The following is a 41,210-nucleotide window of genomic DNA, read 5'->3' as shown; positions in this document are numbered from 1 at the left end:
AACTTGGTATTATTTAATAAATAAAGTATAATCTAAATAGTCAGAGTTTTAAGGGAGGGTTTCATATGAACAATAAAATTGCGTTTATTACCGATAGTACAGCTTTTTTAACGGAAGAATTGAAAGCGCATCCAGATGTATATGTAGTACCTATTGTAGTTATTAGCGAGGGGCAGGAATATGAAGATGGGATAGATCTTCATTCAGATCAACTATATGACATTATTCGCAATAACAAAGAGGTACCTAAGACCTCGCAGCCTTCAGTTGGAAAGTTTCAGGAGCTTTATGAAAATTTAAAAGAGAAATATGACCATGCTATAGCGATCCATGTCTCTAATAAATTAAGTGGAACGATTTCAAGCTCAACAGCAGGAGCAGAACAGGCTGAATTTGATGTTGAAGTGATTGACTCTTTATCACTTTCATATGGCATAACTCCATTAATTACTTAAGGGATTGAGCTAGCTGAACATGGTGTTGCTGTTAAAGCTATTGCTACTACACTTAGAGAAGATGTAGATAGGTCTAAGAATTTAATTTTATTAGGAAGTCTAGAGCAATTATATAAAGGGGGAAGAATGTCGGGTGCTCAATTCCTGTTAGGAAATGTACTTCAAATTAAGCCGATTCTTACCATTGATGCACAAGGGGAGCTTGGTTTACAGCAGAGAATTCGTTCAGAGAAAAAAGCAACGAACAAAATTGTAGAGCTTTTAAAGCATTCATGTGCGGAACATAAAGTTAAAAAAGTAGGAATTATGCACGGAAATGTATTGGATAAGGCAACAGAACTATTCGAAATTATCGAAGAAGAAATTCCTGGAATTGAAATTGCGATTGGAGAAATAAGCTCCTCGTTGGCAGTTCATGGTGGGGAGGGTACAGTTGCTTTGTTTTGGCAATTAGAAAATTAACCGCAGCTATTTCTATTCAAAGATATTTCCATCATTGAACTAATAATTTTAGTTTAATATCAAATACTATCTCCTAAAGGAAACATTAGGAGGATTAATTGATGGAATCGGAAGGATTCGAAGAAAGGTTAAAAGAACATCAACAAAACAAGAAATTGGCGTCTTCTGAATTAGGAGATTTATTTGCAAATTACTTGGGGGATTCCTTATTTAAATGTGTATTTGAACATCATTTAGAGGTCGTTAAAGATGAAGAAATCAAAGCGTTTATCATATTCGCTAGAGATACAGCGGCCAAGCATTTGACTATGATTAAAGAAATATATAAAAAAGAAAATATACCGGTACCGGTTGGTTTTGGTGAGCAAGATATTCGAAGAGACGCACCGGCACTATTTAGTGATATGTTTGTCGCTTTCTATGTTACAGAAATGTCTAAAGCCGGTCTATTAACATATGCAAGTGCACTTACATCTTCTTCTCGACAAGATATTATCGATTATTTTGACATGTGTGTCAAAGATACCATTGAAACTTATCAAAAAGGAACTCACTTGTTGCTTTCGAAAGGGATGGATATCGTTCCTCCAATTATTCCATACCCTAAAAAGACCGACTTTGTAGAAAAGAATTCGTTTATCACATTAATAGCTGGAAAATCGAGACCGTTAACAGCTTTAGAAATTAAGCATTTGCAAATTAATATTAATACAAATACTTTAGGTAAATCAATGATGTTGTCATTTAGTCAAATCGCAACTTCTGAAAAACTAAGAAAGTATTTTCAGGAAGGCTCGGAGCTCGCAGATAAGCAAATTCGAAAATTAGGAGATTTTCTTTTCAATGAGAATCTACCTTCACCTAAGATAATGGATGCACACCTAACCGATTCAACCGTGCCACCTTTTTCTGATAAGTTAATGCTGTATCATACATCTTTGGCGAATGCAATTGGGCTGCAAAATTATGGAACAGCTCTTTCTAAAATAATGCGACATGATATCCATCTCCAATTTACTTCGCTTGCAGTTGGTATAGCTAAATATGCTGATGAAGGAATGAACATAATAATCGATCATGGCTGGCTTGAAGAACCACCAACAGCTGCAGATCGAAAAAAACTTGCGAAAGATGGACATTGAGTTTGGGAAGGCTCTCAATTAGGAGAGCCTTTATTTAATGGATAAATTTTTAGCGGTGTCTAGTTCCGAGCGCCAGAAATTACACGACTTCACGAATCGCCCTACGAATCATCATCGATTCTAGTTTTATGGAAGTCGATTAAAAGCGGACTTGTCGTCCAGCTTCGGTATACCCCTTAAGCGGGGCATGATTCCTTTATCTCAGTCGATTCGTTCCTAAGCGGCGCTCTGCGCGTTCACATTAATTTTTTAACCATGCATCAGATTCTTCTTGATCAAGCTCTTTTATTTTTTCAATTGTATCACCGTACATGTAACCGTCTGTTATTTCAATACTTGTTTGATAAAGGGTATTTTTATCGGCTGCTACTCCAGATTCAACGAGAAAGTAGATAGAAGAGCCATCCTTTGCCCATTTAACTCCACGTAATTCGCGTTGATATGCAAGTGAGCCGTTCTTAGATTGCATGCTTCCATCGTGTTCGAAATGAAAAATATTGACACGAGTAGAACCATCGTATCCACCAACAAAAGCAAGGATATTCTCTGTTGGAGACCAAGCAATACCATAAGGCACCTCATACCCTGAGTAGTCATACACGTAACCGACAGTATCAGATACATTTGTGTGCTCACCAGTTAGTAAGTTAACAACGTATATTTTTGTGCCGTTTGTTACCTCTAAGTCATAAGCGACATACTGGTGATCATATGATAGTTGGATACTTTTCAGCTTCACAAATGTTGTTGGTAAATCAATGGTGAATTGTGTGTTGTCACTCGTGATTTGTAGTTTGTCATTAACTACATTAAAATGGTAAGAATCCAACGCAATCTCATCTACTGTTGATGCTTTTGCACTGTAAAAATTGGGGTTATTAAAATATAGTTTGTTTGTAGACTGTCCACTTTGTAAAGAGGATACAATTAACAAAGAGAAAAGTAACAACGTAATAATTGCTGCTGCCCCGCCAGTAAACCTTCTTGAACTAAATCCTCTGCATCAGAGAAACCTGTATAGTAAATTAGAAAGTGGTATATGTCTTTGTTATATTGGTAAAACCACTCTGATATGTTGCTGTCAGACATCCTTGCTCCCCCTATAAAATGCATCTGTTACTAATTAGTCGATTATTACATATGATTATTTCACTTTTAATAAATTTTACTGACTAAGTCAATTTCCTAATAATGATTTTCTATTAAATATCAGGATAGAAGTTGGATTAACCTGTATCCAAACTATATCGTGAATAGCTATCTAATGATTACAAATATTCTCGTTTTGTTAGTGATGCTTTATAAATGGTCATTAATTTGCGATAATAATGAGATAAGCTAATACAAAGGTTGATACAAACATGAAACACATACAAATAAAGTATGCTTGGTTAGGAATGCTACTTGCTTCCGATCCTGGCAGAAAAAGATTCATACAAGCGAGTAAAATCACATTAAGTCTAATCTCTTCCGTATTTTCAATGCAGCTTATATTAATCATCTCCGGCAGTAGTTTGTTTACCCCAGCTATAATAGCAGGTATGGTCGGTTTACTTGGCATTTTTGCTGTAATGGATGAAACGAAAAAACAGAAGCAAATAACAACCTTGTTTCTTGGATTGGCTGCAGTTTTCGGGATTACTGTCGGTTCTATATTGTCGGGAAATGCCTTTTATACTGGCACATTGCTTGTTCTATTAATTTTCTGTGCTTTCTACTTCTCACGATTTGGATCTCGTTATTTCACCATGGGCTTGCTTGGATTTATGACATCCTATATGTCATCCTTATTAAACATATCTACAAGCCAACTTCCTTGGTTTTATGTGGGGGTAGTTGTCGGTGTATCGTTTGCATACTTGTATAATTTTATTATTTTTAAAAATTCTGCAGCTGTGTTGAGAAGAAGCATGGATTCTTATCACTTACAAGCTAATCTAACATTAAATCAACTTATTAACGTTATAAAAAATCCTAATTTGAACAAGAGTAGAGCCCAATCTTTGGAGAAAAATATGCATCGATTGCGTGCTTTTGCTAGAGAAGTGTCGGGAGATTTGAATGAGGAAGATGTACAAACGATTTGGCCAGGTCTAACAGTATCCCAATTAAGACTTTATCTGTTTGATACATCAATGCTAGTAGAAACGCTAACTGATGTACTGAAACAACTAAAACAAGCAGATGCGCTGGAAACAGAAGAGTTGAGACGAATACTTGGCTGGGTCGTAAAAACACTTCGAGATACGGAGGTGTTAGCTCCAAACTACAAAGCACAACATCTAGTAGAGGCAGAAAATGCTGTGCAGGCATTACGGCTATTGTTAATGGATCTGCGGCTTGATGAAAATAGTTGGCTATTCCTAATCAGACGTATCGAGTCGATTGCCAATCATGTCATTGATAGTGCAGTTGACATGCAACAGGCACTTCAAGGCGGTAACCGACCAGGCGAGGATTTCCCGTTGTTGGTGGAAGAAAATGCTGGTAACGAAGGAAATGAAACAGGTTTAAAAGTCACAACAAAAAAAGCATTACAAGCTTTAGTAGCAGGAACGATTGCGATTGTTGCGGGCTACATCATATCTCCAATTCAGCCGTACTGGATCATCTTGACTACTCTTTTTGTTTTACTTGGAACGGAATCGGTAGGTCGAACTTATATAAAAGGATTCCAACGATCTTTAGGGACGATATTCGGTGCAGTTATTGGTTTATTTTTAGCGAAGTTATTATCTGGAAATACCGAAATTGAAGTAACATTATTATTTATCGTAGTGTTTTTGGCATTTTACTTTTTCGCTGTCTCCTATACACTTATGTGTTTATTCGTTACAATATTAATTGCATTTATGTATGATATTTTGCTTGGAGGTATTAGTTTTCATCTATTAGGTGCCCGCGTGGTCGATACTGTTGTTGGTGCTTTAATTGCGTTAGCTGTTTCTGCAGTTATTTTTCCAACAACAACAAAGGATAAAGTAACGGACAGCTTTGTAATCTATTTAGTAGAGCTGCGTCGCTATGTTTTGGATTATGTTAAGCGATTTAGTGTTACCGTTGATGTTAAGTGGCTTTCCGGAAGTGCTTTTGAACTGGATCAAAAATTATATGCGATAAACAATTCCGCTCAACCATTTATTCAAAGGCCAAGTGTATTTAGTGATTCTAATGTTGGACAGATTATAACGACTATTACGGCAATCAATTATTATGCAAAGCATTTAGTGGCATCATCTTATCAAAAGGAATTTGACTATCCGCAAAAATTAGCTGCCGATTTTGTTCAAGTCGAAGAAAAGCTACAACATAATATAGAGGTGCTATGTACATTAGTAAAAGGGACAGAGCGACAGTATGAGGTGTATAATCTATCTGTACATAGAACTCGAATCGAACAACTTGCTCCAGATAATAAAGTGGCTAATGGTGACCTTATTCATCATCTATATTATGTTTGGAAGATCAACACAGCAATAATTATGTTAGCAAGTGAATTGGGAGCAGAAGAGGTATAAACGAATACTCTCTGCTCAATGTATTAAATCTGGAACTCTATTTACAATTTCTACGAATTCGTATACTGTTACTATAGTAACTTCATAGTATTGGATACAAAGGGGGATAACATGAAAGGAAAGCAACTCCAATTACCACTTTATCTTATTGCGAGTATTTTATTCGGATTAAAAACATATATCGTTTATGTATTTGTGTTTAAGTTATCGATAGAAAATGGCTTGCAAGCTATTATTCTGTTAATTAATCCGTTTGTGTCTGCATTTGTTTTTTACGGAATAAGTGTATGGCTTAAAGATAAAAATCAAAGAAGATTTATTTGCTATGGCACGTTGGTTGGATCAATCATTTTGTGGGCGAATGTGATGTTTTATCGCGACTTTACGGATTTTATTACAATACCAATTTTATTCCAAGCGAGTAATGCAGTAGATGTTGGGAATAGTGCGGTTAGTTTAGTTTCTCTGTCAGATTTGGTGTTATTTATCGATGTTATTATTATTTGGTATATAAGTAGTAAATACAAAGATCGAATAACAACTCATTATGCTAGAAAAAACAAGCTCTTAGTAGTAAGTTTGTCAATCGTTTTGCTACTTGGTAACTACCTATTAGCAGAATTAGAACGCCCTCAGTTGTTTCAAAGCACATATGATCGCGAATATTTAGTGAAGAATATTGGTGTATATAATTTTCATCTATATGACATTGTTCAACAATCTTTTACCACATCCCAAAGGGCTTTTGCTGATGGTACGAAGATCCCTAGAATAAAAGAATACGTGAACGCAAATGTAAAAAGTGATGAAGAATCAGAGTTATTTGGAATTGCTAAGGACAAGAATCTTATCTTTGTCTCTTTAGAGTCCTTCCAAAGTTTTGTTATAGATAACACCTTGAATGGGGAGGAAGTAACCCCATTTTTAAATGAGTTGAAAGATAACAGTTATTATTTTGAGAATTTCTACCATCAAACAGCACAGGGGAAAACTTCGGATTCAGAATTTTTAATAGAGAATTCTTTATATCCACTTCCTGGTGGAGCCGTCTTCTTTGTGCGAGGAGAAAATGAGTACGATGCAATGCCGGAAATCTTGGGAGAACAAGGTTACTACTCTGCTGTCTTTCATGCTAACGATAGTAGATTTTGGAATCGAAATGTAATGTATGATTCGTTGGGTTATGATAATTTTTATGATGAGTCGGCCTATGAAGTAACAGAACAAAATACAGTAGGATGGGGCTTAAAAGATAAAGAATTCTTTGATCAATCGATTAAATATTTACAATCAATGTCACAGCCTTTTTATTCGAAATTTATTACTTTAACGAATCATCACCCGTTCGAACTAAGTGCGGAAGAGGCTTCTATTCAAAAGTTTAACTCAGAATCAGAAACAGTGAATAACTATTTTCAAACGGTTCGCTATACAGACGAAGCGATAAAGCAATTTTTTGATGAGTTAAAGCAAGCGGGTTTGTATGAGAATTCAATCATCGTGTTAATGGGTGATCATTACGGGATTAGTGCATATGAAAATGAAGCACTTGGTGAATATTTGGATAAAGAATTAACGGATTATGATACGGTTCAATTACAACGAGTACCATTTTTTATTCACATACCAGGTGAAGATGGTAAGGTTATGTCAAAAATTGCAGGTCAAATTGATGTAAAACCGACGCTTTTACACTTGCTTGGTGTCGATACCAAAGGAGATATTAATTTCGGTACTGATTTATTCTCAGATGATCGCAAAGAGTTTATCGCCCTAAGGGACGGAAGCTTCGTAAGTGATGAATATGTGTATACGAAAGAAAGTTGTTATGATCGGGATACAGGAGAATTGATGGAAGTTGATCTTGGTTTAGATAAGCTATCTGCTTGTGGACCAATAGAAGAAAAAGTATTAAAGGAACTAAATTATTCCGATGAAGTTGTTTATGGGAATTTGTTAAGATTTAATGAATAGGAAATAGGAAATAGGAACCTTAGTGTCAGTCATTAAAGTGGAAACGCCACTTACAAAACTGACACTAGGGTTTTATTAATTACAAGATGGTTTGCCTGGGACATTTCCACTTGTTGGATATAGTCTTTTTTGACGGCATTGCTCTTCAAGTATTATTTTTAAACTTTTTTCAATCATTTTTGTTTCCTCTGTTTTATGTTCAAAATGGGCCAGATTTATTTCTTCAAATGGGTCTTTCGTAAGGTTATATAACTCATACTGATCAGGAACTGGTTCGGTCTTTGTGGTTTGTACCGAGATAATAGCTTCTGTATTATCAGAAATCTTAATAGAATCAGTTTGCTTAGTATCTACATTTGCGACCCCGGGATTACTCCAAAACTGCGGGTTATCAAAGTAACGTGAATACTTCCATATTTCTTCTTGATTGTTTTCACCTGTTCGAAGTTTTGTAATGACGGTTTCTATATGATTCGGTTGGATGACGGATTGATAAGGTTCACCAGTGATGGTCACTTGGTTTAATCCTTTTGTAACGTCATCATCTGTCATAAAATATAGAGGTTCATTGGCGCGGTCAAAATCATGTTGGTGATATAACAAAGGTGTTAAATCTCGGCCAACAAGCGGGTGTACTTCTGTATGGTCTCTACTCAACTGTCTTTGAACTTTATTCACGTCAATATCTGCGAGACCTAACAGTGTAGGTATGATATCGACGTGACTTGTTAGCGTATCCGTAGTTTCTTCACTTGAAAAAAGCTTCGGGCTGTGAATAATGAAAGGTACATGAATCGATTCTTCATAGACGTTATACCATTTCTGAAATAATCCCCCATGTGAACCTAACAAATCCCCATGATCGGACGTAAATACAACGATTGTATCCTCGTAAAATCGTGATTGCTTTAATGCTTGGAATACTTTATACATATTTTGATCTGCTCTTTTTTGTAAGGAATAGTAAAGTTGTCGATAAAACAGACTATCTTTTGTTGGTTGTAATGCTTGTGGATAGACTTCACGATAGTTTCGCTGAGCCAAGGGTTTCGTTAATAACGTTTCATCCGCTGTTGGAGCAGGTGGGATAAATGGAACAGAAGGATCTATTTCGAAATCAAACGATGGATTTAAACGCGCAAACAGACCAAACAAGGCGATATCATGCGGATTTACGAAGGATGACGTAACTAGCCACGGATTTTCATCGCCGTTTTCAGCTTGCTTATCTAACGTTTCTATTAATCTGACAACTTCATCAGCGTACACGACATCCCGACCACTGACACCGATTGCCGCTGATGAGGCAGAATTTCGAGGGTTTGATCCATGCGGTTCGGGACCAATCCATCCTGAAAACCCATAAGAATCTAGCCTGTTGGCATTCAAATATTCTTGTACAAGATCTCTTTCAGGCACCCCCGTAACTGTATTGTAGCTCGGCAAGGCATTGTATGTTCCAGGAATCAGTATATCTTGCTCAGAAATATGCCACTTTCCTTTCCAAAAAGTTTTATAACCGCCAGCACGGAAATAATCGCCAAGCGTAGGGACAGTATTTGCATCAAGCCAGAACATATCTGGGTCAAAAGCCCCTTTTGCTGCTCCAGCTGTTTGGGAGACCCCGTGAAGAGAAGGGTATTGCCCGGTAAAAAGCGTTGCGCGGCTCGGAGAACATGCTGTACTTCCGATATAGTGGTGAAGAAATGTCATTCCATTTTCACGTAAAAGCTGTTGCGTTTTTAAATTCTCTTTTTGCCACGATCGAAGTTGTTCATTTTCATAGACAGACGGAAACCGTTCCTCATCGACAACGAAGAACAGGAAATTGGGTCTTTTTTTATGCCCAGTATTCCATTTTTCATTTGAATGACTCATTTTTTATTAGCTCCTTTATTTATATTGATTAGATTAGTAGTCATAGTATATTCAGTTGCTATTATAGTTGATTGGATATCACATTAAGGGGCGTTTGTAGCGATAATTTGCTTATTCGATGCAGGAAAATCTACGTAAATTCGCTGTGTTACACATGATATTAGGATGGCGACTTGATGGTGGATGTTGGGGATGTCAGAAGTCGACTCTATATTGATTTGTTTGGCCTTGTTGTGTTAATTTTAATTTTTGAGTTATTCTCAAATAAAATACGTACAAAGCTAGTAAGAGGATAGTTGCTCAAAAATACTAGTTAATCAAAAAAGCCTATAGCTAAGTTTAGTTGTAGGCTTTTGCGATAATCTTTATGCTATAATATTATCAATAGTTTTATACATTTTTGCAGAAAAGAGAGTTTTTATATGGAGTTTAATCATTTCCAAAAATCATTGATAATAAATTACATACTAGGTTCGATCATTGCCGTTTGTTTAGTAGGAAGTACGTTTATTTTTTCCACGTTACAGTTATCAGGAAAAGAGTACTTCCTTTTAGTTTGTACATTAATTGTTTCGATCGTGATCATGTTTGGCATGGAGTTTATCGTGTTCAGATCACACATTTTTCCGATTAAAGCTATCTATCAAGCTGAAAATCCAACTTTGGACGAGCTTGAGCAGGCTTTTATACGGGCACATCATTTTCCTGTGTTAACCTTTAAGCGAATTATGCTTCCTCATTTTCTTGGTCTAGCCGTTCCGTCATCCTTGATTACTAGCATTTTTATTCACAGTGGTCAATTATCGTTACCATATAGCTATATTGGATTAGCATGGATAGGAGCGTTACTAATTGCGTTTATGCATGGGATGATTGAATTCTTTTTAACCGCGAAAAATGTTCGTCATATTATAAGTAGCATTAATCAAAAAGCACTAGCTTTATACAACGAGAATCTATCACTTAAGGGCAATGTTATTATATCTATTCGCATGAAGTTCTTTATTAGTGCCTTATTTATTGGAGTATTTCCGATTTTACTTTTTGGATTAGCTAATCAAGTTCGCCTTGTTCAGTTGGACACTGTATTTATCGTCGAATATTGGAAATGGGCGGGTGTGATTATCGTCTTAGCGATTATTTTCTCTATCATTGGTTCATTCTTGTTAACGCAAGAAATCCAGCGTCCGATCGATCAAATGATACAGGGGATGCACACGGTTCAAAATGGTGAATTAAATGAGGTTAGTGATTTTTATTCAGATGAATTCTCAGAGCTAGTATCCGGTTTTAATCACATGGTTGCCTCTATTAAGCATAGAGATGAAATGAACTCGGATTTAGTGGACAGTTTTTTCACGGTGTTTGCTGCTACGTTGGATGCCAGAGATCCTTATACAGCTGGGCATTCTATCCGGGTTGCAAACTATGCCGTAGAGATAGGCAAGAAATATGGGCTTCAAACTCATGAATTAGGGTTATTAAAAAAATCGGCATTATTGCATGATATCGGTAAAATAGGAATTAGAGATGAAGTATTGTTAAAGGACGGGAAATTATCTGACATTGAATTTGACATCATTAAACAGCACCCAACAATTGGGACGAATATTCTTGAAGAAATAAAACCACAAGATGTGATGCAAGCATTTATTCCAGGTGTCAGATATCATCACGAGCGTTTTGACGGAAAAGGATATCCTGATCAGTTAAAAGGAGAGGAGATCCCGTTATTTGGAAGGATACTCGCTGTTGCCGATGCATTTGACGCAATGACATCCAATAGACCTTATCGTAATAAAATGCCTATAGAAAAAGCAATGAACATTATAGAAAATGGCAAAGGCAGCCAATGGGATCCGTTACTTGCTCAACATTTTTTAGATTGGATGGAAGAAAATAAATCTGAAATGGAAGTTGAATCAAGCTAGCACCGATTTATAAAGCTGATTTTGGATAATGTAAATTGAAATTGGCAAAATAATCGTATGGAGGTGGCTTAAATGGGCAAAAAAGCGAAAAATCAGTATAACGGTGGTATTAGTGATGAACAAGCAGTTAGAAGTAAGCGATCAACTCAATTTGATCATGAAGCAGCTAATGAACCACTAACGCCCAACGAAAAGGCGCATAATAAGAAAACGAAAAAGCGACAGTAAAGGTTCAAAAAAGCATACAACCATCAGGTTGTATGCTTTAATTTTTGGCAAGAGTAGTCTTTTCTTCTTCTTCATATAAAAGTAATACTATACTCCATACGTTTGACGGTAAAAAGAGAGCCAATTGACACCCAGCTAGATTGTAATTGTACCTTCAATAGTGGTAACTGCGGAACCAGCTACTTCGATAATTGGTTTATCTTCATGAGGAGTGATTGTCACATAAAGCGTGCCAGGTCTGTTAATCGCATGGCCTTGTCCAATCTTAAATTGATGCGTCTCATGGTTAGAAACAAAACCTTCTAAGTATAGGTACCCCGCTAGTGCACCATTTGCTGCACCAGTTACTGGATCCTCATCAATGCCAATATTCGGGCAAAAATCCCTTGTGTAAATATCAAATTCTCCGTCTGTGTCAAATGTAAATAAGTGTGTAGTCGAAACTTGATATTGCTTGTTCATCATTTGTAGTCGTTTCAGTTTAGGCTCTGCTGTATCTATTGCAAGACGTGATTTAATAGGGACGAGCAGATGTGAAACGCCGGTATTACTTATTTTTATCGGGTAGCGGTCGTCTAGATCAGTTAGTTTCACGCCAACTAGCTCTGCAATTTTCACAGGGTCATCTTCCACATTTTGTAGTTGTGGAGCGCGCTGTGTCATTGATACTGCGGTAAGTTGGTTGTTTTCCTTCACCCATTTCACAGGAACAAGCCCTGCATTTGTTTCCAATATAACCTGTTCTACTTTGTCGGCCCAGTCGTAAGCTGTCGCCAGTATCCATGACATGCCGATAGTTGCATGTCCGCAAAAATCAATCTCTTCAGCTGGAGTAAAATAACGAATCCGAAAATCAGCTTCAGGATTATTTGAAGGAAATAAAAATGCTGATTCCGATAGATTTAATTCATTTGCTATTTTTTGCATCTCTTCCATTGATAAATCTCCTGCTTCAGGAATAACACCAGCAGGATTGCCGCCGAATGCCTGGTCTGTAAAAGCATCAACATGATACACGTCTATTTTTCTCATAATAATTCCCTCTTGTCTTAGATAAGATTATAACCATTCCCCTTTTGCAACCGGGAATACCTTGCCGCCGATTTGTATTGAAAAAGCGTGACCAGTTTTATTCGCAAGCATATAAAGCAGCGAAGGTCTACCTATTTCATAGCCCTGCTCAATCCGGATATCCAACGAACTTTGGCGCAAATAACTGTGCTGCAAAAGGTAGCCTGCTAAGTTCCCATTGGCGCTTCCGGTTGCAGGGTCTTCCGGAAATCCTGTCTCGTCGACGAATACTCTAACGCTTAGGTCATTTCCAGTTTCATAGGTTTGATTACAAAATACTAATATATTTAGAGAGGAGTAGTTCTCTAAGAACGCTTTGAATTTTTCATGATTAATCGAACATTGCTTTAAGGCTTTTAAGTTATTTAAAGGCACAATAATCGCAGGTAAGCCTGTAGAAACATGTTCAATCGGAAAATCAAGATTGATGTCATCTGGTTTAATCGAGAGAATCTCAGCAATTACCGTGTGATCAAACGTTTGTCCAAAGGTAGGAGATTTTTGCGTCATCCATATTAATTCTCGTCTACGGTCAATTTGTACAGCAATTTGGCCAATCCCTAAATTTAATAGAAGATTATCAGATTCGCCTTTTTCGATAGCTTCATTAATTACATACGAAGTTCCTATAGTTGGATGACCAGCAAAAGGGATTTCGGATTCTGGTGTAAAAATTCGTACATCATACCCGTTGTTTTGTTTGTCTTTGGATAAAATAAATGTTGTTTCGGAAAAGTGCATTTCATTTGCTATTTTTTGCATTTCTTCCGTTGATAGGTTTTCTGTGGCAAAGAATACAGCTAATTGATTGCCCTGATACTTTTGTTCAGCAAATACATCAACAATATAGTAAGTCAATTTTTTCAATTGGTCGATCTCCTTTGTTAACGATAAATTAATTTGTTAAAGTATGCTTCGAAATCACTAATACTCCATTATTATTTGTTAAAAAAGTTCTATTTTTAGAATCGAGAAGATTGGATGAAGCTAGAAAAAAGAGGACCAGATTTCTCGGCTGAATCCAATCTTCGACGTCAATATGCTACTTGAATAATCATCATGATAGAATGGGGACTTTTTGGACAACCTCTTAATGTACAAGATGTAAAGAAAAGGTGAAAAAGATGCAAGTAGCGATCTTCTCTAGAGATCAATCCTTCAGTATGTCGTCCAAGAACTTTTCTCTGTGTTGTAGAAAGTATTTAGTTATCTTGTAGTGGTCTGTCATTTCATATTCAATTTCATTAATGTGCCCTTCATCAAAGCTTAATATTGTTGCATTCGGAAGCCCGAGTAAAATAGGAGAGTGGGTAGCAATGATGAATTGGCAATCGCCATCACTGGTCAACTCATGAAGAATGCGCAGAAAAGATAATTGTCTTTGTGGAGAGAGCGCCGCCTCTGGCTCATCTAATAAGTACAATGCTTTCCCTTTAAAACGGTTCATAAACAAAGATAAAAACGATTCTCCATGTGATTGCTGATGAAGCGAACGACCTCCGTAATCTTTAAATCCTGACTCATCCACTTCTTCTATATAGGTGGCAAAGTGATAAAACGATTCAGCTCGTAGAAAAAAGCCATTCGTGACTTTCGGTAGCCATGATAACCGAATATGGTCACCGAGAACTGACTCTGCAGCATGTACATCATACACATTATTTCTGCTGCCTCCAGCTGTATTAAACTCGCATTTATCTGCAATTCCTTCTAGTAAGGTAGATTTCCCTGAACCATTTTCTCCAACAAAAAAGGTAACCTTGTTCGTTAAATCTAACTGATCCATATTATGAATAGACGGGATCGAAAATGGATATTTGCTAAATGAAGAAATGCTATCTCGTAATAAGGTTATTCTTTTAAGAAACAATGGTATCACCTGCAAACTTTGGATTATCTTACTATACGAACAGAAACTTCAAGATTTATTTTATCATAATCAATGTTGACATTCTTAAAATTAGAGCATATTATTTAATTATACACTGGTCAATAAAGGAGGATATATGGCCCCTAGAAAAGCAGTAGATCGAGAATTATCAAAAGAAATGATTATGGAAGCAGCAAGAGACTTATTTGCAAAAAAAGGATATCAGCATGTTTCCATGCGGCAGATTGCACAAGAATTAAAGTATAGTCATGGAGCAATTTACTACCATTTCAAAAACAAGGCAGCGTTATTTTACGCCATGGTAGAAGACCATTTCCAAATTCTTAATGAGATTTTGGATTCCATCATGGAACAACACCTATATGATAGAGAGAAACTTCATCAAATTATGCTTGGTTTCATAGAATTCGGTTTAACACATCAAAGTCATTATGAAATTATGTTCTTAATTAAAGATGAAGAGGTTCAGTTTTATTTAAGTGAAGGACCGAATAAGAGCTATCAGAAATTTGCGCAAAGTCTCTTTATATTGTCTGGTAAAAAGATGTCCTTACAAGATATTTGGTCGGTATTTTTATCGTTACATGGGTTTGTTACGCACTATTGTAGAACTGTAAATAACTATAGTGAGGTTCGTGGTATTGCGGAAGCACATGTGAAATTTTTGTTAAAAGGAATAGAGCCAATTTCATAATTACTTTTTACTAAATGAAATTGGCTAAGTAAATTTTTTTACTCTTTAATTGAACAGTGGTTAATAAAAGGGGAGGCGTTAAGATGAAAAAAGCATTAGTAATCGGTGCATCTGGTGGAATGGGTTATGCGATTGTAAACGAATTAACTAGTAGGGGGATTAAAGTTAATGCTTTCGCACGAAATCAAGAAAAGTTAGAAAGGTTATTCCAACATGATTCGAAAGTGACGATTAAAAAAGGGGATGCATTTGACTGCGAATCATTGATGGTTGCAGCTGAAGGAGTAGATGTCATTTTTCAAGCATCTAACATTCCTTATTATCAATGGGAAAAAGAGTTACCAAAGCTAACCGCAATTATCTTAGAGGTCACAAAAGCACAATCAGCTAAGCTTGCCGTTGTCGATAATATTTATGCGTATGGAAAAACTAATCAACAAAAAGTAACAGAAGCAACATCAAAATCACCAAATACGAAGAAAGGAAAAGTAAGGCTTAGTGTGGAAAAGAAAATTAAGCAATCTGGTGTATCTGCGGTTGTTGCCCATTTCCCTGACTTTTATGGTCCGAACGCAGAAAATACGTTGATTCATTATACATTAACAAGTGTTATTAATAATAAAAAGGCAATGTTCGTTGGTAATCAGAAGCTGGGCAGGGAATTTATATTTACTCCTGATGGTGCAAAAGCGATCGTAGAGCTGGCCATGTGTGAAGAAGCATACGGACAGAATTGGAATATACCAGGATACGGTGTTATAACTGGTGAGGAAATGATTGCTGAAATAAGAACAATTACGAACTATAATAAGCCTGTCTCCACTGTTACGAAAAACATGATTCGCTTTTTAGGTTTGTTTAACCGGATGATGAGAGAAGCTGTAGAAATGTATTATTTAAATGAAGATCCAGTTGTATTGTCTGGAGAAAAATATGAAAATGAATTTGGGCTTGTTCCAGCAACTTCGTATCAAGAAGGATTAAAGCAGACAATCGACTATATGGCAATTACAAAATAAAATCGTAAAAGCAGTACAAATGAGCTTATGTAGGTTTTTCCAGATGTGATTGACTAGTGTTATTATCAAGATAGATAGCACTAGTCTGGTGCATAAAAGTGAAAATGTATACAATAAATAGAGTGAACTGATTTTGGAAAGGAAGTTAATCATGGATGGTAAAAATCGTAACAATATAAAAACAGGAATTACTGTAGATATCGTGTTAAAGAAGGATCAACGTTCTGGCAAGCTAACGAGAGGAATAGTCAAAGATATTTTAACTAAGTCTCCTTCCCATCCCCATGGAATTAAAGTGAGGTTAGAAGATGGGCAAGTTGGTAGAGTCCAGCAGGTCATAAATTCGTAGCATAACCAACCCCCAATTGGTGCATAATAAGCCCATTAGTCAATAGAGGGGGATATATCTTTGAGCACAAGAAAACAACCATTATCGATATTCGCTTTAGGTGGCTTACATGAGGTTGGAAAAAATATGTACGCCATTGAATATGGTGATGATATTATTGTCATCGATTGTGGTAATAAGTTTCCTGACGAGAGTTTATTGGGAATCGATTTAATCATTGCAGACGTAACTTACTTACAAGAAAACAAAGATAAAATAAGTGCTTTAATTGTGACACACGGACATGAAGATCATATTGGTGGGATTCCATTTTTCTTAAAGAAAATGAATGTACCTGTCTATGCAACAAGATTTACACTTGGTCTCATTGAGTTGAAATTAAAAGAACATCGAATATTACGAGAAACGGAGTTAGTAGAAATTAATTCTGATTCTGAACTTGATTTCCGTGACATTCGTGTCAACTTTTTCAAAGTAAATCATAGTATTCCCGACTGTCTAGGCATCGTCTTCCGCACGCCAGAAGGTAATATTGTACATACAGGAGATTTTAAATTTGATTTAACTCCTGCCAATAACGAACACTCCGATATTCATAAAATGGCCGAGATCGGAAGACAAGGAGTGCTCTTATTATTGTCAGAGAGTACTAACGCTGAACGGCCAGGATTTACTCCTTCAGAACGAATTGTCGGTGAACATGTAGAGGAAGCTTTCCGAAAAGCGGAACGCAAAGTTATAGTTTCGACGTTTGCTTCCAACGTTAATCGCGTCCAACAGGTTGTTGAAGCCTGCAAAAAAACTGGCAGGAAGCTTGCCTTGCTTGGTAGAAGTATGGAAAATGTCGTTGATGTTGCGATGAAAAGGGGATATCTAGACGTTCCAGAAGGCATGTTAATCGATAAAGAGGAAATTATGGATATGGACCCAGCAAAGGTTGCAATAATCTGTACGGGTAGTCAAGGTGAGCCATTGGCTGCACTTTCACGATTATCAACCAATAACTTTCGCGGTGCAGAAATTTTACCAGAAGACACCGTTATTCTTGCGGCTGGTCCCATACCAGGTAACGAAACGAATGTTACAACGATCGTAGATAATCTATATTCGATTGGTGCTAAAGTGATTTATGGTTCAGGAAGTGCGACTGGTATGCACGTATCAGGGCACGGTTATCAAGAAGACTTAAAGCTGATGCTCACCTTAATGGCGCCAACATATTTTATTCCAATCCATGGTGAATTAAGAATGCTGCACCATCATCAGATGTTAGCAGAATCCGTTGGTGTGGCGAAGGAAAATACATTCATTATGAACAATGGAAATGTTGTTGATATCGAGAACGGTATTGCCAGACAAACAAGAAGTGTACAGGCTGGGAATACATACGTTGATGGGATTGGTATCGATGATGTGGGTGAAGTTGTATTGCGTGACAGAAAGCAGCTATCTGAGGATGGCATGCTTGTGACTGTGTTAACGATGAGCAGATCTGAGAAAAAGTTGATTTCAGAGCCTGACACCATTTCGCGTGGATTTGTATACATGCGTGAATCGGAAGAGCTCATGGCAGAGATTAATCGTTTGATTAAAAAAGCATGTCATGATGTTGAGAAGGAAAATCGAAATCAATGGAAAGCAATTAAGCAAAATATTAGAAAATCAGTTGGACAGTATGTATTTAGAGAAACGAAGAAAAAACCGATGGTATTACCTATTATTATTGAAGTGTGATGAAGCAAAGCGTCAGGGGAAGGTTAGTAGATCATGTGAATGATACTTTTCTCTGACTAAACTACACATTTCTTTGTGATTAGCTTTATTGTCAAGGCTTGCCAAGATAGCTACTGCACCTACCTCCTTTCAGTAAATCCCAATGTTATAAACCAAAACGCTAATCATCCGTGTCTGTCCAAAATATATCTTCGTGAGCACTTTACCAGTATTACTTGATCGGCTCCCCTCTCATTGCTAAGCATACTGTATTAGATATATAGATCTCGGGAACAATACATGAAGGAATTCACCAATGAAAGGATAAGCAGAGGCTATGTATTCTATTTTGGCGCAAATCAACCAGTATTTTACTGATGATAATGATTTTTTTAAGATTGATCACAAATTCAATCATGAGAATATAACTTTTATTGGCATTAACTCCTTAATAAATTTACCAAGAACGTTAGATAGTATAAAGGAGCAACTTCGTAATGCAGAGGGTGTAAAAACTGATATTCATAGTGTATTAAAATATATCGGTGAAACTAAAACAGAGATAGAAGATATTCAAACAGCAATCTTACAAGGAAAGCTAATTATTTGCTTAGAAAATGAAGCTAATTATGCGATTGTCGTGAATCCAATTGAACAAAAGCTTAATCGATCTATTGAGGCTCCCGTGGACGAGAGTGTTTTACAAGGCCCGTTAAACGCTTTTAACGAGGATAGCAATATTAATATTGGATTAATTAGAAAAGAGATTGTATCTGAGAAGTTGAAAACAATACATTTTTCTATCGGTAAGGACAATAAGCGAAGTATATCGCTTCTTTATTATAATAATGGCGCGAATGGAGAACTTATTAAAAAAGTGATTCAACATATAGAACAAAATAGTGATAAAGAGCTTTACAATATTCAAGATATGATTAAAATGCTAGGCTTATCTTCTCGAAATGTGATGTCACAAATTAACACAACAGCAGTACCACAAGAAGCAAGTATAGCTTTATTAAAAGGAAGAATCATCTTGTTCATGGATAGGACGCCGTATGCACTTGTGATCCCAAGTGTGATTTGGGATATGTTTAGTCTGGAAAGTGACCGTAATTTCACTTTTCCATTGATGGTTTCCTTACGGACGTTACGTTTTATTGGGTTTTTAATAACGCTTATTCTACCCGGCCTATATGTTGCTTTGGTTTCTGTTAATCCTGAAGTGTTACGGATTGAACTTGCACTATCAGTTGCCCAAAGTCGTGAAGGCGTTCCATATCCTGCATTAATAGAAATCATGTTTATGCTACTAATTTTAGAACTTATTCTTGAAGCTAGTGTACGACTTCCGAAAAGTATTGGACCAACAATTACGATGGTTGGTGGAATTATTTTAGGACAAGCAGTTGTCCAAGCGATGTTAGTAAGTAATTTACTGATTATTATATTAGCGGCTGTCACAATAGCAAATTCAACTATTGTTGGTATTCAAAATTCGATAGCTATTCGTTTGTTTAAATATTTGATTTTAATATTAGCCTCGATCTTTGGTGTGATGGGAATATTGGTAGGTGTATTTCTCGTATCTTCCTATTTAGCTAGTATAAATACTTTTGGCGTGCCTTATTTGAATTTCAATACGAGCAAAGGAGATATAAAAAGTGGATAAGAGTTTGCAAGTCATTTCTATGTACATGCTAGTCCATATAGGTCTAATCTTTTTCTTATATCCAGCTGATATTATGGAAAGCACAGTCTATGGTCACTGGATACCGATTAGCGTAGGTGTAATCGTTCACTTTTTGATAGTAATTGTGTTTATGAAAGGGCTAAGTTATTTCCCCGGTAAAGATATCATATCTATCTATGCTAATACAGGAAAAATGGTTGTTATCTTATTTTTAATACCGATCTTCTTTTATTTTGTTATGGCTATTATAATATCCGTACGAGCTTATGCGGAAATCATAATTATCGTATTCTTATCAAAAACGCCTCTTTGGTCGGTGATGCTCTTATTGCTATTTTCCTCTTGCTATCTGGCAGTACAAGGTGTAGAAGCTATATTTAGAACAGGTTACTTGACCACTTTCTTGTTTTTTCCTTTAGTGTTATTTGTGTTAATAATCTCTTTTCAAAATGTTGATTGGTACAATTTTTATCCAGCAACTGTGAACGATTTTTCATTTCTTACAAAATCCTCCTATTTGAAGAGCTTTTTTGCAATTGGTGGTGGTTTTTTATTTCTTGGATTTATCCCTCCATATTTTTCCTTTCAAAGAAGCAAAGTGATAATAGCAATTGCGGCTATTGTGCCTTGTTTTTTTCTATCCGTTTATATACCAATTCTAACATTCGGATCATCAACGGCATCTAATTTTCTGTTTCCATTTGTCATGGCCATTGATGCGATTAATATAACTTGGTTTATGTTTGATCGGATGACGATATTTTTCATGCTAAGTATGATCATATTTATTATGTTATTTATCTCCCTGGTTTTGTGGAAATCTGCAAGAATAGTTCATTACTTTCTTCCAACATGGAAGCCTGCCTTTATAATCATATTCATATCAATTTTAATTTTTATAACCTGTTTGTTTATTCCTAACTGGAGTGATGTAGATAAGCTCTTTGAATGGAATACGGTTTTAAGGTTGTATGTGCTGTTTACTGTACCAATATCTATTATTTGGATTGGAATGAGGAAGAAAAATGTCTAAGAGAATAGGATCAACATTTAAAACCTTTCTTTTGATGTCAATATTAATATTTCTAAGTGGGTGTTGGGATACGAAAGATATCAATCACCGGATCATGCCAGTTGCCGTAGGTATTTCGGCAGAGGATGATGAATATAAAATTTATCTACAAATCGCAAAAGTTAATAATGGCAAGATTGACACAGAAGTAGTCATAGGACAAGGTAGAACTGTTAATCAGATAGTCAATAATATTAGTGCGGATATGGAAGCGAGCGTTGATTTACTTCACGTGAAAGTAATAGTAGTGGATAATAAAATTGCTGAACGCGGATTAAATGATCTCGTATCAGGCTTTATGCGATCAAGAGATGTATCGTCAAAGGCGTTAATGACAATTGTTGAAGGTGACATTGATCATTTTTTTCAAACAATGAAACAAGATCCAGGAAAAACAGAAACAATTCCTATAGATCACTTTGAAAAGAATTCTGGTTGGGATCCACAAATTGCGTTAACAAGGGTGTGGCAGGTTTATAAAAGTATCCATTCTAATACACAAGATACTGTGATTCCAATGATTGCACTTGGTGAAACGACATTAATAAAGCAAATAGGGTCTGCTGTCTTGAAAGATGGAAAAGTAGTGGAAACTATTGATTCGAATGAAACGCTGCTATTTAATGCATTAAAGGAAGAAAGTGCACAAGGGAAGATAGAGGTACTCGACGATGCAAGTGTTGTCATATTGGGTAATACGGTCGATTATCAAAGTAAATTAATTGATAGTAGGCCTGAGTTAATCATTAATTTAAAATTTAAAGTAATGGTTCTTGAAACGAGAGGTACAACTTCGGAAAAATTAATTAAGCAGCAATTAAGGGAATTGCTAAAAGTGAGATTTGATAGCATGTTCTCGGAGCTTCAAGAACAGCAGGCAGATATTATAGGGACAGGAAAATTTTTTCGAAACAAAATTAACAGTTCAGATCTATCGAAGTGGCGATCCGAATACTATCCGAATTTATCGTATCAGTTTAACGTATCAGTCGACATCCAAAATGAAGGGAACTTAAAAGAACCAAGTAACTAATGCTGCTATGAAAAAGCGTACAACCGATTTGGCTGTACGCTTTTTCAATTTGTCTCTTTTCGTAGAGTCTGTTGTTTTTTTTGTCATATTTGAAATAATATCCGTCGTAGTTTGGAGAGTGCTTGCACCGCTCCGGAAAGCGACTGCCTGGAGCGAAAATCACGAGCACTACGTTACGACGAAGTTTATCTGTTTTGCCCATTAACAACAATCTCTTAGAAAACAGCCTTCAATTTAAACCTCTGCAGGTGTTTTTACTTGTTTGTGAGTTACTTTTGCAAATCGTGCTTTAAGGTAGGGCAGTGTGTATCTGTCTAAACCATACTTACCTGCATTAGCCCCAGCGACAAGAATGAACATACCAAGCAAAATCATTTGTCCATTGGTGCTGACTGTACCACTGAATACGAACGCGAAGTTCATGGCTAAGCCCATAAGAATCGCAAAGTTGGTAAACAAGCCAAGTATTAATGCGATTCCAACGAGCAATTCACCCCACATAACTAGTATCGTAAACAAATCTGCATTAGGAAGTGCGACGTTTTCTAAAAATACTGCCCACCAGCCTTGCACAGCAGGGTGTTCTCCAGTAGCTTTACCAATTGCCCCTTGTAGAAATCCGCTAGCATCAAATCCTCCACCGGTAATTTTCCCCCATCCACCAGTAAGCCATGTGTACCCGAGATAGACTCGAATAACAGTCAACAGACCAGCAACAAGATTGTTTTTTCTTAATAGTTCTAACATCATCAATCACTCCTTAATTAATATTGTTCAACATTTCACATTTAATTGTTCAAGAATTCTTGTTTGTTTTCTATATTTGTATATTAACACGTGTAGAAAGTATCGAAAATAACTTTGTTCACTAATTCACAATTAAGTAATAACTTTTTGACATCTTAGTGAAAACGGAAAAAAGTGGTTGATATTCCTTGTGATTTGGTAATTCTGTAAGCACTCCCTAAATTTTAAATTGTAAAGAGAAGTTAAGTCTCGTATAATTGGATGTACAAGAATTTGAAAGAAGGTGAACTTTTATGATAGAAGAACGTTTAGACCGAATAGAAGCTCATATGCTACAACTTATTAAAATGGTTGCAGAAACCAATAAAGTAATGAATAGCTTTTCAGTGCGGATGGATAGGTTGGAACAGCGATTTGATAGGCAAGAACAAAAGTTTGAGCAAGAGCAAGCATTAAGTGCAAAAAGACACAAGGAACTGCTGAAAGAGACTAGAAATAATAGTGTAGAAATTGATTATGTTCGAAATGAAGTATCAAAGCATGATATGGCGATTCATAAGTTAGAAACTTCTAATTAGTGTGCTTTCATTTTTACAATTAATAAAAATCATACCAGATTTTTAGCCTCCAATCCTCTCACTTGATTTTTCCTCTTATATTTCTTTATATATACTCTTCTCATATCTTATACCAAATTACAGAATTTTTTGTAATGAGTGATAGACATTTCTCATAGATATAAAGCAAAGCATCGTTTCGATTTTAACTCTAAGTAGATTTGGTAAAGGAGTGAGCGCATGGAGTTCCTGCAAAATATGTTAAATGATAATGTAAATAGTATGAATACGGCCATTTTATATTTAGTTGTTTTTGTGATTGTACTTCTACTCATCACGACGACCATTACAGGATTTGTTTTATTCTTTATGCCTTTGATGCCAAAAGCCATAAAAAACCTTATCCGTAGAATAGTGACCTTGTCGACATTAGCATTTGCAGTGTTTGTTTGGTGGCAAGCAGTTTTGCCACTTGTATAGAATTAGAGTAAATGTTTAGAATGAAAATGAAAAAAGTGCCGCGTAACCAATTTGGACAAGCATCCAATGGTCCTGGCACTTTTTTAGTGAAACAGTTTATATTTCGTTGGCAAGCTCAATTGTATAATTCCCTCTATCGGTAATTAACGAAAATTGTGATTCGTCATATTGGTATAACGTCGAATCTTCAAGTGGGATTTCGTAATAGGAAGAGGGTAAGGGCTGGAGTTGACTATCATCCGTTTGTATTTTACCTGTACCATTAAATACGATGGAGTTCATTGGTTCATAATCATCGATTCGTCTCGTGTTTTTAGTGTAGGAAATCGAGTTTAATTCCAGAATTGTTTCATCATGATCATCGAGTTCATCTTTGGAAATCTTAATTTTTTTCCCATGCCATTGCTGTAACATTTCATTAAATTGTTCTACAGATAAGTATTGCTCTGTCATCGTCATCCCTCCTAGCTTTAGATTTTCCAAGAAGGGCGTTATCATGCAGGCAGTTTAAATAATTTTCAACTGCCGATCTATTTTTCCTTATTACCAACAATACCGTAAAATATCAGTTTTGTTATATCTTCTGTATACGGCAAAATCTGTTGATAAACATCTTCTTTTTGCATTGATTCCTTTAACATTTGTATATAAAATAAAATCGCTTCATTCGAAATCGAAGCGTCAATGTAACCTTTTTCCCTTCCTTCATCAAAAAGGGCAATTAGTTTCGGAAAAACTTTTTTTGCGTAAAATTCTTCTATATAACTATTTCCTGCTGCATAATCTTTCATGAATTCATGATAAAATCCTTCATTTATTTGATCAGCCGACTGCTTTTTATTAAAAACAAGTAACTTAATCTTTTCTGGAAAAGCCACAGTGCTGTCCAAGACTTGCTCTATTTCACTCCATACGGTTTCTACATAATAAATAATCACTTCATGAACTAAATTGTGCTTACTTTCGAAATAATTGTAAATTGTAACCTGAGAGACACTTGCATCCATAGCAATTTGTGCAATGGATACTTTCTGTACACCATACATCATAAATAGATCTAATGCGGTTTTTAGGATACTGTTCTTCTTTATTTGTTTTCGTCGTTCAAAACCGTCCATTGCTTTCACCTCAACATTAGTTTAATAAAATTTTTGAAATATAACAATTGATATATTTCAAAAATGTATTGCAAATGATTTGTTAGTTATTTATTATGAACTGTATAAGGTGAAATATTTCATAATTTTATTTTTTCCTAGGAAGAGGAGGATATAAATGACGATTGTACAGACAAAGAACCTAACAAAAAAGTTTGGTAAGTTTACTGCGTTAGATGGGGTAAATCTTGAAGTGAAAAAAGGGGAAGTGTTAGGTTTTATCGGTCCCAACGGTGCTGGTAAATCGACAACCATTCGCGTGTTATTAGGGATTTTAAAAGCAACGTCGGGTGATGTAACTATATTTGGTAAGGACGCATGGAGTGATGCGGTGGAGATTCATAAACGAATCGCCTATGTACCAGGAGATGTGAACTTGTGGCCGAACTTAACTGGTGGAGAAGTGATTGATCTGTTCGTCAAATTACGAGGTTCAAATAATAAAAGTAAGCGTGAGGAACTTATTAAAAAATTCGATTTAGATCCAACGAAAAAATGTCGAGCGTATTCAAAAGGGAACCGGCAAAAGGTCGCACTAATTGCTGCATTTTCATCGGATGCTGATTTGTATATTTTAGATGAACCAACATCAGGGCTCGATCCATTGATGGAAAGTGTATTTCAAGAATCTGTTATCGAATTGAAAAATCAAGGCAAGAGTGTTTTACTTTCTAGTCATATTTTGTCTGAGGTTGAAAAGCTCTGTGACAGAGTTAGTATTATCCGACAAGGGAAAGTAATTGAGACGGGTTCATTAAATGAGTTGCGCCATTTGACACGTACGCAACTGCTAGTGGAAGCAAAGCAGACAATTACTGGTTTGGAACAGCTACAAGGGGTTCACGATTTAGAAAATAAGAAACAGGGATTGTCTTTTCAAGTAGATACAGAACAGATGGATCGTGTTATCAGCCATATTAGTCAATTTGGAATAGTGAAGTTGGAAAGTGCGCCACCGACTTTGGAGGATTTATTTATGCGTCATTATGAAGTGCAAGAGGAACGTGGCGCGCATACAGGAGCTGGGGGTGACAACTAATGGATGGAAATACTGTGGCCAAAATTGGTCCGTTATCACGGTTAATTATTCGCCAAGATCGAATTCGAATTCCGATTTGGTTAATTGGTTTGATTTTCTTTACATTAGTCGTGCCTGCATCTTTTTCTGATCTGTACGGGACAGATGAACAACGAGAGGGTTTAGCTGAAACGATGCAAAATCCAGCAATGACAGCGATGGTTGGACCGGGTGATTTAGATAACTATACGTTAGGTGTGATGACGGCGCACCAAATGCTGTTAATGACTGCTGCTGTTGTTGGTCTGATGAGTATCCTGTTAGTTATTCGCCATACGAGAACGGAAGAGGAGGATGGTCGAATTGAAATGATCCGAGCACTTCCAACTGGACGCTTGTCTAATTTAAATGCAACCTTGGTTGTAATTAGTGGTACGAATTTGGTATTAGCATTAATCAGTGGTTATGGATTGTATGCACTCGGGTTAGAGAGTTTAAATTTAGAAGGTTCCCTGTTGTATGGAGCTATTTTGGGCGCAACAGGTTTGGTTTTTGCTGGTGTGGCAGCTCTTTTTGCCCAACTATCAGAAAGTTCTCGTGGAGCAGTTGGTTTATCAATTGCTGTACTGTTAATCACATACCTAATTCGTGCGATTGGTGATGTAAGCAATCAAACACTGTCAATGCTATCACCATTGGGATGGATACCGCAAGCGGAGGTATATTCAGATAACCACTGGTGGCCAGTTCTTTCGATGATTGGGTTAGCTATCATTTTATATGCAGTTGCTAATTACTTGAACGCCATTCGGGATTTAGGACAAGGTTTCTTACCTTCAAAACCAGGGAAAAAATACGCTTCTCGATTTTTACAAACGCCGATTGGGCTCGCCCTACGATTGCAGCGCACAGGTATTATTTCCTGGGCAATTGGGATGTTAGTTTTGGGTATTTCATACGGGTCAGTTTTAGGAGATTTGGATTCTTTTTTTGAAGGTAACGAAATGATGGAACAGATGCTGGCTCAGCAGGAAGGATATACAATCATTGAACAGTTTATTCCAATGTTAATGATTGTTATGGTGTTACTTGCAACTATCCCACCATTAATGGCGATCAACAAATTATATGGAGAAGAGAAAAAAGGACGGATTGATCACTTGTTGGGAAGAGCAGTATCACGTACACGTTTAATGGGCAGTTATTTAGTTATTGCGATCGTAAATGGATTCGTGATGGTGTCGCTAACAGCGATTGGGTTATGGTCTGCCGGCACTGCGGTAGTTGAGGGTGGCATGGAATTTGGCTCAATTTATGGAGCAGCGATGATTTATTTACCCGCCGTACTTGTTTTAATTGGGATTGCCGTCTGTCTAATAGGGTTCTTACCTAGGCTTACAAGTATCATTTGGATGTATCTTTTATATTCGTTTATTGTGCTTTATTTAGGGGGCTTGTTCCAATTTCCAGATTGGATCGGAAAATTGACGCCATTTGGTTATGTTCCGCAAATACCGATTGAACAGTTTGATGTACTTCCAGTAATCGTGTTGATCGTTTTAGCAGTCGTGCTTATGGTACTAGGTTTGATTGGCTATAATAGACGAGATATAGCTTAGTAAAAGGGTATCAGGCACTTTTATGCAGACTACGGTATGTGCATAGCTAGTGCCTGTTTTTTTGTTTGGTTGGGAAATCTCTAGAGAGATATACGTCTAGAGATCTAGACTAATTTATTCCTACAGCCTGTTTTTGGAAATGAGTCCTTTCGTTATGATTAAAACATAATGAAAAGAGCTGGAGGATATATATGAAAAAACAATTACTACTTGGGGCTATAGCAGGATTTGGTTTGGTGATATTGGCAGGATGTGGTTTAAATCCACTTAACGCATTTTCAGGAGATACAAAGAGCTATGAAATTAATGTAGAAAAAGATGAAGCAAAAAAACTTGAAGTTAAGTTAGACCTTGGTGTAGGTGAAATGAATGTCGCAGGTGGATCAGAGCAATGGGTAACGGGAATTATTGAATATAATAAAAAGAAATTCGAACCAGAAGTAACTTATAATTTGGACGGAGATACGGGTAAGGTCGCGATTGATCAAGATCGAAATTTAGACGTTGACATATCCATTGGTGATAGCAAGAATGGCTGGAACCTCGGGTTAACTAATGATGTTCCGATTGCATTAGAAGTGAACGCTGGAGCATCTGACACTAATTTAGATTTACGAGGTTTACATTTATCTGATTTAGCGATTGATGCTGGTGTTGGTGATGTCAAGGTAGATTTGAGCGGGGACTGGAAGCAGAGCTTCGATGTGACGTTTAATACTGGTATAGGAGAAACAACAGTCGTTCTTCCAAAAGATGTCGGCGTTAAGGTTGTCTCGAGTAAGGGGATTGGAACTTCTGAATTCACAGGATTGATTTCCCAAGGTGACGGGATCTATTTTAATGAAGCTTATGAAACAGCAGAGGTTATCATTACACTTGACGCGGATATTGGTATTGGGGAATCTAAATTTGAGGTAAAAAATTAAATAGATACATTTTTGTGTAGCGCGTTCTTTGTTTGAGAGCGTGCTGCACTTTTTATATTTATTTTTTGAAAATTCTTAAATAAATTAGAATAAATAAAAATCTAATGGTGACTATAATAGTAAATTTACCCAAGGAGGTTTTACGATATGGAACTAGATATGAGCGTGGAAGAAGTAGTTGAAGGTATTAGAAGATTAAACAAAGCCGATGAGAATTTGAGTAAAAAGCGAATTAAGAAATCACACCCGGAATTAATGCGCCATGCGTTGTATTATTTTTCCGATTGGGATAAGGCGAAGAATGAGAGTATCTCATAAAAAATGTTGGCATAGACTTGACAGAGAACCCTCCGATTATCGGTGGGTTCTTACTTATTAGAATAGACGGACGTATATTGCTTTCGTGGGCGATGTATCATGAGGACATATCCTCATGATTTGTTCAAGATTCTCAAATTGGCTATCCAAGTCCCTGCGTCAACCTATATCGCTCAGCAATAGCACGAACGATTTGGGCAATGTGCAATAGCTCATGAACCCTCCATACAGAATTCTCTAAAGTTTACTGCTGCAATCAGGATGGACTTTTGTTGATTAACTCTAAGGTGATCAGTGTAGAGGAATAGAAAGGGAGGAAATAAACAATCCCCGATCAAGTGTTTGATCGAGGATTTGTTGGTAACGCTGTGCATGTAAAAAAGTTGTCTTCATCTCATCCAATCTTCAAATGAACCTGTACCACTGCATCCAATGCATGAATAGGTATGTTCGTATGTCACACCGATCCCAGTTCCGTTGCACTCCGGACATTTACCCTGCTCTTTCATGTTTGAAATACGCTTTTCATATCTGTCATTTGCCCAAGTGGATATAGCATTGAAAACTCCCATTACACTCACCTCGCATATAATTTTTTATAGTATGTGAGGCAATGGATGTGATTATTCAGACAGATTGAAAATGGTGTTTTACGAATAATCATTTGATGAAGGTGAATTATAAGGTAAATTAGTCAATTTCATAATACTGATTTTCAGGTATCTACATCTATGTAGATAGCTGTGTAAGGTAAGTCTGAAATTGACTCAAATGAATAACTATTTGATGAGGAGAGTTCATTATGAAGGCTTATGAAATAACTAACATGATTATTGATGATGGGTTTCAAAGAGAGGAAACCGTGACGGCAGATTTTACTCGTGAAGACAAACTCTATAGTATCTCGTTTAGCAAAGCAGACTTAGAGCTCATCAATGCATGGGTTTTCGAGAATCATACATCTTTTCCGGCATGTTTATAAGAAGAAGTAATTGAATCTATAAGAGAAGATGTAAGAAAGAGTATGTAGTTCGTGCGACTTTGAAATTCTGTTTCATGCTCGGTATGCTCCAATATTGTTCTCAGATGAGATTTGCAATAACACCCCTCACCAAAACACCAATTTCCGATAATAAGTATAGCCTATTATAATTCTCAATTCATATCAGGGTTTCCTTTCAGCCTAGCATCCCTTATACTAAAAACAATTGTGCAAACGTGTACAATTGTTTTCGTATGGAATATTTCCATCTATTGAGGTGATGTATATGTACAAAACCATTGGGGTGCTGGCACATGTTGATGCAGGAAAAACAACTTTCTCTGAGCAAATCCTTTATCGTACAAATAGCATTAAACAAAGAGGGCGTGTCGATCACAAGGATGCTTTCTTGGACAGTCATGACATAGAAAAGGCAAGAGGTATTACCGTATTTGCCGATCAAGCAATAATTGAGTATAACGAATCTACCTATTATTTGATAGATACACCTGGACATGTTGATTTTTCTCCAGAAATGGAGCGGGCAGTTCAAGTTATGGATTATGCCATCTTGATTATTAGCGCTGTAGAAGGAGTCGAAGGTCATACCGAAACAGTGTGGCGGCTATTGCAAAAGCATCATGTGCCCACGTTTTTCTTTATTAACAAAACAGATCGCGATGGTGCGAATGTCAAACAGGTGCTCAGTGAAATTAAGGAAAATCTAGCGACAGACGTGTATGATTTTACAACCTCTTTTAACAAAGGTGAAATGAAAGAGGATCTAATTGAAGCTATTGCAGAACGAGATGACATGCTGTTGGAGCATTATATGGACACGGGTTTTGATCAACAACTGTGGATGAAAACTTTAAAACAGATGGTTACGAAAGGTAGTTTCTTTCCGTGCTTCACAGGTTCTGCTCTTCAAGATCAAGGAGTGGAACAATTTCTTGAAGCATTCGATTTGTTGACAAAAACAACTTACAATAAGGTAGCCGATTTTGCTGGAAGGGTATACAAAGTACGTTATGACGAAAACGGAAATCGAGTTACTTTTATCAAGGCATTACAAGGAAGCATGAGTGTTCGTGATCAATTAGCATATGGTAAGGAAGAGGGCAATCCTTCAGAAAAAGTTACACAAATTCGCATCTATAATGGACAAAAATTTAAACCGGTTGAACAGGTAGAAGCGGGGCAGCTTTTCGCAGTACTAGGGTTATCACAAGCGGTAATTGGTGATGGGATTGGATCCTTAAAGGAAAAAGCGACATTTACAATGGTCCCAACGCTAAAATCAAAAGTTATTTATGATGCTTCTGCCATCCATCTAAAGGACGTATTAAAATCCTTTCAAATACTAGATGCCGAAGATCCATCGTTACTTGTTCGTTGGGATGAACAGTTGCAAGAGATACATATACATGTGATGGGTGTTATTCAGTTGGAAGTTTTACAACAAATTGTAAAAGAGCGATTCCGGTTTGATGTGACATTTGGTGATCCGAAAATTGTTTATAAAGAAACGATCATGGCACCAATAAAAGGATATGGGCATTTTGAGCCGTTAAAGCATTATGCAGAAGTGCACTTGCTAATAGAGCCGGCTGAGAGGAACAGTGGTATTCACTTTAGTAATATATGTCATGCCAACGATTTGATGGTTGGTAATCAAAATCTAATTCGCCATCATTTGTTTGAACGAGATCATCACGGACTGCTCACTGGTGCAGCACTTACGGATGTAAAAGTAACATTGTTAACGGGCAGGGCCCATAACAAGCACACATCTGGAGGGGATTTTAGAGAGGCAACCTATCGCGCACTTAGACAAGGCTTAGAAAAAGCAACAAATGTCTTGCTAGAGCCTTTTTATAACTTTAAAATCAAGGTCGATATCGATGTGATAGGTAAAGTGCTTTCCGATATACAACAGGCGTATGGTACTTTTTCACCACCAGAAATGACAGACGACAAAGCAGTAATCACAGGAAAAGTTCCTGTTGCAACATTCATGCATTACAGCACAACATTCGCTTCTGTTACACAAGGAAAAGGAATGTTACGCCTCATTTTTGCTGGCTATGATTTGTGCCATAATCAGAAAGAAGTCATCGAACAGATTGGCTATAACAAAGATGCCGACCCGGAGTATACTTCTACTTCAATTTTTTGTGCAAAAGGTCAAGGGTATAAGGTGCCTTGGGATGAGGCGGAAAATGCAATGCATTGCCTTTCATGAGAAGTTTTTTTGGGATGGCTGCAATGTGATACATAGACTCTTTTAGCAATACCGTTCTTATTCTGGAATTTGCTGGATTATTAGGACAAATAAAAAGAAGACCAAACTATGTTTGGTCTTTTAAACTGTCAATTTTACTGCTAAATAAATGATAATACCATAATTAATTCCTCCTAATATAAGGCGATCTCGATCACCAACTCCTCTTCTTATCCCATCATTATGTGATTAATTAAAACAGGATGAGTCAATTTCATAATTACCATACACAGCTATTTGCATTCACATATAGTTCGGAGACGTTTTAATTCGACTATATGTGGATGCAAATAGCTAAGAATATGTATTATGAAATTGATTAAGGATAGTTAAAAATTTAATAAACTGTAACTTTTATAGGTTAGCATTCGTCTGAATATAGATTTTTTGATTGGTTGGGGGAGGGTCAGTTTTGGATGCGTATAGAAAGATAGAAATTGAAACGTGGTATGAAGACTACAGTGATGCAGTATTTAAATATGTTTGTATGATGACACGCGATTATCAACAAGCGCAGGATCTAACACAAGAAACATTTATTAGGGCATATAACAACTACGACACATTTGAGCGAAATGCAGAAGCAAAAACGTGGCTGTTTCGAATTGCACATAATGTAACGATTGATTATTTGCGAAAAAATAAACCATTACGTATGATGGAGAGTTTTCTGCAAAATAAAGAAGATCTTACACAATTACCAGAAGATAAATTATCCGTAGAAGAAGATGTAAGAGAAGTGTATCAGGCGTTGGGCAAGCTGAAGCCTGCATTTCGTGAGGTTATTATTTTAAGAAGAATAAAAGAATTTAGCATTAAAGATACGTCTGCTATTTTAGGATGGTCGGAAAATAAAGTGAAAATCACCTTACACAGAGCTTTACCAATGTTACGAAAACAATTGGAACAGGAGGGATTTAGTTATGAAGAAACAACGTGAGCTAAACAAAACGCTGCAGTCAATCGATGAAAAAAGTTATTGGAATCAAAATGATCGCTTAAAGTTAAAACAATCGATTCTAAGCAGCATCGATCAACAAGACGATAAGCGCAGTCATAAACGTACTCCTTTTGTTTATTATGGGTCACTGATTACAGCTTGTTTGTTCATATTTATCCTGCTTGTTCCGTTTATACAAGGATTGGATAACAATGATCAGCATGCGTCTTCTACATGGACGGGAAATGCTAGTGCAGATGGCTTTTCTTTTGACCTTATCAGTATAAAAGAGGGGAAAGATGGAGCAACAGTCGTCCTGCAAATTGAAAATAAAAGTGAATACGATTTTATAGCAAATGAGATATTTATCAAAAATCTAGACAATCAAGTTTTCACTGATGAGGACAGGTCAAGCTGGTCTTATCAACCTGAAGATAAGTACGTTGACAAAAGTTCGTTGCTATTAAAAACAAAAGAACGAGAAGGCTCTTTTGATGAAATAAAAACAGGTGAAAAGGTAGAAATAGAATTTTTCGTACCGAATCAGTATCGATCTGAGCAGTATCAACTCATGTATCAAAGCTACACGATACCTTTAGAGCCTGGAAGAGATAAGGTGCCAGGAAGGGTCTTTCATACTATCGATTTACAGAATAGAGTAATAACTAAATATGAAGAACCTGGAAACATTGGTGGATTTGCTCGTACAATGATACCTATCCTCTTTATTGTAGGACTACTATTTATTGCACTTCGATTAGGGAAAACAACTCAAACAAAAGTATTGTTGGTTTTTGCAATTATAACAATTGCAACGCTTGGACATTTTACAAAGATGTTATTAACTGATGATCAACGAGAAATAGAACAAGAAGCTTTAGAAACGTTAAGTTCACCCATGACTGATGTGGTCCACATCGAAATGCTAAATAGTAAAGAAGCGCTTGTCTTTTATGAATGGGGTGGGGGAACGGAAGTGTTTTTGGGAAGTACGATTGTGAAGAAAACGTTACTTGGTTGGCATAGTAATGGTGGAGGAGCAAGTCAAATTGCCAGTGAACAGAAATATGAAACTGGTTATTCTGGACTAGAACTGCGTGGGGCAACAGAATATGTACATCTCCTTAAAGGAAAAGTGCTTGATGAAGCAATTGCTGAAGTGCGTGTTGTGGTTGATGATAAGGAACTAACCGGTAACATAGTCGAGTACGCGGAAAGGGAACGACTATGGTATATCGTATCAAATAACGCTAACATCGATCAAGCAACTGTTTATTGGCTGTCTGAAGATGGAGAAATAGTTGAACAGTCCTATTAAAAGATGCTGCGCATAACAGAAGGATAAGATAATCTTTTCAACCAAACATAGCAATGACAGGCACTGTGTGTAGTGCCTGTCATTGCTTATTCTTTTAATAGCTGATAGTGCTTGATAACTTCTTGGGTAATTGCACTATCTTCCTCTAATCCACTTACTTCATTTAACACACCTGTTACACTTTTTTCTTTGATCATTGCTTGAAGTTTGACAGCTTCTTCATCCTCAGAATAATCAAACAATAATGCGGCAGCAATCGCTTTTGCTAAATTAGAGAAAGATAAGCCTGCTTTCTCTGCTTCTGTTGCTGGACGGATCAATCGATCTTCAGGACCTAGTTTGCGTAAAGGTGCACGTGCCACTCTTGTGACGCCATCGTTCAAATAAGGGTTTTTGAAACGCTCGATAATTTTTTGAATATAAGTTAAATGCTGCTCTCGATCCAATTGATAGTGTTTGATCAAGTAATCACCAGTTTCTTTTAATGTTGCCAGTACTTGAGCAGCGACTTTATCATCGGCTAATGTTTGATCAATGGTTGATTTTCCTTCTAGGTAACCGAGATAAGCGATAACGGCATGCCCGGTATTAACAGTAAATAATTTCCGTTCAATAAACGGCGCCAAATTATCGACGATCGTCATTCCTTCAATCGGAGGCATATGCTCGGTTGCTTCAACAACCCATTCATAGTAGGGCTCCACCAATACATCTAGTGACTCTTTATTTTCTTGAATCGGGACAATACGGTCAACTGCTGAATTGAAGAAATAGACCCTCCCGTCTAATCTCTCTTTTGTATCTTCATCTAGATTTTCTAAAATATTCTTTTTTAATATATCGGTTGCTCCAATTTGATTTTCACATGCAATCACATATAACTTCTGCTCGTTTTGGTAAACACGCTCCGTCAACCCCCGCGCGATTAGCGGAGCAATTCTCGGCAAAATTGTCGGTCCTATTGCAGTCGTTAGGAACGTTGCGTTAGTAATGGTATCTATCACTTCAAGTTCCTGTGTCATATTATTCAGACCTGAAACATTATGAATAGTCGTTTCCTGTTTCTCATCCGTAGCAAGTTTGACTTTATAACTTTTTTGCTCATTTAATTGGTTGATGATCTTTTCTGCAATATCAACAAAAGTGACATGATACGAGGATTGAGAAAATAATGCACCTATAAATCCTCTACCAATATTCCCTGCACCAAAGTGGACGGTTTGTTTCAAATGTATCATTCCTTTTTTAAACAGATGAGTCAATTTCCTACTACTTACTTTTAGAGGTTGTTCAAAAAGTCACCAAATGATCAGCGGCGCATCTCTTCGTTGGCTTGTTTTTCCGTTGCTCACGTATTAAAAGCATACGTTCCGCTACTCGAAACTACGCCGCCTCGTTCTGCTTGCTGCTAATTCGGCACCTTTTTGAACACGCACTTTTAGCTATCTGTATAAGGTAATTATGAAATTGACTCAGATATGTTCTATTTAATATTATTTACTGTTAATAATCTCCAATAATTCTTTAGCGGTTTTTGCTTGTACCATCTGCTCTACGTTCGCTTCTTCTGAACAAACTATAGCAATGCCAGAAAGAATATCTAAATGCGTTCCATCTTTACCTGCGATTCCGAATATTAATTTGGCTGATCCTGACCCAAAATCAACGCCTTTTGGTACTTGGATGACCGTGAAACCTGAACGTTTGACAGCCTGTTTCGCGGCTTCAGTACCATGTGGAATGGCAACATGATTGCCCATGTACGTGGACGTTATATTATCACGTTCAATCATCGCATCGACGTAGCTTTCTTCCACGTAGCCCGCTTTTACTAACACTTCACCAGCAAACCGAATTGCTTCCTCTTTAGAAGAGAATGCTTGGTTTAGGAAAATATTTTCTTCTAATAATAGATCATCATCGTCGTGCTCATGGTCAACTCCGGTTGCTTCTGCCTGAGATTCCTCAACGACCTCTGTTAGCTCTTCACTGACACCATTTTCAATACTATCAACAAGCTTATCGTATTCGGGACTTGATAAGAAATTATCAACCGAAATATGATATGCGTCCGGCAACTTATTTTTTGCTCGAGGTGTTAATTCTTCTTGTGTAATAACAACCTGTGCATCATTAGGTAGATCATTAATTGCTGTATTGGTGACCGATACATTTAAATTTGCTGCTTTTACTTTTTTTCGAAGCAATGATGCACCCATCGCACTGGACCCCATACCTGCATCACAAGCAAATACGACCTTGCTTACATTGGATGGGAAAGCACCTTGATTAGCAGTCAACGATGTTGCAACACTGCTTTTCTTACCTTTCATTTCTTGCATCTTTCTTGCAGCTTCCTCTATATCTTCATTTCCTTGCTTACTAGTTTTCAGTACAAATGCCGATATAACAAAAGAGACAACCGCTGCAACGATTACACCAGCAAAGTTAGCAAAATATACACTGGCGTCGTTAGGTGTGACAGCAGTTATGGCTAAAATACTCCCTGGCGAAGCAGGCGCAGATAAACCACCACCGAGCAACACTAATGTGAAAACTCCGCTCATGCCACCTAAGATTACAGCGAAAAATAACATCGGGCGCATTAATACGTAAGGGAAATAAATCTCATGGATCCCACCTATAAACTGGATAATTGCAGCACCGGGAGCAGATTGCTTTGCATTTCCTTTTCCAAACAATGTAAAAGCTAGTAAGACACCAAGACCAGGTCCAGGATTTGCTTCTAACAAAAACAGGACTGACTTTCCAGCATTTTGAACTTGTTCTAATCCGATTGGCGACAGCACGCCATGATTAATTGCATTATTTAAAAATAAGATCTTAGCAGGTTCAATAAGAAGACTCGTAAGTGGCAATAATCCTGTTTCAATTAGCCAATCAACTCCTGTAACAAGTACATCTGTGAATGCACTAACAGCTGGACCAATACCTAGGAAGGCTCCTATGGCAAGAGCACCGCCAAGAATGCCAGCGGAAAAATTGTTAACGAGCATTTCAAAGCCTGCTCTAACTTTTCCCTCGATAAGCTGGTCGAATTTCTTAATAACGTAGGCGGCTAGTGGTCCGATAATCATTGCGCCTAAGAACATCGGTGTGCCAGGTGCACCAATAATCACACCCATTGTCGCAATAGCACCGACAACACCACCCCGTTGTTCATGAATTAATTTACCACCGGTATAACCGATTAATAATGGTAATAAGTATGTTACCATCGGATCGACTAACTTTACTAGTTCTTCATTAGGAAAAAATCCTGTTGGAATAAATAAAGCTGTAATTAACCCCCAAGCAATGAAAGCACCAATGTTCGGTAATACCATCGAGCTTAAGAAAGTACCGAACTTTTGTACTCTAACTTTAATTGTTGATGGTGCCATCCTATCTCATCCTTTCGTTTAATAAAAAGTCTAAACTTTATAAAAATGTTCATGATTGTATCTTTTCCTACTTATTAACCATTATTCCAAGATAAAATGTTCGCGATTTTGAATTGTGAAAGCAGTTTATGCTCGCAAAACTGGGCTTAGCTATTGTAAGCTATAGATGCGATTGCTTTTATACATAGGGGGATTATTTTGAAGCGCTTACTTTGGATTGGTTGCATTACTTATTTATTAATTGGATTAACACACATTATTATTGGTTCACTATTAACTGAAATTCTAGATTATTATGATCGAAGCTACACAGATGGGGGCATGCTAGTCGCCTGTCAATCAATAGGTTTTCTTACTGGCGTGATCTCTTCATCTTATTTAGCAAAATACATAGGGCGTAGACGTGCATTGGTTTCCGCCACATTTACGATTTCAATTACTCAAATTGCATTCGTATTATTGGTACCATGGGCATGGTGGTTGGCTATCGCGGTTATTTGTGGGCTAGGATTCGGAATAATCGAGCCACTAGTCGGTTCGTTAATTATTGATGGTATTAAAGAGAAACAAGCGGTTGCATTTAGTCGTTTGGAAGTTTTTTTTGGCATTGGCTCGCTGGTTATGCCAATAATTTCAGGATGGTTAGCAGCTACTGATTTATGGCGTTTTTCCTTCCTTGTCTTAGGCTTATATGCGCTTGTCATATGCGGTATATGGATGAAGGTGTCGTTTGGCTCGTTCGAAAATCTGATGGGTAAATCGAAGGATATACCAGAAAATCATGATGATGAAAATCCGATTTTTGGTAAAAATCGTTACTTATTTATCGGTTTCATCTTATTTTTTCTTATTTATGTTGGCACCGAAGTCAGCGTTATGAACTTCTTACCGTCGATCCTCGTCAATAAATTAGGTACGGAAACCTTCGCAGCAACGTTAGCAGTTACCATTTATTGGGGAGCGATGGTAGCAGGTCGCTTAGGCGCTGGTTATTTAGCGGAACGGATGAATTATGTACGCTATCTACTCGTGTGTTGTTTCGGTACAGTGGTATTTATTGCTAGCTTAGGCTTTATTACGAGTTTGTGGATGGGCTATCTACTGATTATTCTAATTGGACTTATGATGGCGGGCATTTTTGGTATCGCTCTCGTCTATGCTAATCAAATGCTTCCGGGCAGTACCGAGCGTAACACAAGTATTCTGATCGCATCAGGTGGATTAGGAGGGATATTTTTACCTTTGTTGACTGGTGGTATTATGGATCATTTCTCAACAAGTGTCGTCTCGATTGTGCTTGCTGGATTGTCGGTGTTTATGTTTCTGTTTATTCTTATTTCTGGTGTGCGTAAACTAGTGCCAACTGGTGTGTAATTTAACTAAAGCGGAGCAATCGCCCAAACCAACTCTAGGTTATTGTCATAAGGTAAAAAGAATAATCAAGGGGAGGGAATTAAATGTATCGTGAATATAACAATTATGGAATGATGGAGCCTATGCAGACGCAATATTATACGATGGTTGATCCTTATGTAATTAATACATTGCAGTCTGTACTTGGTAAAATGTTACTCATAGAAACAACGAAGGATTCGATTCGTGGAAAGTTAATGGATGTAAAACCCGATCACATCGTACTGCTGGCTGGGGATTCAACGTTTTTTATTCGAATCCAACAAATTGTTACGATTATGCCGGATTAAAAAAGTAGGGGGAAGAGAGTAAATCTCTTCCTTTTTATTTTTTGTTCTATAATAATCTCTTGCTAGGAAGCAAAATACTTTTGGTTAGTAAACTTAGAACATCGTTTTCAATCGAATAGCGCGATACATTAATCTAGCGTCTCTACCTAACTTGCCACGATAGTTAAGATAGGGCTCTAGATTCCTTAAATAAACTTGGTCACATTGTTGATGATTGCGTGTTCTTTTGTAGCATATGTCATGCTCCCTGCAAATTGCATCAAGTTGATTTGTTGGAGCACCAGGGCCGCTACATCCTGGTCCACAATAGCGATAACCAGAAATACAAGGCACAGAAATCACACTCCTTTATTGCTATGATATGTCATCTTGAAGGAATTGCGTGGGGGGATGCCCGCAGGAGACAGTATTTTTCACCACGCATATGAAAAATGCTATAGTTAAGGTAGACAAGCATAATGTAGGAGGAAATCATTGTGGAAATAGGAATAAGTACATTTGTAGAAACAACACCAGATCCTAAGACGGGGAAGGTAGTAAGCCATGCGCAACGTATTCGAGAGGTTGTTGAGGAAATTGTTTTAGCAGACAAAGTCGGTCTCGATGTGTTTGGCGTAGGTGAGCACCATCGTGAGGATTTTGCTGCTTCTGCTCCAGCAGTTATACTCGCTGCGGCTGCATCCCAAACGAAGCGGATTCGCTTGACTAGTGCGGTTACTGTTCTTTCTTCAGATGATCCGGTACGAGTGTTTCAAGATTTTTCGACGGTTGATGCCATTTCCAATGGACGTGCAGAAATAATGGCCGGGCGTGGTTCGTTTATCGAGTCCTTTCCGCTGTTTGGCTATGATCTAAATGACTATAATGAATTGTTTGAAGAAAAGCTTGATTTGTTGTTAAAAATAATTGCTTCAGAAAAAGTGTCGTGGCAGGGCAAGCATCGCCCAGCTATCAATAATATGGGAGTATATCCACGTCCAGTGCAGGATCCGTTGCCAGTATGGATTGGTAGTGGTGGTAATCAAGAGTCGGTGGTGCGAGCAGGACTGCTTGGGCTTCCGCTCGTACTAGCGATTATTGGTGGCAGTCCTATGCAGTTTGAGCCACTTGTGCAGCTATATAAGCGGGCAGTAGATCATGCAGGCCATGATATCTCGAAGTTAACTGTTGCTTCCCATTCTCACGGATTTGTTGCCGATACGACAGAAGAAGCGGCAGAGAAATTCTTCGCACCAACCCAACAAGTGATGAATAAGCTAGGACGGGAACGTGGATGGGGACCTTATACGAAGGAAAGCTTCGATACAGCACGTAGTTTTGAAGGTGCATTATATGTTGGAGACGCTGACACGGTTGCGGAAAAAATTATACATTTACGTAAGCATGTTGGTGTCCAACGGTTTATGCTACACGTACCAGTAGGCTCAATGCCACATGAAGATGTGATGAAGGCGATTGAACTACTAGGAACAAAGGTAGCACCAAAAGTTCGCGAGGAAATCGCTAAGTGGGAGTCAGAGAACAAGTAGGGCGATTGTAGATAGTTCTATAGAACCTTTGGAAATTATGCAGATGACAGATTTGAAAGAGTGAAAGTACTGCTGAAGTGACAGTTATAAAAAGCAACAGTTTAT

General features: G+C 37.2%; 37 protein-coding genes and 1 pseudogene. 26 read left to right on the top strand and 12 right to left on the bottom strand.

What is annotated here, in order from left to right; translation table 11 throughout:
* Window positions 1–65: 65 nt before the first annotated feature.
* Both ACI6MV_RS20210 and ACI6MV_RS20205 read left to right on the top strand, forming a co-directional pair.
* Window positions 66–917: pseudogene (locus tag ACI6MV_RS20210) on the top strand (DegV family protein).
* Window positions 918–1,018: 101 nt separating this feature from the next.
* A complete protein-coding gene (locus ACI6MV_RS20205) occupies window positions 1,019–2,059 on the top strand; it encodes a DUF3231 family protein (RefSeq protein WP_407272131.1) in 1,041 nt (346 codons plus the stop codon).
* A 241-nt stretch (window positions 2,060–2,300) separates the two neighbouring features.
* On the opposite strand, the gene ACI6MV_RS20200 is transcribed toward ACI6MV_RS20205, so the two are convergent.
* Together ACI6MV_RS20200 and ACI6MV_RS20195 are read right to left on the bottom strand one after the other, a co-directional pair.
* A complete protein-coding gene (locus tag ACI6MV_RS20200; protein ID WP_407272130.1) occupies window positions 2,301–2,993 on the bottom strand; it encodes a TolB-like translocation protein in 693 nt (230 codons plus the stop codon).
* Window positions 2,987–3,148 carry a hypothetical protein gene (locus ACI6MV_RS20195; protein WP_407272129.1) on the bottom strand — a complete coding sequence of 54 codons (162 nt, stop codon included), beginning with the start codon at window positions 3,146–3,148 and terminating at the stop codon, window positions 2,987–2,989. Before ACI6MV_RS20195 ends, ACI6MV_RS20200 begins: the two co-directional genes overlap by 7 nt.
* A gap of 272 nt (window positions 3,149–3,420) precedes the next feature.
* Between ACI6MV_RS20195 and ACI6MV_RS20190 the strand changes: the two genes are divergently transcribed.
* Window positions 3,421–5,577 carry an FUSC family protein gene (locus ACI6MV_RS20190; RefSeq protein ID WP_407272128.1) on the top strand — a complete coding sequence of 719 codons (2,157 nt, stop codon included), beginning with the start codon at window positions 3,421–3,423 and terminating at the stop codon, window positions 5,575–5,577.
* A 111-nt stretch (window positions 5,578–5,688) separates the two neighbouring features.
* Window positions 5,689–7,551 (top strand): LTA synthase family protein, encoded by a 1,863-nt coding sequence (locus ACI6MV_RS20185; protein ID WP_407272127.1) that lies wholly within the window; start codon window positions 5,689–5,691, stop codon window positions 7,549–7,551.
* 75 nt (window positions 7,552–7,626) lie between these two features.
* Here the strand turns inward: ACI6MV_RS20185 and ACI6MV_RS20180 are convergent, their stop codons facing one another.
* A complete protein-coding gene (locus ACI6MV_RS20180) occupies window positions 7,627–9,429 on the bottom strand; it encodes a sulfatase family protein (protein WP_407272126.1) in 1,803 nt (600 codons plus the stop codon).
* A 422-nt stretch (window positions 9,430–9,851) separates the two neighbouring features.
* On the opposite strand from ACI6MV_RS20180, the gene ACI6MV_RS20175 reads away from it, so the two are divergent.
* Both ACI6MV_RS20175 and sspO read left to right on the top strand, forming a co-directional pair.
* Entirely contained in the window at window positions 9,852–11,360 is a 1,509-nt protein-coding gene (locus ACI6MV_RS20175) for an HD domain-containing phosphohydrolase (RefSeq protein WP_407272125.1), read from the top strand.
* 72 nt (window positions 11,361–11,432) lie between these two features.
* Complete coding sequence (gene sspO / locus ACI6MV_RS20170) at window positions 11,433–11,588, top strand: small acid-soluble spore protein O (RefSeq protein ID WP_407272124.1); 156 nt, start codon at window positions 11,433–11,435, stop codon at window positions 11,586–11,588.
* A 135-nt stretch (window positions 11,589–11,723) separates the two neighbouring features.
* Here sspO and ACI6MV_RS20165 read toward each other — a convergent pair whose 3' ends face one another.
* From ACI6MV_RS20165 to ACI6MV_RS20155, 3 genes are all read right to left on the bottom strand, one after another.
* Window positions 11,724–12,620, bottom strand: coding sequence for a PhzF family phenazine biosynthesis protein (locus ACI6MV_RS20165; protein ID WP_407272123.1), 897 nt, complete (start codon window positions 12,618–12,620; stop codon window positions 11,724–11,726).
* A 27-nt stretch (window positions 12,621–12,647) separates the two neighbouring features.
* Window positions 12,648–13,526, bottom strand: coding sequence for a PhzF family phenazine biosynthesis protein (locus ACI6MV_RS20160; protein WP_407272122.1), 879 nt, complete (start codon window positions 13,524–13,526; stop codon window positions 12,648–12,650).
* A 283-nt stretch (window positions 13,527–13,809) separates the two neighbouring features.
* Window positions 13,810–14,529: an AAA family ATPase gene (locus tag ACI6MV_RS20155; protein WP_407272121.1), complete on the bottom strand. Its 720-nt coding sequence runs from the start codon at window positions 14,527–14,529 to the stop codon at window positions 13,810–13,812.
* Between the two features lie 136 nt (window positions 14,530–14,665).
* Here ACI6MV_RS20155 and ACI6MV_RS20150 point away from each other — a divergent pair, with 136 nt between their 5' ends.
* The 7 genes from ACI6MV_RS20150 to ACI6MV_RS20120 all read left to right on the top strand — a co-directional run bounded on the left by ACI6MV_RS20150 (window position 14,666) and on the right by ACI6MV_RS20120 (window position 22,123).
* Window positions 14,666–15,244 carry a TetR/AcrR family transcriptional regulator gene (locus tag ACI6MV_RS20150; protein WP_407272120.1) on the top strand — a complete coding sequence of 193 codons (579 nt, stop codon included), beginning with the start codon at window positions 14,666–14,668 and terminating at the stop codon, window positions 15,242–15,244.
* 83 nt (window positions 15,245–15,327) lie between these two features.
* Window positions 15,328–16,263: an SDR family NAD(P)-dependent oxidoreductase gene (locus tag ACI6MV_RS20145; RefSeq protein WP_407272119.1), complete on the top strand. Its 936-nt coding sequence runs from the start codon at window positions 15,328–15,330 to the stop codon at window positions 16,261–16,263.
* Between the two features lie 151 nt (window positions 16,264–16,414).
* Complete coding sequence (locus tag ACI6MV_RS20140) at window positions 16,415–16,612, top strand: YwbE family protein (protein ID WP_407272132.1); 198 nt, start codon at window positions 16,415–16,417, stop codon at window positions 16,610–16,612.
* A 60-nt stretch (window positions 16,613–16,672) separates the two neighbouring features.
* Window positions 16,673–18,346 carry a ribonuclease J gene (locus ACI6MV_RS20135; protein ID WP_407272118.1) on the top strand — a complete coding sequence of 558 codons (1,674 nt, stop codon included), beginning with the start codon at window positions 16,673–16,675 and terminating at the stop codon, window positions 18,344–18,346.
* Between the two features lie 316 nt (window positions 18,347–18,662).
* On the top strand, window positions 18,663–19,997 hold the full coding sequence (locus tag ACI6MV_RS20130; RefSeq protein WP_407272117.1) for a spore germination protein: 1,335 nt from the start codon (window positions 18,663–18,665) through the stop codon (window positions 19,995–19,997).
* Window positions 19,990–21,051, top strand: coding sequence for a GerAB/ArcD/ProY family transporter (locus ACI6MV_RS20125; protein ID WP_407272116.1), 1,062 nt, complete (start codon window positions 19,990–19,992; stop codon window positions 21,049–21,051). Before ACI6MV_RS20130 ends, ACI6MV_RS20125 begins: the two co-directional genes overlap by 8 nt.
* Window positions 21,044–22,123, top strand: coding sequence for a Ger(x)C family spore germination protein (locus ACI6MV_RS20120; protein WP_407272115.1), 1,080 nt, complete (start codon window positions 21,044–21,046; stop codon window positions 22,121–22,123). Before ACI6MV_RS20125 ends, ACI6MV_RS20120 begins: the two co-directional genes overlap by 8 nt.
* A 234-nt stretch (window positions 22,124–22,357) precedes the next feature.
* Here ACI6MV_RS20120 and ACI6MV_RS20115 read toward each other — a convergent pair whose 3' ends face one another.
* A complete protein-coding gene (locus tag ACI6MV_RS20115) occupies window positions 22,358–22,870 on the bottom strand; it encodes a DoxX family protein (RefSeq protein WP_407272114.1) in 513 nt (170 codons plus the stop codon).
* Between the two features lie 293 nt (window positions 22,871–23,163).
* On the opposite strand from ACI6MV_RS20115, the gene ACI6MV_RS20110 reads away from it, so the two are divergent.
* Together ACI6MV_RS20110 and ACI6MV_RS20105 are read left to right on the top strand one after the other, a co-directional pair.
* Window positions 23,164–23,448 (top strand): hypothetical protein, encoded by a 285-nt coding sequence (locus tag ACI6MV_RS20110; protein ID WP_407272113.1) that lies wholly within the window; start codon window positions 23,164–23,166, stop codon window positions 23,446–23,448.
* A gap of 219 nt (window positions 23,449–23,667) precedes the next feature.
* Window positions 23,668–23,907 (top strand): hypothetical protein, encoded by a 240-nt coding sequence (locus tag ACI6MV_RS20105; protein WP_407272112.1) that lies wholly within the window; start codon window positions 23,668–23,670, stop codon window positions 23,905–23,907.
* A 96-nt stretch (window positions 23,908–24,003) separates the two neighbouring features.
* Here ACI6MV_RS20105 and ymzB read toward each other — a convergent pair whose 3' ends face one another.
* The gene (gene ymzB / locus ACI6MV_RS20100) at window positions 24,004–24,360 is read right to left on the bottom strand and encodes a protein YmzB (protein WP_407272111.1); all 357 of its coding nucleotides are present in this window, start codon (window positions 24,358–24,360) and stop codon (window positions 24,004–24,006) included.
* Window positions 24,361–24,437: 77 nt separating this feature from the next.
* Window positions 24,438–25,025 carry a TetR/AcrR family transcriptional regulator gene (locus ACI6MV_RS20095; RefSeq protein ID WP_407272110.1) on the bottom strand — a complete coding sequence of 196 codons (588 nt, stop codon included), beginning with the start codon at window positions 25,023–25,025 and terminating at the stop codon, window positions 24,438–24,440.
* Between the two features lie 157 nt (window positions 25,026–25,182).
* On the opposite strand from ACI6MV_RS20095, the gene ACI6MV_RS20090 reads away from it, so the two are divergent.
* From ACI6MV_RS20090 to ACI6MV_RS20055, 8 genes are all read left to right on the top strand, one after another.
* Window positions 25,183–26,103: an ABC transporter ATP-binding protein gene (locus ACI6MV_RS20090; protein ID WP_407272109.1), complete on the top strand. Its 921-nt coding sequence runs from the start codon at window positions 25,183–25,185 to the stop codon at window positions 26,101–26,103.
* Complete coding sequence (locus ACI6MV_RS20085; protein WP_407272108.1) at window positions 26,103–27,701, top strand: ABC transporter permease; 1,599 nt, start codon at window positions 26,103–26,105, stop codon at window positions 27,699–27,701. The genes ACI6MV_RS20090 and ACI6MV_RS20085 overlap by 1 nt, the downstream gene beginning before the upstream one ends.
* Before the next feature lie 191 nt (window positions 27,702–27,892).
* Complete coding sequence (locus tag ACI6MV_RS20080; protein WP_407272107.1) at window positions 27,893–28,627, top strand: toast rack family protein; 735 nt, start codon at window positions 27,893–27,895, stop codon at window positions 28,625–28,627.
* 147 nt (window positions 28,628–28,774) lie between these two features.
* Window positions 28,775–28,945, top strand: a complete 171-nt coding sequence (locus ACI6MV_RS20075) for a hypothetical protein (RefSeq protein WP_407272106.1) — start codon at window positions 28,775–28,777, stop codon at window positions 28,943–28,945.
* 802 nt (window positions 28,946–29,747) lie between these two features.
* Window positions 29,748–29,927, top strand: a complete 180-nt coding sequence (locus ACI6MV_RS20070; protein ID WP_407272105.1) for a hypothetical protein — start codon at window positions 29,748–29,750, stop codon at window positions 29,925–29,927.
* Between the two features lie 286 nt (window positions 29,928–30,213).
* Window positions 30,214–32,172, top strand: a complete 1,959-nt coding sequence (locus ACI6MV_RS20065; RefSeq protein ID WP_407272104.1) for a GTP-binding protein — start codon at window positions 30,214–30,216, stop codon at window positions 32,170–32,172.
* A 451-nt stretch (window positions 32,173–32,623) separates the two neighbouring features.
* The gene (locus ACI6MV_RS20060) at window positions 32,624–33,151 is read left to right on the top strand and encodes an RNA polymerase sigma factor (protein WP_407272103.1); all 528 of its coding nucleotides are present in this window, start codon (window positions 32,624–32,626) and stop codon (window positions 33,149–33,151) included.
* A complete protein-coding gene (locus ACI6MV_RS20055) occupies window positions 33,135–34,469 on the top strand; it encodes a hypothetical protein (protein ID WP_407272102.1) in 1,335 nt (444 codons plus the stop codon). The genes ACI6MV_RS20060 and ACI6MV_RS20055 overlap by 17 nt, the downstream gene beginning before the upstream one ends.
* Before the next feature lie 86 nt (window positions 34,470–34,555).
* Here ACI6MV_RS20055 and ACI6MV_RS20050 read toward each other — a convergent pair whose 3' ends face one another.
* Together ACI6MV_RS20050 and ACI6MV_RS20045 are read right to left on the bottom strand one after the other, a co-directional pair.
* Window positions 34,556–35,698, bottom strand: coding sequence for a mannitol-1-phosphate 5-dehydrogenase (locus tag ACI6MV_RS20050; RefSeq protein WP_407272101.1), 1,143 nt, complete (start codon window positions 35,696–35,698; stop codon window positions 34,556–34,558).
* A gap of 264 nt (window positions 35,699–35,962) precedes the next feature.
* On the bottom strand, window positions 35,963–37,873 hold the full coding sequence (locus tag ACI6MV_RS20045; protein WP_407272100.1) for a PTS mannitol transporter subunit IICBA: 1,911 nt from the start codon (window positions 37,871–37,873) through the stop codon (window positions 35,963–35,965).
* A 198-nt stretch (window positions 37,874–38,071) separates the two neighbouring features.
* Here ACI6MV_RS20045 and ACI6MV_RS20040 point away from each other — a divergent pair, with 198 nt between their 5' ends.
* Window positions 38,072–39,247 carry an MFS transporter gene (locus ACI6MV_RS20040; RefSeq protein WP_407272099.1) on the top strand — a complete coding sequence of 392 codons (1,176 nt, stop codon included), beginning with the start codon at window positions 38,072–38,074 and terminating at the stop codon, window positions 39,245–39,247.
* Between the two features lie 83 nt (window positions 39,248–39,330).
* A complete protein-coding gene (locus ACI6MV_RS20035) occupies window positions 39,331–39,576 on the top strand; it encodes a YuzF family protein (RefSeq protein WP_407272098.1) in 246 nt (81 codons plus the stop codon).
* 93 nt (window positions 39,577–39,669) lie between these two features.
* Here ACI6MV_RS20035 and ACI6MV_RS20030 read toward each other — a convergent pair whose 3' ends face one another.
* The gene (locus tag ACI6MV_RS20030; protein WP_407272097.1) at window positions 39,670–39,909 is read right to left on the bottom strand and encodes a Parvovirus coat protein VP1-like protein; all 240 of its coding nucleotides are present in this window, start codon (window positions 39,907–39,909) and stop codon (window positions 39,670–39,672) included.
* A gap of 143 nt (window positions 39,910–40,052) precedes the next feature.
* Here ACI6MV_RS20030 and ACI6MV_RS20025 point away from each other — a divergent pair, with 143 nt between their 5' ends.
* Window positions 40,053–41,105 carry an LLM class flavin-dependent oxidoreductase gene (locus ACI6MV_RS20025; RefSeq protein ID WP_407272096.1) on the top strand — a complete coding sequence of 351 codons (1,053 nt, stop codon included), beginning with the start codon at window positions 40,053–40,055 and terminating at the stop codon, window positions 41,103–41,105.
* Window positions 41,106–41,210: the final 105 nt, after the last annotated feature.

The sequence above is a fragment of the Radiobacillus sp. PE A8.2 genome, assembly GCF_045635475.1.
In the GTDB taxonomy this organism is placed as follows: Bacteria; Bacillota; Bacilli; order Bacillales; family Amphibacillaceae; genus JBJGXI01.
The sequence above is the reverse complement of the archived record's forward strand: the minus strand, read 5'-3'. Positions and strand labels throughout refer to the sequence as shown.

Coding starts and splice junctions, on each gene's coding strand:
- ACI6MV_RS20115 (WP_407272114.1), bottom strand. CDS start 22,870: ATGTTAGAACTATTAAGAAAAAACAATCTTGTTGCTGGTCTGTTGACT.
- ACI6MV_RS20095 (WP_407272110.1), bottom strand. CDS start 25,025: ATGGACGGTTTTGAACGACGAAAACAAATAAAGAAGAACAGTATCCTA.
- ACI6MV_RS20165 (WP_407272123.1), bottom strand. CDS start 12,620: ATGAGAAAAATAGACGTGTATCATGTTGATGCTTTTACAGACCAGGCA.
- ymzB (WP_407272111.1), bottom strand. CDS start 24,360: ATGACAGAGCAATACTTATCTGTAGAACAATTTAATGAAATGTTACAG.
- ACI6MV_RS20180 (WP_407272126.1), bottom strand. CDS start 9,429: ATGAGTCATTCAAATGAAAAATGGAATACTGGGCATAAAAAAAGACCC.
- ACI6MV_RS20070 (WP_407272105.1), top strand. CDS start 29,748: ATGAAGGCTTATGAAATAACTAACATGATTATTGATGATGGGTTTCAA.
- ACI6MV_RS20090 (WP_407272109.1), top strand. CDS start 25,183: ATGACGATTGTACAGACAAAGAACCTAACAAAAAAGTTTGGTAAGTTT.
- ACI6MV_RS20080 (WP_407272107.1), top strand. CDS start 27,893: ATGAAAAAACAATTACTACTTGGGGCTATAGCAGGATTTGGTTTGGTG.
- ACI6MV_RS20205 (WP_407272131.1), top strand. CDS start 1,019: ATGGAATCGGAAGGATTCGAAGAAAGGTTAAAAGAACATCAACAAAAC.
- ACI6MV_RS20075 (WP_407272106.1), top strand. CDS start 28,775: ATGGAACTAGATATGAGCGTGGAAGAAGTAGTTGAAGGTATTAGAAGA.
- ACI6MV_RS20185 (WP_407272127.1), top strand. CDS start 5,689: ATGAAAGGAAAGCAACTCCAATTACCACTTTATCTTATTGCGAGTATT.
- ACI6MV_RS20065 (WP_407272104.1), top strand. CDS start 30,214: ATGTACAAAACCATTGGGGTGCTGGCACATGTTGATGCAGGAAAAACA.
- ACI6MV_RS20140 (WP_407272132.1), top strand. CDS start 16,415: ATGGATGGTAAAAATCGTAACAATATAAAAACAGGAATTACTGTAGAT.
- ACI6MV_RS20045 (WP_407272100.1), bottom strand. CDS start 37,873: ATGGCACCATCAACAATTAAAGTTAGAGTACAAAAGTTCGGTACTTTC.
- ACI6MV_RS20130 (WP_407272117.1), top strand. CDS start 18,663: ATGTATTCTATTTTGGCGCAAATCAACCAGTATTTTACTGATGATAAT.
- ACI6MV_RS20150 (WP_407272120.1), top strand. CDS start 14,666: ATGGCCCCTAGAAAAGCAGTAGATCGAGAATTATCAAAAGAAATGATT.
- ACI6MV_RS20190 (WP_407272128.1), top strand. CDS start 3,421: ATGAAACACATACAAATAAAGTATGCTTGGTTAGGAATGCTACTTGCT.
- ACI6MV_RS20055 (WP_407272102.1), top strand. CDS start 33,135: ATGAAGAAACAACGTGAGCTAAACAAAACGCTGCAGTCAATCGATGAA.
- ACI6MV_RS20195 (WP_407272129.1), bottom strand. CDS start 3,148: ATGTCTGACAGCAACATATCAGAGTGGTTTTACCAATATAACAAAGAC.
- sspO (WP_407272124.1), top strand. CDS start 11,433: ATGGGCAAAAAAGCGAAAAATCAGTATAACGGTGGTATTAGTGATGAA.
- ACI6MV_RS20145 (WP_407272119.1), top strand. CDS start 15,328: ATGAAAAAAGCATTAGTAATCGGTGCATCTGGTGGAATGGGTTATGCG.
- ACI6MV_RS20035 (WP_407272098.1), top strand. CDS start 39,331: ATGTATCGTGAATATAACAATTATGGAATGATGGAGCCTATGCAGACG.
- ACI6MV_RS20110 (WP_407272113.1), top strand. CDS start 23,164: ATGATAGAAGAACGTTTAGACCGAATAGAAGCTCATATGCTACAACTT.
- ACI6MV_RS20105 (WP_407272112.1), top strand. CDS start 23,668: ATGGAGTTCCTGCAAAATATGTTAAATGATAATGTAAATAGTATGAAT.
- ACI6MV_RS20175 (WP_407272125.1), top strand. CDS start 9,852: ATGGAGTTTAATCATTTCCAAAAATCATTGATAATAAATTACATACTA.
- ACI6MV_RS20085 (WP_407272108.1), top strand. CDS start 26,103: ATGGATGGAAATACTGTGGCCAAAATTGGTCCGTTATCACGGTTAATT.
- ACI6MV_RS20120 (WP_407272115.1), top strand. CDS start 21,044: ATGTCTAAGAGAATAGGATCAACATTTAAAACCTTTCTTTTGATGTCA.